We start from the raw sequence: 57,671 nt of genomic DNA, 5'->3' as shown, positions 1-57,671 counted from the left end.
GCTGACCAATCTGTGCGGCGGTGTAATCCCGCTGCTTCTGCAGCAGATCCTGCATGGTGGTGTTCACTTCCAGACTTTTGCGCTGCTGCTCCATTTGCAGCCCGACCAGCGCCTGCTCCGCCTGCAGTAAAATCTGCTGACTCGGCCGTAGCGGCTCCTGCGACGGGTCAAGCCCACTGAGCTGGGTGCGCAGTTGCTGGCTGCGTTGCGAGGCGGCATATAACGCGCTCTGCACCCGCTCCGGCTGGGTCTGCAACGAAATCAGTTGGCTATTGTAGGTGGAGAGGTTTTCCTGCGCCGACTGCAAATCATCCAGCGTTTCATTCAGGCGGGCCTCCAGCTGTTTTAGCGACAGCGACTCCAGCGATGGCTGAGACACCGGCGCAGCGCTCCCCAGCGACACCAGATCTTCATTCACCTGCTTCAGTTTGGCCGGCGCCTGCGCCGCCTGCTGCTTCAACTGGCTGGTTTCCTGCCTAACCCGGTCGATAGAGTCCAGCACATCCAGCGTTTGGGTTAAATCCTGCTGGGTCAGCTTGTCTACCGAAGTCAGACTTTTTTGTTTGTTGAGGGTATCAAGCCGATTCTGAATCTCATTCCGGGTCGGCAAATCGTTACCGGCGGCAAGCGCCGACCACTGCGGCATCAACCCGAGCAGAAACGCCCAGATATACGGCAGGCTACGGCGAACAGAATCATAAAGGAAAGAACGGAAAAGAACGGTAAACGAACCAGAAACGGCGAAACAGCGACTCATGATGCATCATCGGTTTTACAGAGATGGCGCAGTTTATCACGTCTGCCGGAAGACAAGGTATGTCAGGCTGCATTTATGCATATCAGGCTTCGGAGCTACCGGTCTGACGTAAGGCCAGACTGCCGCGCAGCATATCGATCAGCCCATCGACCAGATACGGCGCTTCGCTTTTCAGGTCGAAGCTTGTCGGCATAAACAGCCAGTTTTCCATGATACCCGACAGATACGCGCGCATGGCGACCGCTGCGCGTCGGGGATTCACGTCCATCGGCAACATCCCCTGCCGAATGCAGTTCATCAGCGAGGCTTCTATTTTGTAGTAGCAGTCGAAATACAGATCCTTACGGCCATTAAATGTCGGCAACATTTCACCGACAAACTCGCATTTATGGAATATGATCTCCATCATTGAGCGCCACTCGATATCTGACTCGGTCAATCTCAATATATAAATCAGCAACTCTCTGAGCACATGCAGTGGATCGTCAGGAAATTTTGCCTGATACTCAGTTTCGAAATCAGAAACTTTGGCTTCTGATCGCGCCCATATCTCATCAAACAGTTCAGCTTTGTTTTTAAAGTGCCAGTAAATAGCACCGCGGGTCACGCCGGCGGCAGTCGCAATATCGGACAATGATGTTGAGGAAACGCCATGCTCGGAAAACAGACGCAGCGCTGCGTCCATAATCTGAAGTTTGGTCTCATGAGCCTGTTGTTTGGTTTTTCGTGCCATAGCGCCGACTTTCAAGGGAAGCGAGATTTACATACATTCACGGATGTATGTAACATAGCACGAGCCTGAATTTATCGCAGCAATGGGTTTAAAAGCTTGTGATCCATTGGTCAATTAAAAATCGGATACTTGGGGTTTATCTATGAATAAAAACAGAAGGCTTACGCCTCTGGCGGCTATGCTGATGCTTTCTGGCGGCCTCGTACTCACAGGATGTGACAACAAGGCTTCTCAAGAAGGGGCCCATCAGGGAGGCGCACCGGAAGTCGGCATCGTTACGATAAAATCACAAACTCTGAATATCATCACCGAGCTGCCGGGACGCACAAGCGCCTATCGTATTGCCGAAGTACGCCCTCAGGTGAACGGTATTATTCTGAAGCGCAACTTTGTGGAAGGCAGCGACGTCAAGGCAGGCACATCGCTGTATCAGATCGATCCGGCCACGTATCAGGCCCAGTACAACAACGCCAAGGCCGCGCTGGTCCAGGCTCAGGCTAACGCGGAAATCGCGCGGTTGACCGTTAACCGCTACAAACCGCTGCTCGGCACCAACTACGTCAGCAAGCAGGATTACGATCAGGCTGTTGCCACCGCACGCCAGACCGAGGCGGCGGTTGCCGCGGCTAAAGCCAGCCTCGACAACGCGCAAATTAGCCTGAACTATACCCGCGTAACGGCCCCGATTACCGGTCGTGTCGGTAAATCCACCGTGACGGAAGGCGCGCTGGTGTCCAATGCGCAGACGACAGCGCTGACGACTATCCAGCAGTTGGATCCAATTTATGTGGACGTCACCCAGTCCACCAACGATTTCCTGCGCCTGAAAAAGGAACTGGAAAACGGCACCCTGCAACAGACCAATGGCAAAGCCAACGTTCAGCTGACGCTGGATAACGGCACCCATTATAACCAGCAAGGGACTCTGGAATTCTCCGACGTCACCGTGGATGAAACCACCGGTTCCATCACTTTACGCGCCGTGTTCCCGAATCCGGATCACAATCTGCTGCCGGGGATGTTTGTCCGCGCGCAGATGGATTCCGGCGTCACTCCCAACGCGATTCTGGTGCCTCAACAGGGCGTGAGCCGTACACCGCGCGGCGACGCTACCGTGATGCTGGTCGGCGAAGGCGACAAAGTGGAAGTCCATCCGATCACCACCGGTCAGGCCATCGGCGACAAATGGCTGGTGACGTCGGGCGTCAAACCGGGTGATCGTATCATCTTGACAGGCCTGCAGAAAATCAGACCGGGCATGCAGGTAAAAGCGCAGGAAGTGGCCGCAGGTAATGCGCAACAGCAGCAACCGCAGTCCCAACCCGCCAAGTCTTAACAGGAGCCGGTAATCCATGGCCAAGTTTTTCATAGATCGCCCGATTTTTGCCTGGGTCATCGCCATTATGGTGATGCTCACCGGGACACTGGCAATCCTGAAGTTGCCTATTGCGCAGTACCCAACCATTGCGCCGCCCGCGGTTCAGATTACCGCCAACTACCCGGGCGCGGATGCGAAAACCCTGCAGGATACCGTAACGCAGGTAATCGAACAGAACATGAACGGGATCGACAAGTTACTGTATATGTCTTCCAACAGTGACTCGTCAGGCACCGTGCAGATTACACTGACGTTCGATGCCGATGCCAACCCGGACATTGCTCAGGTGCAGGTACAGAATAAACTGCAACTGGCGATGCCGTTGCTGCCGCAGGAAGTGCAGCAGCAAGGCGTTAGCGTGCAGAAATCCAGCAGCAGCTTCCTGATGGTACTCGGTTTCGTCAGCGACGATAACAACATGACCCAGCAGGACATCGCGGACTTCGTCGGCGCCAGTATCAAAGACCCGATCAGCCGCGTACGCGGGGTGGGTGATACCCAGTTGTTCGGCGCCCAGTACGCCATGCGTATCTGGCTCGACCCGGACAAACTGAACAATTACCAGCTCACTACCAGCGACGTGGTCTCGGCGATTCAGGTGCAGAACAACCAAATCGCCGCCGGTCAGCTTGGCGGCACGCCGCCGGTTCCCGGTCAGAAGCTGAATGCGTCAATTATTGCGCAGACGCGGCTGAATTCGCCGGAACAGTTCGGCAATATTCTGCTCAAAGTGAATCAGGACGGTTCACAGGTTCGCCTGAATAACGTTGCCCGTATCGAACTCGGCGGCGAAAGCTACAGCGTCATCGCCCGCTATAACGGTCGTCCGGCCGCCGGTCTGGGTATTAAACTCGCTACCGGCGCCAACGCGCTTGATACGGCTTCAGCGGTAAAAGCGGAAATCACCAAATTACAGTCGAATTTCCCTGCCGGGCTGAAAGTGGTTTATCCGTATGACACCACGCCGTTCGTAAAAATCTCCATTTACGAGGTGGTGAAAACCCTGCTTGAAGCCATCGTGCTGGTATTCGTGGTGATGTACCTGTTCTTGCAGAACTTCCGCGCCACGCTGATTCCCACCATCGCCGTACCGGTGGTGCTGCTGGGAACCTTCTCCATACTGTCCGCCTTCGGCTATTCGATTAACACCCTGACCATGTTCGCCATGGTGCTAGCCATCGGCCTATTGGTGGACGATGCCATCGTCGTGGTGGAAAACGTGGAACGCGTAATGGCGGAAGAAGGGTTATCGCCCAAGGAAGCCACCCGCAAATCCATGGGGCAGATTCAGGGCGCACTGGTCGGTATCGCGCTGGTGCTGTCCGCAGTATTCGTACCGATGGCGTTTTCCGGCGGCTCGACCGGCGCCATCTACCGCCAGTTCTCCGTCACCATCGTGTCCTCCATGGTGCTGTCGGTGCTGGTGGCATTGATCCTGACGCCAGCACTGTGTGCAACCATCCTGAAACCGATTGCCAACCATGGCGAGAAAAAAGGTTTCTTCGGCTGGTTCAACCGTCTTTTCGATAAGAGCACCAATCACTACACCAACAGTGTCGCCAACATCCTGCGCAGCACTGGCCGTTATGTGGTGGTGTACCTGATTGTCGTGGCTGGATTGGGTCTGATGTTTACCCGTCTGCCAAGCTCCTTCCTGCCGCAGGAAGACCAGGGCGTATTACTGACAATGGTGCAGTTGCCGGTGGGCGCAACCCAGGAAAGCACGCAGAAAGTGCTTGATCAGGTTAACGATTACTACCTGCAACACGAAAAAGACAACGTGAACTCGGTGTTTACCGTTAACGGCTTCGGTTTCGCCGGTCGCGGACAGAACATGGGTATCGCCTTCGCCAGCCTGAAAGACTGGGATGAACGAAGTGGTGCAGCCAACAAGGTCGACGCAATTATTGGTCGCGCTTTTGGCGCCTTCTCGCAAATCAAGGAAGCGATGGTCATCCCGTTCAACATACCGGCGATCGTCGAGCTGGGTACCGCCAGTGGTTTTGACTTTGAACTGATCGATCAGAACAACCTCGGCCACGATAAGCTGATGGCCGCCCGTAACCAGTTGCTGGGAATGATCGCCCAACATCCTGACACGCTGGTGCGTGTTCGTCCCAACGGGATGGAAGACATGCCGCAATACCGGCTTGATATCGATCAGGAAAAAGCGGAATCGCTCGGGGTATCGATTGCCACCATCAACGCCACGCTGTCCACCGCGTTGGGGGGAACCTACGTCAATGACTTTATCGACCGCGGTAGGGTGAAAAAGGTGTATGTTCAGGCGGAAGCCAAATTCCGTATGCTGCCCAATGATATCCAGAAATGGTATGTCCGCGGCACCTCCGGTCAGATGGTCCCCTTCTCAGCTTTCGCTTCCGAGCGTTGGGAATACGGTTCGCCGCGTCTGGAGCGTTACAACGGCCTGCCGGCAGTAGAATTGGTGGGTGAAGCCGCTCCCGGCAAGAGTACCGGTGAAGCCATGGCGCTGATGGAAGAACTGGCGTCACAATTACCACCAGGAATCGGATTCGACTGGACCGGTATGTCCTATCAGGAACGACTGGCCGGTAACCAGGCGCCGGCGCTGATCATTATCTCCGCCATCGTGGTGTTCCTGTGTCTGGCCGCGTTGTATGAAAGCTGGTCGATTCCATTCTCCGTTATGCTGGTTGTACCGCTGGGTGTATTTGGTGCGGTGATGGCCGCCGGCCTGCGCGGACTGGAAAACGATGTTTACTTTAAGGTCGGCCTGCTGACAACCATCGGTTTGTCCGCCAAGAACGCCATTCTGATCGTCGAGTTCGCCAAGGACCTGATGGAGAAAGAAGGGAAAGGTCTGGTGGAAGCGACCCTGGATGCTGTACGTATGCGTCTGCGCCCCATTCTGATGACATCGCTGGCGTTCATTCTGGGCGTAGTACCGCTGGTAATCAGTACCGGCGCAGGCTCCGGCGCACAGAACGCGGTCGGTACCGGCGTAATGGGCGGGATGATCACCGCTACCGTACTGGCTATCTACTTCGTGCCGGTGTTCTTTGTCGTGGTGCGCCGCCGCTTCGGCAAGAAAAAAGAAGCGGACGACTCCCATCACGAGCACTCCCAGACCAGTCACTAACACATTCTATTGCTTCTCAAAGGCCGCTTATGCGGCCTTTTCCTTTTCAGGTTCAGGCCAGCATTCCCCTATCCCCCAGCCCTGCGATTTCCCTGCAAATCGTAACGTTGATCATCACGCCAAAAAAGCGCAGAATATAGATATGTTATAACATAACAAATGAGGCTGTCATGAAAGCGGGTATCCATCCCAACTACCGCACTGTGCTGTTCCACGATACCAGTGAGAATGTATTTTATAAAATCGGCTCTACGATCAAAACCGATCGAACCTATGAGTACGAAGGCGAAGTCTATCCTTACGTCACTATCGACGTTTCTTCCGCCTCTCATCCTTATTACACCGGCAAGCAGAAAGAATACGCCAAAGAAGGTAGCGCAGCGCGTTTCCAACAGCGTTTCGGCCGTTTTCTGAAATCGTAATCTGGGGAATTATCCATGCAGGTATTAAGTTCTCTTCGCAGCGCCAAAACGCGTCACAAAGACTGTATCGTGGTCAAACGTCGCGGGCGCGTCTATGTCATCTGTAAGAGCAACCCACGTTTCAACGCGGTACAGGGCAGGAAAAAGAAAAAACGCTAATTATTATTTGCTCAAAAACTATCGGAAGGTGTGCTCATCACCACACCTTCTGTCATTGCCCCTTCATCAATCCCCTTAAAAAACAAAAAGATAAAATAATTATCTTTTCATTCCATCAAAATCTTTACAAATAAAGACAAGCCAGAAAAATTAATTAACACTGTGATTCTTGCTAACAACGAAAAAAATTAAATATACTTGTTCCAGTGGCCGATAAATATATCACGGCTCACCGGAAGCAGCCCGCACCGATAGCAGTAATCGTCATAAAATTGGTTCGACCACACCGTAAACGTTGGCTTTTTTGCTATAATGAATTCAGAATGATTGTTGACAGTGACGTCGAGTCATTCTCTGGCATTCACCGTGTTACCCCTGTTCGTCTTAAGATTAAGGGAAATTGAGGCATACTGAGGGGCATTCTATCTTCTGCACTTCATCACACCACCTGTCTGGCCGAGTGGTGGCCCTAAGTGACACTGAATCGTAGCTTACGGAGGGATAGAAATGGATGAGTACACACCTCAACATTATGATATTGCCCAACTCAGATTCTTGTGTGAAAATCTGCACGACGAAAGTATCGCGACATTAGGTGACAGCAGTCGTGGCTGGGTGAATGATCCGACCTCTGCGGTCAACCTTCAACTAAACGAACTTATCGAGCATATTGCGGCATTTGTTGTTACCTACAAAATAAAATACCCGCATGAAGCGGCGTTATGTGAACGGGTTGAGAAATATCTGGACGACACTTATATTCTTTTCAGCAATTACGGTATAAATGACTCCGAGTTGCAGAAATGGAAAAAATCCAAGTCACAATTATTCAGAATGTTCTCAGAAAAGAGCATCTGTACGGTAGTAAAAACTTAAGCAATAATTTGTCTCATACTTAATTTAAATCCAGGAAAATTAACAAGGTCACTATGAAAAAAATCGACTATTTAATGCGTTTGCGTAAATGCACAACCATCGACACGCTTGAGCGTGTTATAGAAAAAAACAAGTACGAGCTTTCCAACGATGAGCTTGAAATGTTCTATTCAGCTGCAGACCACCGCCTGGCAGAGCTGACGATGAATAAGCTTTACGACAAAGTACCAACTGCTGTGTGGAAATACGTTCGTTAAGCATTAAAAACAGCAGTTTAAATACATAAAGACACTGTGCCGATATTCTGTCGGCCTTTGTTTTTTATGAACTGTAAAGAATAACACCCCCTTTGTAACAAGAAGTATCACGCATTACTTAAATTTCTCTTTATTAATTCATTCACTCTCCCCAGAATTAAATCGAACCTTTCTGATTAAAAACCTTTTCACCGAATTTATCGTATAAAAAACGTTGTACCTTTTATTGATAAAACATCAGGCGGGGATATTAGAAATAATGTTGAAGCCAGAGGGAGAGAGATAAAATGGTGGAGGCCCCGCCAGCTACATCCCGGCACACACGTCGCCTGCTGCGGCTGCTTCCTTCCGGACCTGACCGGGTCCACAGGTTAGTGTTGCGGGAGAACCAACGGGGCCTCCATTGACAGCTCCACAGTTGTGGAGCGGAGGGCATTATCGGTGATGAACTGGGCAATTGCAAGTTGCCGCCGCCTAACCGCTGTTTTCTTACCCATCGCCAGCTTTTATACTGCTGATACCGTTCATTCTCTACCGGTTTCAACATATTGGATCCCGCCATGATTACCGAAGCGGACAATTTTCGTCAGCGAGTCATCCACGTTATCGCCGCCATTCCTTACGGCTGCGTCGTTACCTATGGCGATGTCGCTCGTCTTGCCGGCTCGGCCCGAGCCGCACGGCAGGTAGGTGGTATACTGCGGGGGCTCCCCACAGGCAGCCAGCTACCCTGGTATCGGGTGATTAATCGAAAAGGAGAGATTTCGCTTACCGGCCCGGATTTTCAGCGGCAAAAATCGGCCCTTCAATCTGAAGGGGTGATACTGGATTTGGAAGGGAAGATCGATCTGGAGAGATTTCGCTGGCGGTACGTGCAGGATGTCCTGTAAGCAGGCACCGCCAGCGTGATTAACAATATTAATAGGATTGTGATGACGAATCTGAAACACCCTCATCGGACGCTGCCGGTGCATTCGGCGTCAGAAACCCGCCGGACTTCGCCGGCACCGGTACAGTCGGAACCGGTATCAGTGTCAGATCGGCATTATTCACCCCATTGCTGACCACCGGCATCACATGCTCGGTAATCAATGTCACCCGGTGGTTAATGGCAACGGCGGCACTGAGCAGGATACGGGCGTCCGGCCGGATTTCCGCCGGGTTATAAGGCAGCACAAACCGGAATGGCGCCTGCTGCCCTTCCGTGCGGATAACCCGCTGAGAGATCACTTTTGAAGGTGCATCCGGAATCGACGCATCGGATACGGTCACCGTCAGCACCGAATCCGGCGGCAACGCGATTTTTTGGCGAATATTGACTGTGCCGGTCACAGCGGGCATGCCGCTAACAGGTTGAGAAAGAGTCTGAGTCTGCCCCGTTGCCGGCGCAGTCGCTTCAGGAGCAACACCATGGTTATTCACACACCCGGAGAGCGCGATCGATACCGTAATACCACCAAAGATATGCCATAATCTCATAGGTAAGTCTCCTTAATTATTTTATCAGGATGACGGTCAGAAAAACCGCCACCTGTTAAGAAGTATGAACCAACCGGCATAACAATTATGGTGGAAAATTCCGATAGTTATCGTGTAATCACATTAACATCCCGGAACCTGCCAGTATCTTCATGTCTGAATTCGATGGAAAGCGTTCTTTTAGCGCACGACGAGCCATTCGCGTAATCACGATTAACCCAAATGCAGAACTATTAACCCAAAGGCAGAGCTATGAGCCAGGCATTACAAAATCTTCTCGAGTTGTTAAATCTGGAAAAACTGGAAGAAGGCCTGTTCCGCGGCCAGAGTCAGGATCTGGGGTTACGCCAGGTATTCGGCGGTCAGGTGGTCGGTCAGGCGCTATCTGCCGCTAAACAGACCGTGCCGGCTGACCGCTTCATTCATTCGTTTCACAGCTACTTCCTGCTTCCCGGCGACAGTCAGAAACCGATTATCTACGATGTGGAGACACTGCGGGACGGCAACAGTTTTAGCGCCAGACGCGTCAGCGCTATTCAGAACGGCCGTTCGATTTTTTACATGACCGCTTCTTTCCAGACACGGGAAAGCGGCTTTGAGCACCAGTGCGACATGCCGCAAGTGACGCCGCCCGACGACTTGCCGTCAGAGCAGGACATCGCCCGTAGTATGGAACATCTGATTCCGCCGGTTATGCGCCAGGTTTTTACCAATGACAGGCCGATAGAGATTCGCCCGATAAAATTTCATAACCCGTTGAAAGGTGAAGCCGCTCCGCCAGTCAGACAGGTGTGGTGCCGGGCCAACGGCACCATGCCGGATGACGAGCGAACCCACCAATATCTGCTTGGTTATACCTCCGATTGTCATTTTCTGCTCACGGCGCTGCAACCGCATGGCGTGGGGTTTCTGGAACGAGGAATGCAAGTCGCAACCATTGACCACGCGATGTGGTTCCACCGGCCGTTCCGGCTGGATGACTGGTTGCTTTACTCTGTCGAAAGCCCCTCGGCTTCCGGCGCCCGCGGGTTTGTTCGCGGCCAGTTCTATACCCGTGAAGGGGTGCTGGTGGCATCCAGCGTGCAGGAAGGCGTCATCCGGCGTCACGGTCAATAGCCCAGCGTCAGACGTAAAAAAACCACCTTTTTCAAGGTGGTTTTTTGTTTGGTATATGACGGTAACCGTTATTATCCGCTACCGAACGGGAATTACTGGTTGTATGCGTTTTCGCCGTGGCTGTTGACGTCCAGACCTTCACGCTCTTGTTCTTCCGGTACACGCAGACCGACAGCAATGTCTGCAACCTTGAAGGAGATGAACGCGGCGACGCCGGACCACACGATAGCGACGATCACGCTAAACAGCTGTACCCATACCTGATGAGCCATGGTCACACCCTGCGCATAACCGGTACCACCCAGCGACGCGGCGGTGAACACGCCGGTCAGCAGACATCCGACGATGCCGCATACGCCGTGCACCCCGAACACATCGCACGGATCGTCGACGCGCAGCCATTTTTTCAGTACGGTCACACCCCACAGGCCAGCAAAACCACCGGCAAAGCCGATAATCATCGCGCCGCCGATACCCACAGTGCCTGCGGCCGGCGTGATGGCAACCAGACCGGCGATACAGCCAGAACAGGCGCCCAGCAGAGACGGTTTACCGCGACTAATCCACTCGCCAACGACCCAGGCCAGAATCGCAGCGGCTGTTGCCACCACGGTGGTCAGGAACGCCAGACCCGCGATGTTGTTGGCGGCAGCGGCAGAACCGGCGTTGAAACCGAACCAGCCGATATACAGGATAGCGGTGCCCAGGAATACCATCGGCAGATTATGCGGCTTGAAAGCCTCTTTGCCGAAACCGACACGTTTGCCCAACAGCAACGCGCCAACCAGACCAGCCACAGCGGCGTTGATGTGTACAACGGTGCCGCCAGCGAAGTCCAGCGCGCCGTCTGCCGCCAGATAACCGCCGCCCCATACCATGTGGGTCATCGGCAGATAAGACAAGGTGAACCACAGTGCGGAGAAGATCAGTACGGCAGAGAAACGAATACGCTCACCCAGCGCACCAATCACCAGCCCCACGGTAATGCAGGCAAAGGACGCCTGATAAGCCACATGGATAAACTGGTAGAAAGTACCGCTGACAGAGTTGATATCAATGCCATTCAGCATGAAATTGGTCAGGCTGCCGAAGAACGGGCTGCCTGTACTGAATGCCACGCTGTAGCCATAAATCACCCACAGAATGCAGACCAGCGCAAAAGCCACCATAATCTGAGTCAGCATGGACAGCACGTTTTTGCTACGAATCAGGCCGCCGTAAAACAGCGCCAATCCAGGAATCGTCATGAACAGCACCAATGCGGTACAAATCATCATGAACGCATTGTCCGCTTTGTCCGCCACAGGCGCCGGCGTATCCGCCATGACCCATGCAGGAAGCATGGCAGCCGCTCCTAAACCTAATGACAAGGAAAGTTTCTTCATTTTCTCTTCATCCCTATTTAATAAGGCTAAATCAGGTAATTGTTATAGTGCGGCTTCGTCAGTTTCGCCGGTGCGGATACGGATGACACGCTGCAGTTCCGCGACAAAGATTTTGCCATCGCCAATCTTACCGGTGTAGGCGGCTTTACTGATGACATCGATAACTTCATCCAACTGGTCGTCGGCGATCGCGATGTCAATTTTCACTTTTGGCAAAAAGTTAACGCTGTACTCCGCGCCACGATACAGTTCCGCATGCCCTTTCTGACGCCCAAACCCTTTCACCTCAGTGACGGTGAGCCCCTGGATGCCTACAGAAGACAATGCTTCGCGTACGTCTTCCAGCTTGAACGGTTTAATTACCACAGTAACCAGTTTCATCCTCATCCCCCTAACCATGTAAGTTCAGGCCTGCGCCCGTCACTCTCAAATATGTCCACGAATCACTTAAAGCAAATCGTGTGCCATAAATGTTGAGCCGAAGCAAAAGCGATAAAACGCGACCCGTTAGGGACAGAACGGAAGATGACTGTATGAAGTATGGACAATGAACAGGAAAAACAGGAGCGCGCGACGCACAAAAATAGTGCATCGCGCTTGGTTTCAGTGCAGCGCACTGCACAACAAGGCGGGCTCTGCCAAATTATGGTGCGAAACGCTGCACTGCGTTGGCAGTCATGGTGCCTGAGATATCAGTTCGGAAGAATCGTGCGGTTGCGAAAAGGCCAACTCTCGGCTCGCCTGCTGCAACTGGTACATCTGGTAATAACGCCCTTCCTTCGTCAGCAACTGTTCGTGCGTTCCCTGCTCCACCGTTTTACCGTGGTGCAGCACCAGAATGTTGTCCGCCTCGACAATGGTTGACAGGCGATGTGCGATCACCACCAGCGTGGTATGAGAACGCACCAATCGCAATGCCCGCTGGATAGCCTGCTCGGTACCGGAATCGATATTGGCGGTCGCTTCATCCAGAATCAGAATTCTGGGAGCCGCCACCAGCACTCTGGCCAGCGCCAGCAACTGTTTTTGCCCAACCGACAGGTTGTTCCCCTGCTCGCCGATACGAGTATGAAGACCTTCCGGCATGTCTCGCACCAGCGGCGCCAGTTGCACCGCTTCCAGCACCTGCCAGACGTTTTCCTCACTGATGTCGCGCCCCAGCGTGACATTGGCGTACATGGAATCAGCCAGCACTACCGGGTCCTGTTGCACCATTGCCACATGCTGACGCAGCACCTGATGCGACAACGTCGGCAACGGACGATCATCGAGACGGATTTCCCCGCTATCCGGCACGTAATACCCCATTAGCAGACTTGCCAGCGTGCTCTTACCACTGCCGGTATGCCCAACCAACGCGACAAATCCGCGATCCGGCACGTGCAACTCGATGTCATGCAGCACCGGTTTGCCTTTATGGTAGGAAAACGTCATCTGATTGATATCGATACGCCCGCTCTCCAGCGCACGAACATCGTCACCATAACGCTGGCGGGCGCCGTCCATCAGCTCAAAAATACGCTCTCCCGCGACTACAGCCTGCTGCAACATTGACTGCTGGGTGGTGAGTTCAATCAGCGGCTCATTCAGACGCCCCAGATAGTTGATAAAGGCATACAGCACCCCCACCCCGACGGAACCGACCGAACTGAACCCAAACTGCAGCAACAGACCGCACATCACCAATGCCGAAAACAGGCTCAACAGCGGGCGCAACAGGAAACCGTCCAGCCGTAGCGTCTGCATGCGCGCATCATAATGCGACCAACTGGCGTCACTCAGCTTTTTGCCAAACCGTATCTGCTGGCGAAACTGCTGGATAACGCTCATGCCGCTGATGGACTCGTTGAAACCATCGTTGATGTCCGCCAGGTAACTGCGCATCCGCCGGACAATCGGCGTGCTGTAGCGTTGATAAATCACCATGACAATCGCGACCGCCGGAAAAATGGTCAGCGCCACCAGCGCCATGCGCCAGTCCAGACTGAACATGGCTATCAACATCGCCCCAATCAGCGCCGCGCTGCGCAACACGCTGCCCACTACCATCACATACAGATCACGAACCACTTCCGTATCGTTGGTCACGCGTGAGATCAATTGCCCGACCGGTTGGGTATCGAACACCGCTAACGGTTGACGCAACGCCGCATCCATCACATCAATGCGCAGCTGTTGCACGACGCCAACCGCCACCCGGTTGAACATCAGCGCCTGAACATAATGCAATAGCGCCGCAATCCCCTGCAGCACGATATACCCTGCCGCCAACCCGGCCGCCATCATCAGCGGAAATTCGCCTTTGCTCACCAGATGGTCAATGAAATAGCTGACCAGTACCGGCCCCGCTACTTCCGCGCCCGCCGCCACCCACAGCAGCAAAACTCCGGCCCCTACCGTTTTTTTCCACGGCAGACCGTAAGCCAGCAACCGCTTCAGCGTCGGCCATAATGCCCGGGAATTACTCATGCGGTCGCTCCTCATGGGGTGAATCATCCAGCGCGGCTTCCAGTTGTTGATAACGATACATATCGCGATACCAGCCGGCCTGCTGCGACAGTTGCCCATGATCGCCGCATTGCGCGACATGCCCTTGCTGCAACACCAGAATTTCATCGGCATCCACCAGCGCCGACAAACGATGCGCGCTGATAATTAGCGTTCGCCTCTGCCCCCACTGACGCAAATTACTCAAAATCTGGTGCTCCGTGCGACCATCCACCGCAGACAACGCATCATCCAGCACCAGCACTTCAGCCTCCAACAGCAGCGCACGGGCAATGGCGATGCGCTGTTTCTGGCCACCAGACAGCATCACCCCCCGTTCGCCGACTTCGGTCTGATACCCCTGCGGCAAGCGAAGAATATCGTCATGCACGTTTGCCAGCCGCGCCGCTTCTTCAATCTGTTGTTGGGAAGCATCAGGGCGTCCCAGCGCAATATTGTTGGCTACCGAGTCCGAAAACAGGAACGGCGTCTGGCCGACTACTGCAAATCGGCTTCGCAGCTCATCCAGTCGAATCTGGTTTAATGGCTGTTGGTGATAGGTAATCTGCCCTTGTTCGACATCAAAATAACGCAGCAGCAATGCCAGCAGCGTACTCTTGCCGGAACCGGTCGGGCCGCAAAGCCCCAGGGTTTTCCCCGGCGCCAGCGTAAAACGGACATCATTGAGCACCGACGCCGAATGCCCCGGGTAATGGAAGGCAGTAATCTCCGCAACCAGCGTTCCCGGCTGGGCAGGCAGCGCCTGAGAGCCATCCACCACCACCGGAGCCTCAGACAAGAGCTGACGGATGCGGCTATAGGCGGCGCTGCCGCGCTCGACAATATTAAACATCCAGGCCAGCGCCAGCATCGGCCAAATCATCAGGCCAAGGTACATCACAAAACTGGTCAACGACCCCAACGTCATAGAACCATTAATCACCATCCAACTGCCGCCCCCTACCGCCAGCAGGTTGCAGAAGGCCACCGCGATATAAATCGTCGGGTCGAAACGCGCATCCACCCGCGCCACTCGCATGTTTTTCTGACCGGCGTCGGCGGCGACCCGGGCGAAACTGCCTGACTGGTGATCTTCCAGACCAAACGCTTTAATCATGCGGATACTGGTGAGGCTCTCCTGGGCATGGTCATTGAGCGAGGAGAATGCCGCCTGCGCGTCTTTGAAACGCTGATGCAACTGCGTACCATAACGTTTGATGATCACCGCCATCAGCGGCATCGGCGCCAGCGCTATTAGCGTCAGTTGCCAACTGAGTTGGGTACACATCACCACCAGTACCGCGCACCCCATCACCAGCGAATCCACCAGCGTCAACACCCCTTCCCCGGCGGCGAAGACCACCCGGTCCACGTCATTGGTCGCGCGAGCGATCAGGTCTCCGGTGCGATGGCGAAGGTAAAAAGCAGGATGCTGTCGGCTCAGTTGGCGATAGAAATCTTCACGCAGCTCAACGGCCAGTTGATAGGCTGCGCCAAATAGCCAGATGCGCCAGAAATAGCGCAACAGATAGGTCAATAACGCAACCAGAAGAATCCCGCCAATCCACCACAGTACCGTGGTCGTGGCCATTTGACGCTGCGTTACGCCGTCGACAATGATGCCAACCAGTCTGGGCGGCAGCAATTGCAGGATAGCAATCACAATCAATAGGATTACCGCCCCCAGATAGCGCTTCCATTCACGGCGGAAATACCATCCTAGTTGAACAAAAAGTCTCACGCGATTTCAGTCCATTAGCTACAGAATTATGATGCAGGGAACAGATTATTATACATAAAGTGTATGGCGAATAAATTTTATACCTGCAGGGGCAAAGCCGTTGTCTGTTTCATGCACTCCATAGCGAAACTGGATGTGACATCAACCAACCCCGGTATGCCATTGACCAACCGTTTGTAAAAAGCGTCATAGCTTTTCATATCCGCCACCTGAACCTGCATCAGATAATCGTATTCTCCCGCCATACGGTAAAACGCCAGCACCTCCGGCATATCGGAGACAAAATGGGAAAACTCCTGGTACCAGGCGCTATTGTGCTGCTGGGTTTTCAACAACACAAATGCCGTCAGCCCCAGCCCCAGCTTTTCATTATCCAGCAAAGCGACGCGGGACTTGATGTACCCGTCATCTTCCAGCCGTTTTAGCCGTTTCCAGCAAGGAGTGGACGTCAGGTTCACCGCCTCGGCCAGCGCCTGCAACGACAGAGTACAATCCTGCTGTAGCAATGACAGCAGCATACGATCGGTTTTATCCAGCATATCGACATAAAAGAGAAAAATTTTCTCTCATTAGCCCTTTTTAAAAACAAAAAGGCAATCTTTTTTTCTGCAAAAAACGATACGCTAAATCCTATCCTCGCCATTGTGCGTACGCGTTGCGTCGGATGGCGAAACAGACTTTGAAAACATAATTCTTATTCAGCAGGACAACATCACATGACCAGCACCTGGGTACGCGACGCCGTCAGCGCGATTGAGGCCGATTTTCAACGTTCGGCAGACACTCACCTGATTCGCCTGACCTTGCCGGACTACCCCGGCATCTACTTTTACCTCAAGGATGAGAGCACGCATCCGAGCGGCAGTCTGAAACACCGCCTTGCCCGCTCCCTGTTTCTGTACGGTCTGTGCAACGGCTGGATTAACGAGGGCACGCCGATTATTGAGGCCTCGTCCGGCAGTACCGCCGTGTCGGAAGCCTATTTCGCCCGCTTGCTGGGACTGCCGTTTATTGCCGTGATGCCTGCCTGTACAGCCAGACGAAAAATCGAACAAATCACGTTCTATGGCGGGAATTGCCATTTCGTTGAACAATCCGGCCAGATTTACGCCGCCTCCGAAGCGCTGGCCAAAGAGCTGCACGGCCACTACATGGATCAGTTCACGTACGCCGAACGCGCTACCGACTGGCGCGGCAATAACAACATCGCGGACAGCATCTACCGGCAAATGGAACGTGAACCGTTCCCGGTACCGGACTATTTGGTGATGAGCGCGGGCACGGGCGGTACTTCCGCCACGCTGGGGCGCTACATCCGTTACAAAGGTTTGGATACGCAACTGGTGGTGGTGGATCCGGAAAACTCGGTGTTCTACGACTGCTATCGCCAGCAAGATCGCACACTCACCGGGAAATGCAGCAGCCGTATCGAAGGCATCGGCCGCCCGCGCGCCGAGCCGTCGTTTATCCCCGGCGTGATCGACGACATGATGAAAGTGCCCGACGCCGCCAGTATCGCCACCCTTTACTGGCTGGAACGGATTCTGGGGCGCAAGGTCGGCCCGTCCACCGGTACCAACGTCTGGGGTATGCTGCAACTGGCCGGGCAGATGGTGGCGGAGGGGCGCCGCGGTGCGATCGTCACGTTGCTGTGCGACAGCGGCGAGCGCTATCTCGACACTTACTACAATCAGGATTGGGTACGCGCCCAGATTGGCGATATCACCCCTTATCTTCAGCAACTGACTGAAGGATATCGAATTCCGTGACGCTATCCCGGGAGGCCGCGTTCCCCTTACGCTGAACTGCGCCGGGATTTCAGGTACCATAGCCGCCAGAATATGGTTGACGGATAGCGGCCGCCTGGCGGCTCCCACGCATGAGGGTGAACGAGAATGACAAGCGCAGTTGTAGTTTTCAGTGGTGGACAGGATTCCACCACCTGCCTGATACAGGCCCTGCAGCAGTATGATGAAGTCCATTGCGTCACATTTGATTACGGGCAACGCCACCGCGCTGAAATCGACGTCGCCGCGGAGCTGGCGCAGACGTTGGGAGCCAGAGCGCACAAGGTGCTGAATGTCGGCTTGCTCAACGAACTGGCGGTCAGTAGCCTGACCCGTGACAATATCCCTGTCCCCGAATTTGATGCCAATGCCGACGGGTTGCCCAGTACCTTTGTTCCCGGTCGAAACATTCTTTTTCTGACGCTGGCCTCGATTTACGCCTATCAGGTGGGCGCGGATACCGTTATCACCGGCGTCTGCGAAACCGACTTTTCCGGCTACCCCGACTGTCGTGACGAATTCGTCAAGGCGTTGAATCAGGCGGTAACGTTGGGTCTGGCAAGAGATATTCGCTTTGTCACACCGCTGATGTGGCTCAACAAGGCAGAAACCTGGGCGCTGGCGGACTATTATCAACAGCTTGATACCGTTAGAAACCATACGCTTACCTGCTACAACGGCATTAAAGGAACGGGGTGCGGGCAGTGCGCTGCATGCCACCTGCGGGCAAAAGGGCTGGCGGAATACCAGCATAATCCATCGGCCGTGATGGCTTCCCTGAAGCACAAAACCGGTCTGAAATGAAGGTACCGGTACCAGACAAGCCAACGCTCGTCTGGTACTGATCTTTCACATTCAGTTTTCGCTACTGTCGGGGAATTGCATTTTTGCCAGTTTTCCCCGACGATGCTCCGACTTACAGGCGCAAGCGGGACTGGTTACGCTCGATCAGCGCACTGCCGATTCCCGGCACTTCCTGCAGTTGTTCAATCTGGGTAAACGGCCCATTTTGCTCACGATAAGACACAATCGCCTGCGCCTTTTTCAGTCCTACCCCATTGAGCGCCGCGGCCAGTTGTTCCGCCGTTGCGGTGTTAATACTCACTTCCTCTTCATCTGTCGCCGACGTGGTCGCCTTTTCAAGCTTCTGCTCCGGCGAAGCGGATTTCACCGCAGCGACGCCGGTTTTATCCGGCGCCGTCACGGCTGGCGCGGCATGAAGCCACGTTGATACCCCGGCAAAACTCATCCCCACAATCAGACATAACGCTTTAATTCCTGAATTTTTCATGCTGCTTCCTCCTTGTGTTTGACAGCCCGGTCACAATGCCCGAGCCTTCAAAACACGGCAAACAGCAAACTAAAAATGTGGAAAAGGCCGCGAAAGCGGCCTTTGGATGTTGCAGTGATTTGCAAAATTCTGCGAGGTTTATTGCACTTCTTGCGCAGCGCTACCGTACTTGATCTTCGCCTGACTGCGCAGGCTCGTCAGCAGGGTGTCAAACAGCGCGCCTACAGAACTCTGTTCCACCTGGGCGCCGAACTGTTTCTTCTGATCATCCGACAAGACATGCGGTTTCACTGCGTCCAGCGCGATCAGCACGACATTGCCGGCCTGATCCTGAGCCACCGCGTAAGAAGGCTTGTCTTTCTTCGGCTGCTGCATCGCAAACACCGTTTCGGCCAGCGCATCGGTCTGCCCGGTAGAGGACATCTCTTTCGCTGCGCTAAAGCTCAGGCCAGCAGCCGTCATGCTGTCGGTTTTCCCCTGATAAAGGTCAGCCATAATCTTTTCAGCTTCAACCTTGGCCTGTTGTTCGGCTTTCTGGCGTTTCAGCGTCTGAACCACCTGATCGCGCACCTGATCCAGCGACTGGGTCGCCTCCGGTTTATGTTCGGTCACGCGCAATACAAACGCACGGTCGCCTTCAACGCTGATCACATCCGAGTTATTACCCGGCGTGCCATTCTCGCCGACTAGCGAACCACCGAAAATAGCCTGGGTGACCGGCTGGAAGTTCAGTGCAGCCGGCACATTGTCACGCGTAAACCAGTCGGTCTGAACCGCTTTGATATTGGCGACTTTCTCAGCGGAGACCAACGATTCATTATCATTGCTGGCGGCTTCGCTGATTTTCTGCTGCAGAGAATAGAACGCATCCAGCGCTTTCTCGCGTTTTACCTTCTCCGCCAAATCGGCGCGAACTTCGTCCAGCGCCTTGACGCGCTGCGCCTGAATATCATCCAGACGAATAATCAGGTAGCCGACCGAGGATTTGATGACGTCAGACAGCTGGCCTTTCTCTTTCAGACCGGCCTGTTTGATTTCATCTACCGTAGAGCCGTTATCCATCCAACCCAGGTCACCGCCGTTGCGACGGGAAACGATGTCGGTAGATTTCTCTTTAGCCAACGCGGCAAAATCAGCGCCTTTCTTCAGTTGCTCCAGCGCGGCTCTGGCGTCTGCTTCGGTTTTCAACTGAATGACGCTGTATTTTTTACGTTCCGGCTGGGTGAACTCACTCTTATGCTGCTCGTAGTAGGCCGCGATATCGGTGTTATCCACCTTGGTTTTATCCATGATGGAAGCGGCATCCAGCATGATATAGCTGACTTTGAACTGTTCAGGCGCCAGATAGCGACCCTTGTTCTGATCGTAGAAGTTTTTCACTTCCTCATCAGAAACGGTCTGGTTCTTGGCGCGAGCGCTCAGATCGATAGTTGCCGTGCGAATGGTGCGATCCTGCGCCGCCATCGCCACCAGGTTATCGAGCTCCTGCTGCAATACGAAGTCAGTATTGCCCAGCCCGCGAATCAATTGCTGGGTTAACAGCTGCTTGCGCAGAAACTGCGCGTAGGCATCCGGCGTCAGCCCCAGCTGACTCACCTGCGCCAGGTATTTATCATTATCGAAACGGTTGTTGGTCTGGAACTCAGGCACGGAGAAAATCGCCTGTTTGACCTGTTCGTCGCTGATATTCAGTCCCAGATTATGGGAATATTGAACAACCAGCGTTTCGTCGATCAGCTGTGACAGTACCTGCCTGCGCAACTGCTGCATATACCCTTCGTTGGCAGCCAGCGCGGAGAAATTCTCTCCCAGCATCTCTTGCTGACGACTGCGTTCGTTCTGTACGCCCTGCTCTAGCTGAGCCCGGGTAATTTCCTGCCCATTCACCTTGGCCGCGTAATCGCCTGAACCTCGTATCAGGTAATCCCCCACGCCGGTCAACACGAATGAACCAATAATCAAGGCAAGAATAATTTTCAGCACGACGTTGTTAGCGGCCGCGCGTAAATTGTCCATCATAATGTGACAACACTCCGCTGTAGAATGGATAACACTTCCCCTGCGCAGGCCGTAGCCATGCCTCCCTGCTATTGCTATAGCCGCATTCGGCTAGGGCGCACTCAAGTATTTGCCTGATAACAGTAATCTTAATGACCTGTAAAAAAAGGCACATCATACCATGATGCGCCTTATATCTTACCCTACCCAGTACGCCGAGTCAGGTAGTTGTTTGGACTGGAAAACCGTCCCACCTCAGATTTTGCTACTTAATCATCAATTCACTGAGTCTTTCAGTGCTTTTCCAGCACGGAAACCCGGCACTTTAGCGGCCGGAATGCTGATTTCTTTCCCGGTTTGCGGGTTACGGCCGGTGCGTGCTGCGCGCTCACGCACGGAGAACGTACCAAAACCGACTAAAGCAACGTCATCCCCTGCTTTCAGAGATTCAGTAACAGACCCAATAATTGCATCCAACACACGCCCTGCTGCCGCTTTGGAAATATCAGCATCTGCGGCAATTTTGTCGATCAATTGTGACTTGTTCACACTCTCATCCCCTCTGAAATACTGTCATTACGCCAGAGCGCCCAGCGCAACACGTAGCTTTATCAATTCAGTCAAGCCGCAGACTACCAGCCAGCAGGCTCAACAGTGCTCTAACTTAGCGGCACGAAAAAAGGCTGGCAAGCACCATTTTACTTACCAGCCTTTATTTTCTCAGTGGTTTTTGCGATAGGTCACTATTTTTTGGCTACCGACTTCACCACATCCATGCCATAAGGCGAGTTCTGCAAAGCAATAGTGAGCACTTCCTCAATGCGTTTGACCGGGTGAATCTCCAGATCGGCAATCACATTCTGCGGAATCTCTTCCAGATCGCGCTTGTTCTCTTCCGGAATCAGCACGGTCTTGATCCCGCCGCGATGCGCGGCCAGCAGTTTCTCTTTCAACCCGCCAATCGGCAGTACCAGCCCACGCAGGGTGATTTCACCGGTCATCGCCACATCGGCGCGCACCGGGTTGCCGGTCAGGCAGGACACCAGTGCGGTACACATGGCGATACCGGCGCTCGGACCGTCTTTCGGCGTAGCGCCTTCCGGCACATGCACGTGGATATCGCGCTTTTCATAAAAGTCGGAGTTGATCCCCAGCTTTTCCGCTCTGGCGCGCACTACGGTCAGCGCAGCCTGAATCGACTCCTGCATGACCTCACCCAGCGAACCGGTATAGGTCAGCTTGCCTTTGCCCGGCACACTGGCGGTTTCGATGGTCAGCAAGTCGCCGCCCACTTCCGTCCAGGCAAGGCCCGTTACCTGACCCACGCGGTTCTCTTCGTCCGCACGGCCGTAATCGTAGCGTTGAACGCCAAGATATTCCTTCAGGTTATCGCCGGTGATCTGGATATGCTTGAGTGCTTTATCCATCATCAGCGATTTCACCGCCTTACGGCACAGTTTAGAGATCTCGCGCTCCAGACTACGCACCCCGGCTTCGCGGGTGTAGTAGCGAATAATGCCGATAATGGCGCTATCTTCGACCGTCAGTTCGCCTTTTTTCAGGGCGTTGCGCTCAATCTGTTTCGGCAGCAAATGCTGGCGGGCGATATTGAGTTTTTCGTCCTCGGTATAACCGGACAGACGAATCACTTCCATACGATCCAGCAACGGCGCTGGAATATTCATGGAGTTGGACGTCGCCACAAACATCACGTCGGACAGGTCGTAATCCACTTCCAGATAGTGATCGTTAAACGCCACGTTCTGTTCCGGATCCAGCACTTCCAGCAAAGCGGAAGCCGGGTCGCCGCGCATATCGGAGGACATCTTATCGATCTCATCCAACAGGAACAGCGGGTTTTTCACCCCCACTTTGGCCATCTTCTGAATCAGCTTGCCCGGCATGGAACCGATATAGGTACGGCGGTGACCACGGATTTCCGCTTCATCACGCACGCCGCCCAACGCCATACGCACATATTTACGACCGGTGGCTTTGGCGATCGACTGACCCAGAGAGGTTTTACCCACCCCCGGCGGCCCGACCAGACACAGGATCGGCCCTCTGATCTTGCTGACACGGCTCTGCACCGCCAGATATTCGAGGATACGTTCCTTGACGCGTTCCAGACCATAGTGGTCGCTGTCCAGCATCTCCTGGGCTTTAACCAGATCTTTCTTCACCTTGCTGCGCGCCTGCCACGGTACCTGCACCATCCAGTCGATGTAGCTGCGCACCACGGTCGCCTCAGCCGACATCGGCGACATCATACGCAGCTTCTGCAACTCGGCTTCAGCTTTTTCACGCGCCTCTTTCGGCATGCTGGCGGATTCGATCTTGCGTTTCAGCGCTTCCTGTTCGTCAGGCGCGTCATCCATTTCTCCCAGCTCTTTCTGAATGGCCTTCATCTGCTCATTCAGGTAATACTCGCGCTGGCTTTTTTCCATCTGTTTTTTAACGCGGCTGCGGATCCGTTTCTCCACCTGCAACAGGTCAATCTCGGACTCCATCATCGCCATCAGGTATTCCAGACGTTCGGTCACGTCGGACATTTCCAGCACAGACTGTTTGTCCGCCAGCTTCAGCGGCATGTGCGCGGCGATGGTATCGGCAAGACGCGCCGCATCATCAATACTATTAAGAGACGTTAATACTTCAGGGGGAATTTTCTTATTCAGTTTGATATAGCCTTCAAACTGATTGATGGCCGTGCGCATGAGCACTTCCTGCTCACGCTCTTCAATTGCCGGCGACTCCAGGTATTCCGCCTGGGCCGCAAAATGTTCTCCGCTGTCAGAGAGTGTCGTGATGCGCGCTCGCTGCAAGCCTTCCACCAGCACCTTTACGGTACCATCAGGCAGTTTCAGCATTTGAAGAATAGAGGCGACCGTCCCTACCGAGAAAAGATCGTTAACACCAGGCTCATCCGTTGAGGCTTCTTTCTGTGCCACCAGCATGATCTTTTTGTCGTGATCCATAGCCGCTTCAAGGCACCGAATTGATTTCTCCCGACCAACAAACAACGGAATGACCATGTGCGGATAAACCACCACATCGCGCAACGGCAATACGGGGATTTCTATGCGTTCGGAACGCTCAGGGTTCATAGAGCTCTCTCTTAGTTTCGTTTCCGCCAGGTTAAGGGAATCCGTGAACGCGGGCATCACGGGTTTCACCTATAGGTAATCGAGTATATGGGGATAAATATCTCACATTCAACGACTGAACGTGTGTAAAAAAAAATGGGGGGCTAAAACCCCCCATTTTATCGTTTACCGTTGTTTTTTAGGCTAATTATTCGCCAGATGCCTGCTGTGCTTCAGGCTTGCCGTAAATCAGCAGCGGCTCGGTTTGCCCCGAAATGACAGAATCGTCGATCACCACTTTATCCACGTTTTCCAGCGAAGGCAGGTCGTACATGGTTTCCAGCAACGCCGCTTCTACGATGGAGCGCAAACCACGAGCGCCGGTCTTACGCGCCATAGCTTTTTTCGCAATGGCGGTCAACGCTTCGTCACGGAACTCCAGCTCCGCGCCTTCCAGTTTGAAAAGCGCCTGATACTGTTTGGTCAGCGCATTCTTCGGCTCGCGCAGGATCTGGATCAACGCTTCCTCATCCAGTTCTTTCAGCGTCGCTACCACCGGCAAACGCCCGATAAACTCGGGGATAAGACCAAACTTGATCAAATCGCCCGGCTCTACCTGGCTCAGCAGTTCACCTTCTGTCGCCTTCTGGGACAGGCCCTTCACCGTGGCGTTGAAACCAATGCCGCGACCAGTATCGGTACGCTGTTCAATAACCTTGTCCAATCCGGCAAATGCACCGCCACAGATAAACAGGATTTTGGAGGTATCCACCTGCAAAAACTCCTGCTGCGGGTGCTTACGCCCACCCTGCGGCGGAACGGCGGCGATAGTGCCTTCAATCAGCTTCAGCAACGCCTGCTGCACCCCTTCTCCGGACACGTCGCGAGTGATGGACGGGTTGTCGGATTTACGGGAAATCTTGTCGATCTCATCGATGTAGACAATACCGCGCTGCGCTTTCTGCACATCGTAGTCACACTTCTGCAGCAGCTTCTGGATAATGTTTTCAACGTCCTCGCCCACATAACCGGCTTCGGTCAATGTGGTGGCGTCAGCCATAGTGAAAGGCACATCCAGGAAACGAGCCAGCGTTTCCGCCAGCAATGTTTTCCCGCTACCGGTCGGACCGATCAGCAGGATGTTGCTTTTGCCCAGTTCGACGCCATTATTGCTGTCGCCATTACGCAGACGTTTGTAGTGGTTGTAGACAGCAACCGCCAGCACCTTTTTCGCCTGTTCCTGACCGATAACATAATCGTCCAGATGACGGCGGATTTCGTGTGGCGTCGGTAACGCACTGCGCTCACGGTGTGGCGCTACTTCTTTAATTTCTTCGCGAATAATGTCGTTACACAAGTCAACACATTCATCGCAGATATACACTGACGGCCCGGCGATCAGCTTACGAACCTCGTGTTGGCTTTTGCCGCAGAAAGAACAGTACAGCAGTTTTCCTGAACCGTCTTTGCGCTTATCTGTCATGAGTCAAACCTCTTCTCTAGTCTCTTGCCCGCAGGCCAACCACATAGCAATCGCGCCACAGCAAACGCCAGCCTACTACCATAATGGCCGGCACCCCGCGTCATCTGGCTATTTCGCATCCCTGGCGTTATTCACGATGGGTAAGTACAGAATCTACCAACCCATAGTCTACTGCCTCGGCGGCAGAGAGGAAACGGTCACGCTCCGTGTCCCTTTCTATTGCTTCAAGAGGCTGACCGGTATGTTTGGCCATCAACTCGTTCATCCGAGCCTTCACCTTAAGGATCTCTTTAGCGTGAATCTCGATATCCGTCGCCTGTCCCTGGAATCCGCCCAGCGGCTGGTGGATCATCACCCGGGAATTCGGCAGGCAGAAGCGCTTGCCCTTGGTACCCGCCGTCAGCAGGAAAGCGCCCATCGACGCCGCTTGCCCCATACAGATGGTGCTGACATCCGGCTTAATAAATTGCATGGTGTCGTAAATCGACATGCCGGCGGTAATCACGCCCCCTGGAGAGTTAATGTACAGATAGATATCTTTTTCAGGGTTTTCGGCTTCCAGAAACAGCATCTGCGCCACAATCAGGTTAGCCATGTGATCCTCGACCTGACCGGTCAAAAAGATCACGCGTTCCTTCAGGAGTCGGGAATAGATATCGTAAGAACGCTCCCCACGCGAAGTCTGCTCAACCACCATCGGCACCAAGGCCATGTGAGGGGCCAGTTTTTCTTGTTCGCCACTGTATGACATTAACGTCTCCTAGATAAAATGCATTTGGCGCATACCGCCTGATTCTACTTGAGATGGAAAGTGATGACCATGCTCAGACACGCAGTTAGCCATCTCTCCGTCGCCGGAATCGGGCGAGTTTCCCTGACGATGCAATCTACGCGGTATTAACCAGTTGGGGACCGATGCATCCTTTTTCAAGCTTACACCAGCGATTCATTTTGGTTAAAGCGATATCCTGCGCTGAAAGCGGGTTTGATTGCGCCTTGATTAATCAGCCATCAATAGATTAATCGCTATTAATCATAGTGCAGATTTGGCAGGAGCTGTCGGCAGGCCGTTCAGTTTGTCGCATCAGGGAAGAAAAAGCCCGCAGCATAAACCGCGGGCTTTTGAAGAAACGATTTCAGGTGAAAAAGCGTGATTAGGCAGCGGTTGTCTGATTCATCAGCTCGTTGAAGCTGACCGCTTTTTCTACCACTTTCGCCTTGGACAACAGCGTTTCGATAGCCTGTTCTTCCAGGGCAACGTTACGCATATTGTTCATCATTTCTTTGTTTTTCTTGTAGTACTCAACCACTTCACGCGGATCTTCGTACGCAGAGGCGATTTCGTCGATCAGCACGTTGACGCGGTCTTCGTCGGCTTTCAGCTCGTTGGAAGCGATCACTTCGCCCAGCAGCAGGCCAACAACAACGCGGCGTTTAGCCTGCTCTTCGAACAGTTCGCGCGGCAGTTCCAGAGCCTGTTTCTCATTGCCGCCGAAACGCTGAGCAGCCTGACGACGCAGCACATCGACTTCGCCGTCGATCAGTGCGGCCGGCACATCAATGTCGTTCGCCTTGACCAGACCGTCGATAACCTGAGTTTTCACGCGGTTGCGGATCGCGCCTTTCAGCTCGCGTTCCATGTTCTTGCGGACTTCGGCGCGCAGGCCATCCAGAGAACCGTCTTCAACGCCAAAACGTTTGATGAAATCGGCAGTCAGTTCCGGCAGTTCACGCTCTTCCACTTTCTTCAGCACGATGGCGAATTTAGCGTCCTGACCTTTCAGGTTTTCAGCGTGGTAGTCTTCCGGGAATTTCACCTCGATGGTGAACTCATCGCCCGCTTTGTGACCAACGATACCGTCTTCGAAGCCCGGGATCATACGGCCCTGGCCCATAGCCAGAACGAAATCGGAGGCTTTGCCGCCTTCGAATTCTTCACCGCCGACAGAACCGGTGAAATCGATGGTTACGCGGTCTTCAGCAGTCGCGGCGCGATCGGTTTCTTTCCAGGTTGCCTGCTGTTTGCGCAGGGTATCCAGCATGCCGTCGACGTCGGATTCGGAAACGTCCACCAGCGGTTTTTCAACCTCAATGGTGTCCAGATCTTTCAGCTCGACTTCCGGATAAACTTCGAACTCTACGGAGTAGGTAAAATCACCACCGATCTGGTACTCGCCCGGAACATAGTTCGGCGCGCCAGCCGGATTGATTTTTTCTTTGATGATGGCATCAACGAAGTGACGCTGCATCAGATCGCCCAGCACGTCCTGACGGACGGATGCGCCGTAGCGCTGCTCAACAATTTTCGCCGGCACTTTGCCTTTGCGGAAACCATCGATACGAACTTTTTTAGCCACATTGACCAGTTCGCTCTTAACGGCATTCTCAATGCTGTCAGCAGCAACGGTAATCGTTACGCGGCGCCCAAGGCCTTGAGTGGTTTCAACTGAAACTTGCATCTTGTTACCTCAAAAAATCACAGTGCTCGGTCAACCTCAGAGGCCGTTTTCATAAAGCGCCCTGGGGCGACCTTGCTGATCACAGTCTCACAGAACCAGGACGGCCACTTTACCGGACCAGTTCCCTATAGTCAGAAGCGTCCCGAATACATTCCGGAAAATAAGACGCGGCATTATAGCGGCATCGATAGACCGAGTCGAGGAGAGTAACCAGACTATTGGCGGAGGGCTTTCACACTTTTTATCTGCAAACCGCCTGTAAATGGATCAACCGGCGTTGCCGGCGGTTCGTCGCCGGGCAGTTCAGGTCACTCAACGCTGCAATCCCGCGCCGCCACAGGGCGGAGACGAAGGCACCGCCATCTGCAGGTCCAGCCACTCTTTCGGCGTGTAGGTATGCAGCGCCAGCGCATGCACCGCCCCCGCCAGTTCATCAGCCAATACGCGGTAGATCGCGCGATGGCGGCCAATCACCCGCTCGCCGGTAAAGCATTCGCTGACCAGCACCACCTTGAAATGACTTTCAGAGCCGGCAGGCACGTTATGACGATAACTTTCGTCAATAACTTCAAGGTGTTGCGGTTCGAATTCCGAACGCAACTTGGCTTCTATCGTTTCACGAATCATAGGGTTACCTTTTTCAGGCGTCAGTGAAAATTGCGTCGATAACACGGCCTTTTATCACTGACTGCTCGCTTATCCACTTCAAATTTAGTCATTTTTTGATTATTAATGGGAATATATTGACCATCTGGATACGCGGCGACAGTCGGATTCATCAACCCGACATGCCATTCTCCGCTTCCAGACGTCATTCACGCATAGCACGCTGGAAAAAAGGAATGCAGCTCAGCAGGATACTGACCACTTTCTGCTCTTTCTCTTGTCCAAGACGATGATATGATACCGGACTATGTTTATCAGCCAACCACCGTTTCATGACGAGAAGACACGCATGTTAAAAAAATTCATTTTCCCGTTGTTCGCCGCACTCGTGCTGGCAGGATGCGCCAGCAAGAGCAACACGCTGGATGTCACCCCGAAAATCGCCCTGCCGTCGCAGGATCCTACCCTGATGGGTGTAACCATCAGCATTAACGGCGCCGACCAGCGTGCCGATCAGTCGCTGGCGCGGGTCAACCGTGACGGCCAGTTGGTGACCCTGACGCCGTCGCGCGATTTGCGTTTCCTGCTGCAGGAAGTGCTGGAAAAACAGATGTCGACCCGCGGTTATATGATCGGCACCGGCGGCCCGGTGGCGCTGCAGGTGGTGGTTAATACCCTGTATGCTGATGTCGCCGAAGGCAATCTGCGTTACAACATCACCACCCGCGCGGATATCTCCATTATTGCGCAGGCCGCCAACGGCAATAAGCAGATTAAGAACTACCGCGCCAGCTATAATGTACAGGGCGCGCTTACCGCCACTAACAGCAAGATTACCGAGTCGGTCAATCAGGTGTTGAGTGATGTCATTAGCGATATGGCTCAGGACACCAGCATCAGTACCTTCATCAAAACCAACTCCCGGTAACAGTTTATTCCGCCTCACCTCCCTTGCCCTGTCAGGGCAAGGGAAAAGGACCTCGCATGCTCAGCCGTCTTTTTTCGCTTTTCCGTGAACGCAACAGTGTCATTCTTCTGATTTTGGGTTTTGCCTCGGGTTTACCGCTGGCACTGACTTCCGGCACGTTGCAGGCGTGGATGACGGTAGAAAATGTGGATCTGAAAACCATCGGCTTCTTCTCGCTGGTGGGGCAAGCCTATGTCTTCAAGTTCCTGTGGTCGCCGCTGATGGACCGCTATACGCCGCCGTTTATGGGGCGCCGCCGCGGCTGGCTGCTGGTGACGCAACTGTCGCTGGTAGCGGCGATCGTCTTTATCGGTACGCTGAATCCCTCGCATCATTTATGGTGGCTGGCGATGCTGGCCGTCATCATCGCGTTCTGTTCCGCATCGCAGGACATCGTGTTTGATGCGTACAAAACCGATTTGTTGCCGCCGGAGGAACGCGGCAGCGGCGCGGCCATTTCCGTTCTGGGCTATCGGCTGGCTATGCTGGTTTCCGGCGGCCTGGCGTTGTGGATTGCCGATCGCTTTCTCGGCTGGCACGCCACCTACTGGCTGATGGCGGGTCTTTTGTTGCTGTGCACGCTGGCGACCTGGCTGTCGCCGGAGCCCGCCGTCAGCGAACCCGCTCCGCGCTCTCTTGAACAAGCGGTCTTCGCACCGCTGAAAGATTTTTTCAGCCGCAATAACGCCTGGCTGATTCTGATGCTGATTGTGCTGTATAAGCTGGGGGATGCGTTTGCCGTCAGTCTCAGCACTACCTTTCTGATCCGGGGGGTCGGTTTCAATCCAGGCGAAGTGGGGTTGGTCAACAAGACGCTGGGCCTGTTCGCCACGATTATCGGCGCGCTGTACGGCGGAGTGCTGATGCAACGCTGGACGCTGTTCCGGTCATTGATGCTGTTCGGCCTGCTGCAGGCCGTGTCAAATGCCGGTTACTGGCTGTTGGCTGTCACGGACAAGCAGTTATTCACCATGGCATCGGCGGTGTTTCTGGAAAACCTGTGCGGCGGCATGGGAACCGCGGCCTTTGTGGCGTTATTGATGATGCTTTGTAACAAATCGTTTTCCGCAACCCAGTTCGCTCTGCTGTCCGCTCTGTCGGCAGTCGGGCGGGTTTACGTCGGCCCGATTGCCGGCTGGTTTGTCGAACTGTACGGCTGGGCATGGTTTTACCTGTTTTCGATCATCATCGCCATTCCGGGGCTGTTCCTGTTGAAAATTTGCCGCCCATCGCTGGAACAGGCGCAATCGGGAGGCGCTTTCGCTCGTCGTAGCGCCTATCCACACCTTTATACGCTGGCTTCCCGCCTGTTTTTTATCGGCTGCGTACTGTTTGCCGGCGGTCTGCTTGTCTGGGGAATGATGGGTCTGGGCTGGCTAGGAAACACCGGCGCGGAAAACATGCTGATGACCGCCGGCGCTATACTGGCGGTACTGGCGATGCTACTTGGCGGCATGCTGGATTATCTGTCGTCACGCCGCCTGTAAATCGGGCGGTTGTAAATCAATAAATGCAGGCTATCGCTAAAAAGCGCGCCGTCATTATCTATTATCACTTTATTAAATTATTTTTCTTCTCAGGCATCAGCGAGTAGAAACATTTATTTCATTATTCTTAATAATTCCGCCTGAGTACGTTATTTAACGCAACCTTATAGAAACGAAATATTAACACTAGAGCGAAATAGTATTCAGAAATAGTTGTAATTCCTGAAAAGCGATACATACTTTTTCTGTAGTCGGTTTACCCACTGTTTTTAAAAGTAATTTTGAGAAATGTATCTCAGATGTGACAGGTCAGGCAAAAACTGTAAACAGCAGGCTGACATCTCTTTAATCATGTTTACAGTGCGGTAACCTTCCCGTAAAATGCCCGCTCGCGTGAAATGACAATAGAGCCCTTGTAATTGAGGTCGCTAGATGAGACTCAGGAAATACAATAAAATTTTTGGGATGTTGTCTTTAATCGCAACCACACTGCTTCTCAGTGGTTGTGATATGGCATTGATGAACCCCAAAGGACAAGTCGGGTTAGAGCAACGTTCGTTGATACTGACAGCACTCGGTTTGATGCTGATCGTTGTTATCCCGGTGATCATTATGACGATTGCCTTCGCCTGGAAGTTCAGAGCTTCCAACGAAAAAGCGAAGTACACGCCAAACTGGTCGCACTCCAACAAAATCGAAGCCGTTGTCTGGACGGTTCCCATCATCATTATCATCATCCTTGGGACGATCACCTGGAAAACCACCCATTCGCTTGATCCCTACAAGCCTCTGGATTCCAATGTCAAACCCATCAATGTTGAAGTGGTGTCGCTGGACTGGAAATGGCTGTTCATCTACCCGGACCTTGGCATCGCCACGGTCAATGAACTGGCATTCCCGACCAATGTTCCGGTCAATTTCAAGATTACGTCCGATACGGTGATGAACTCCTTCTTTATTCCGCGTCTTGGTGGTCAGATCTATGCCATGGCCGGGATGCAGACCAAGCTGCACCTGATCGCCAACGAGCCGGGCAAGTACGACGGCATTTCCGGCGGTTACAGCGGCAAAGGGTTCTCCGGCATGAAATTCACCGCCATCGCGACCCCGGATCAGCAAGCGTTTGACCAATGGGTTGAGAATGTACGCAAGTCATCCAAGACGCTGAGCACGATGAATGACTTTAACAAACTGGCGCAACCGACCGAGTACCACCCGGTGGAGTACTACTCTCAGGTCCAACCTGAGCTGTTCAGCCAGATCATTACCAAATTCATTGGCAACAACATGAACATGCAGCACGGTGCCGAAGGCGAGCCTAAGAAAGAAGAAGGCATGCAGAATCACCAGGGCATGAACATGAGCGAGCACTCCTCTCATTAAAAGGAGTCGAGGGATAAACGATGTTCGGAAAATTAACTCTTGATGCGATCCCCTACCATGAACCGATTATCATGGTCACGGTGGCGGCAATCATTTTAGGCGGATTGGCGCTGCTGGCTGCCGTTACCTATTTTGGTAAATGGAAATGGCTGTGGTCCGAGTGGTTCACCTCCGTAGACCACAAGAAAATCGGTATCATGTACATCATCGTCGGTCTGGTGATGATGCTGCGTGGTTTTGCCGATGCCGTCATGATGCGTGGTCAGCAGGTGCTGGCCTCCGCCGGTGAAGCGGGTTTCCTCAACCCTCACCACTATGACCAGATCTTCACCGCCCATGGCGTGATCATGATCTTCTTCGTGGCGACGCCGTTCGTGGTCGGTCTGATGAACCTGGCGGTTCCGCTGCAGATCGGCGCACGTGACGTAGCCTTCCCCTTCCTGAACTCACTCAGCTTCTGGCTGTTTGTAGTCGGCGTGATTCTTATCAACCTGTCTCTGGGGATCGGCGAGTTCGCCCAGACCGGTTGGGTAGCCTATCCGCCGTTGTCAGGTAAGGAATACAGTCCCGGCGTCGGGGTAGACTACTGGATCTGGAGTCTCCAGATTTCCGGTGTGGGTACCACGCTGACTGGCGTTAACTTCTTCGCCACCATCATGAAAATGCGTGCGCCTGGCATGACGCTGATGAAAATGCCGGTGTTCACCTGGACGGCGTTGTGCACCAACGTACTGATTATTGCCGCTTTCCCGATTTTGACGGTAACCATCGCTCTGCTGACGCTGGACCGTTACCTCGGCACCCATTTCTTCACCAATGATATGGGCGGCAACATGATGATGTACATCAACCTGATTTGGGCCTGGGGCCATCCGGAAGTGTACATCCTGGTGCTACCGGTCTTCGGTATTTACTCCGAAGTGGTGGCAACCTTCTGTAAAAAGCGTCTGTTCGGTTATACCTCGCTGGTATGGGCGACTATCGCGATTACCGTTCTGTCGTTTATCGTCTGGCTGCACCACTTCTTCACTATGGGGTCGGGCGCCAACGTCAACGCCTTCTTCGGTATCGCGACGATGATTATTTCTATCCCGACCGGGGTTAAAATATTCAACTGGCTGTTCACCATGTACCAGGGGCGTATTCAGCCGCACTCCGCCATGCTGTGGACCACCGGCTTCATCATCACCTTCTCCATCGGTGGTATGACCGGGGTACTGCTGGCCGTGCCGGGCGCCAACTTTGTACTGCACAACAGTCTGTTCCTGATCGCTCACTTCCATAACGTGATCATCGGCGGCGTGGTGTTTGGCTGCTTTGCCGGTATCACCTACTGGTTCCCAAAAGCATTTGGCTTCAAGCTGAATGAAACCTGGGGCAAACGCGCCTTCTGGTTCTGGATCATCGGTTTCTTCGTAGCCTTTATGCCGCTGTACGTGCTGGGCTTCATGGGGATGACCCGTCGTCTGAGCCAGCAGATCAATCCGGAATTCCACCCGCTGCTGGTGGTGGCCTCTATCGGCGCCGGCCTGATTGCGCTGGGCGTCCTGTGCCAGATTATCCAGTTTGCCGTCAGTATCCGCGATCGCAACCAGAACCGCGACCTGACTGGCGACCCGTGGGATGCGCGTACGCTGGAATGGGCAACGTCTTCTCCGCCTCCGTTCTATAACTTTGCCATTGTGCCGCAGGTTCAGGAACGCGATGCATTCTGGGAAATCAAAGAAAAAGGCGATGCTTATCGCAAACCGGCCCAGTATGAAGAAATTCATATGCCGAAGAATACCGGCGCAGGCGTGATCATCTCCGCATTCAGCCTGGTATTTGGTTTCGCAATGATCTGGCATATCTGGTGGCTGGCGATTATCGGTTTTGTGGGCATGATCGCGACCTGGATCGTGCACAGCTTTAATCAGGACGTGGATTACTACGTACCGGTTAAAGAGGTCGAACAAATCGAAAACCAAAACTTCGATAAACTCAGCAAAGCAGGCGTGAAATAATGGCCACTGATACGTTAACTCATCACAATGCAGCCCATGCCGAGCATGGGCACCACGACACCGGCGGCAATAAAGTCTTCGGTTTCTGGATCTACCTGATGAGCGACTGCATCCTGTTCGGGATGTTGTTCGCGACCTACGCCGTTCTGGTGAACGGCACCGCTGGCGGCCCGACCGGCAAGGAACTGTTCGATCTGAAGTTCGTGCTGGTGGAAACCTTCGCCCTGCTGTTCAGTAGTATCACCTACGGCATGGCGATGATCGCCATGAACAAAGGCAACAAGAGCCAGGTTAACGCCTGGCTGGGTTTGACCTTCCTGTTCGGGCTGGTGTTCATCGGTATGGAAATCTACGAATTCCATCACCTGATCGCAGAAGGCGCCGGTCCTGACCGCAGCGCGTTCCTGTCCGCGTTCTTTGCGCTGGTCGGCACCCACGGTATCCACGTGACCTCCGGCCTGATCTGGATCGCCATCATGATGATCCAGGTAACGAAATACGGCCTGACCAGCACCAACAAGACCCGTCTGATGTGTCTGAGCCTGTTCTGGCACTTCCTTGACGTGGTATGGATTTGTGTCTTCACTGTTGTTTATCTGATGGGGGCGATGTAATGAGTCATTCCACACACGATCATGCCGGCGCCAGCCACGGTAGCGTGAAGTCCTATCTGATTGGTTTCGTCCTGTCCATCATCCTGACCGTTATTCCGTTCGGTCTGGTGATGAACGGTTCGGCTTCCCACAGCGTCATTCTGCTGACCGTGCTGGGCTGCGCCGTTATCCAGATTCTGGTTCATCTGGTGTACTTCCTGCATCTCAATACCTCATCAGAAGAGCGTTGGAATGTGGTAGCCATTGTGTTTACCGCCCTGATTATCGCAATCGTGGTGGTGGGATCCCTGTGGATCATGATGAATGCGCACCACAACATGATGATTCAGTAACCGAGCCTTTTACATGATGATTAAGCAATACCTGCAGGTCACCAAACCCGGCATTATTTTTGGCAACCTGATTTCCGTTATCGGCGGATTTTTGCTGGCAGCCAAGGGCACCATCAACTATCCGCTGTTTGTCGCGACCCTGATCGGGGTGTCGCTGGTCGTTGCATCGGGTTGCGTCTTTAACAACGTTATCGATCGCGATATCGACAAAAAAATGGAGAGGACCAAGAATCGGGTTCTGGTGAAGGGGCTGATTCCGCTGAAGAACACGCTGATTTACGCTTCGCTGTTAGGTATTGCTGGCTTCGCGTTACTGTACCTCGCGGCAAATCCGCTGGCCATGTGGCTGGCGGTGATGGGGTTTGTGGTATATGTCGGCGTTTACAGCCTGTACATGAAACGCCATTCGGTTTACGGCACGTTGATTGGCAGCCTGTCGGGTGCGGCGCCGCCGGTAATCGGCTATTGCGCTGTCAGCAATCAGTTTGACGCCGGCGCGCTGATTCTGCTGCTGATTTTCAGCCTGTGGCAGATGCCGCACTCCTATGCCATCGCGATTTTCCGCTTTAAGGATTATCAGGCCGCCAATATTCCGGTGCTGCCGGTCGTCAAAGGCATTTCCGTGGCGAAGCATCATATTACGCTGTACATCCTGGCGTTTATGATTGCGACCCTGATGCTGTCGCTGGGCGGTTACGCCGGCTACAAATACCTGGTGGTGGCGGCGGCGGTCAGCGTCTGGTGGCTTGGCATGGCGTTGTCCGGCTACAAAAGCCCGAACGACGATCGCGTATGGGCAAGAAAGCTGTTCGTGTTTTCCATCGTGGCCATCACCTCCCTGAGCGTCATGATGTCGGTGGATTCGATGGCGCCGATGCAGGAAAGCCTGCTGACTTACCTGCACTGATATCATCAGTACACGCTTACCGACAGACGGGCTTGCCCGTCTGTTTTTTTTCATGCAGCGATCGGCACCGAATTGGCCGGTCTACACTGAGGCCCGCCACAGAGGGTTTCCCCAGTCATCAGCCTGACTGAAATCAAACTTACCACACCCGCCCTCTCCTCCCCCAGAAAGCCTCGCTGAGTGTGGCGCGGATCAGGGAACGCTGAAAAACCTGGCGCTAAAGTGCCGGACGCTTTAGGATAAAAATTCACTTTTATTTGCTAATCGTCCGCGAGCGCTGATGGATCCTCTTTCCGATGTTCTAGCCTTATTGAAGCCAGTTAACTACATGTCTGCCGGATTTGACGGCGGCGGCGACTGGGCGATTCAATTCCCTGACCAAATGGGAACGATCAAGAGCGGCGCGATAGTCACGGGGCGCTGCTGGCTAGCGGTGGAGGGGGTTGACGAGCCGGTTCAACTCGAAAGCGGCGACTGTTTTGTTCTTCCGCGAGGGGAACCGTTTCACCTTGCCAGCCAAATGGACGTTAAGCCGGTGCAGGCGGCGGAGGTGTTCACGGGAGCGGAAAGCGGCGGCATAGTTAGCTGGAACGGCGGCGGCGACATATTTATCGTCAGTAGCCGCTTCTCCGTTTCCGAACTGCATGCCGACATGCTGTTGAAACTTTTGCCCCGCATCGTTCACATCCGTAGCACCGCGGATCAAACAACACTACGGTGGCTGGTAGAACGAATGATGCAGGAACTGCGAGTACCGCAGCCCGGCAGCGTCCTCATCTTGCAGCATTTGGCGCACATGATCCTGGTGCAAACGCTCAGGCTGCATCTGGATTGCCGTGACGTCGGGCTGCTGTCGGCTCTGGCCGACAAAAACGTTGGTGCGGCAATCGCCGCCATCCATGAAAAACCCGCCCTGAACTGGACGGTTCAGGAACTGGGCGAACTGACGGGTATGTCGCGCTCCTCATTCGCACAGCGTTTTAAAGAAGCCGTCGGTACGTCTCCAATCAATTACCTGACGCGATGGCGTATGCTGCTTGCCAGCGATCGACTAATGAACTCAGACGATCCGGTTTCCACCATCGCCTTTTCGCTTGGGTATGAATCGGAAAGCGCATTCAGCACCGCGTTCAAGCGAATTATAGGGCACTCCCCAAGGCGATATAGCCGCTCGGTAAGACCGGGCGCATAACTTGCCTCAGCCCTTACCCCCGGATGAAACCTCAAGGGCGTCATATCCCTCGCTCTTAATTCAGAGTAGTATTTCCCCAAAAACGTCACATCCCGACCCTGGACGATAGCGAAAGATATTTGGATTTTCCGGTATAGATCGTACAAAACGAGTTCAATAGAATGCCCCAACGGCTTGAGATTGAGGCGCCTAATCACCCCGTCATCAGCCGTTTTTTCACCATGCTTTTTTCACCAGGAAATGAAAAAGGGGGCTCGACCATGCGAATTTTTGTTACTGGAGCCAGCGGATTCGTCGGTTCCGCGATTGTCCGCGAATTGATCGCTAATGGATACCAGGTTCTTGGGCTTGTCCGCTCAGACAAGTCCGCCGATGATTTACGGGCTATCGGCGGTTCGGCTCATCGCGGCGACATAGAGGATCTCGACAGCGTTCTCGCCGGAGCTGCGGTCTGTGATGGCATTATCCATACCGCCTTTGACAATGATTTTTCCAAATTTCAGGCCAACTGCGAAACTGACCGCCGCCTGATCGAGGCACTGGGATCAGTTATCGAAGGCTCCGCCCGCCGGCTTGTGATTACATCAGCCATTGGCATTCTTCCCAAGAGCCAAAGAACCACCGAAGACTCAATGCCCGCAATGGGGCCTGCAGCGAATCCGCGCGCAGCAACGGAAGAAGCCGTCGACGCGGTCATCGCAAAGGGCGTCCATGCCTCGATCGTCCGGCTCGCCTCATCCGTTCACGGCGCAGGCGACCATGCGTTCGTGCCTTTACTGATCGACATTGCGCGCAAAACAGGAGTTTCGGCCTACATAGGAGACGGTCAAAATTGCTGGCCAGCCGTGCATCGTCTCGACGCTGCAATGCTGTATCGTCTCGCACTGGAACGAGGTACCTCGGGCGCTCGCTATCATGCCGTCACCGAGGAACGCATTCCGTTCAGAGACATCGCCATTGCTATCGGTCGTGGGTTAGGCGTACCCATCATTTCGAAGTCCGCAGCCGAAGCAGAGGCGCACTTCGGATGGTTCTCGCATTTTGTTTCATTCGACCTGGACGCATCAAACCGCCTGACGCGGGAAAGACTCGGCTGGAACCCGATTATGCCTTCGCTGCTTTCCGATCTCGAAGGAGAGATGTATTTCCAGACACCTGAATCTGCACACACCTAGCGTCGACTGAGCGGGCAATCCGGCCTGGAATGCAATCTGCTAAACAGACAGAAGAAATGCTAAACCGGCTTTGCTCCTTGCTATCAGGGTGAACCTGAGTTGCGCAGCTCACTTATGAATAATCGTTCACCAACGAGCACATGTTGCAGCGACTGGCGATGGAGCGAAATGCGTAGAACAGCGAAGGCGGCCGACCTCCATCGCACGTCGGCCTGGCAACAAAGGAGGCATGCATGAAACAGATTTATCCCGATCTCTGGCAGACCCGTGTGGAGCACCCATTCTCGGGCGTAAACTCCCACGCCTATCTGCTGGTACAAGACACCGGCAACATCCTCTTTTACAACTCTGGCTCGCGGCAGGAGTATCGACACATTCAAGCACTGGGCGGGGTAGCCTATCAGTTTTTGAGCCACCGGGATGAAGTAGGCGGCGCACTCGCCGAGATAAAAACGCTTTTTGGCTCGAAACTCTGTTGCCACCGACTAGAGGAAGCGGACGCCAGAAAGGTAACGCCGGTCGATTACCTGTTCGATAGCCGGGAGACCCTTCAGGGCAACATTGAGGTGATACCAACCCCCGGTCATACCAAAGGCAGCGTGTGTTTTCTGGTTCATTCAGTTTATGGGCAAACATATCTCTTTACCGGAGACACTATCTATATGAACCACGGGATGTGGGAAACCCGCACCAATTGGTATGAAGGCGGCTCGAAATCGGACCTCAAGAGCAGCCTTATGCTTCTGCGCGACCTCGAACCCACGGTAGTTATTTCAAGCGCCTCGGTTGGCACCGTTCCGTTCAAAGCGGTCTTCGCAGAGGAATGGCGGTCTGATATCGACAATGTCCTTCGCGCGCTGTCCTAACGGTTCTCAGCAGAGCGTCCGGATCTCACACTTTCGCTTTTGGCGGCAGGAGAAGGCGCACGTCACATGATGGAGGGCAAGAAGTGAGCTAGCGTGAACTAACCCGTGCCCTTCTGACTGCCGCCGCGATGCGCCACTGTGGCTCCCGGCCCATAAAACGCTGGCGCCGTACAAAGGTTAAAACCCTCGCTGATTCATTGCCTTATTTTATATTTATCGCCACTACCGACCGCGTAATGAACCTGGCGGCGGACATTTTTTATCCTCCCTCCCCTGTTTTGCCAAATACAGAAACAAACCTGTCGTTTACGCTTTTGGGCCCGGACACTAAAATAGCGCTAACGAAATGTCAGAGGTAGCAATGAACGATAATCGCATGACCCCTGTTGAGCAGAGGGCGACATGGGGACTGGGTCTGGTCTTTTCACTTCGCATGCTGGGCATGTTCATGGTGCTTCCGGTGCTGACCACTTACGGAATGGCCCTGCAGGGCGCCAGCGAATCACTGATTGGCGTAGCGATCGGCATTTATGGCCTGATGCAGGCGATCTTCCAAATCCCATTCGGGCTGATGTCCGACCGCATCGGACGTAAACCGCTGATTGTCGGCGGCCTGCTGATATTTGTGCTGGGTAGCGTCATCGCCGCGCTTAGCGATTCTATCTGGGGCATTATTCTGGGTCGTGCGCTACAAGGCTCCGGCGCGATTTCCGCTGCGGTCATGGCGCTGCTGTCGGATTTAACCCGCGAACAAAACCGCACCAAAGCGATGGCGTTCATCGGCGTCAGCTTCGGCGTTACCTTTGCCATCGCCATGGTGGTCGGCCCGATCGTCACCCACGCGTTGGGTCTGAATGCGCTATTCTGGGGGATCGCGTTGCTGGCGCTGCTGGCTATCGTTATTACCCTGGCAATCATCCCCTCGTCGTCATCCCATGTGTTGAATCGCGAGTCCGCAATCGTACGCGATGGCGTCAGCAAAGTGCTGGCCAACAGCCGGCTGCTGAAACTCAACTTCGGCATCATGTGCCTGCACATCCTGCTGATGTCGAGCTTTGTGGCATTACCGCGGGTAATGGAGCAGGCAGGTCTGGCGCCGCAGCATCACTGGAAGGTCTATCTGGTGACGATGCTGGTGTCGTTCGCCGCCGTCGTGCCGTTCGTCATCTATGCCGAGGTCAAACGGCGGATGAAGCAGGTCTTTATTGCCTGCGTCATGATTCTGATTGCGGCAGAGCTGGTATTGCTGCAGGCGGGCAGCCATGCATTGTGGCAGATACTTATCGGCATTCAGCTGTTCTTCCTGGGGTTCAACGTTATGGAAGCGCTGTTGCCGTCACTGATCAGCAAGGAGTCGCCTGCCGGCTACAAAGGCACCGCGATGGGGGTTTATTCCACCACCCAGTTTATCGGGGTGGCGATTGGCGGCAGCCTCGGCGGCGCGCTGTATGACCTGCATGGCGCATCGCTGGTGTTCAGCGCCGGCGCGCTGCTGGGGCTGGCCTGGTTGCTGGTCAGCTTCACCATGCAGGAGCCGCCTTATCTGAGCAGCCTGCGCATTGCCCTGCCGGATGAAGCGCTGCGGGACAATGCGCTGTCCGATAAACTGCAGCAGCATCCGGGTGTGGCGGATGTGGTGATTGTGCCGGATGAACTCAGCGCCTACGTGAAAATCGATCGCAAAAAGACCAGCCGGCAGCAGTTGGAGCAGTTGGTCAGTCAATAAGGCTCGATGGCTTGCCCACGCCGGGCAAGCCGTATCAAAACATCCCGTTGGTGTTGGCGCTCGTTTCAGGTATCGGCTGTACCACATCCCAGTGCTCCACGATCTTACCGTTATCAACGCGCAGAATATCGACCACCGCCCGTCCCCGATCGTTGGGATCATTCCGTGCAAATACATGCAGATAGACCAGATTGCCGTCGGTAGCGGTGCGGATAATACGGTGCTCGGATTGCGGATAACGACGGAATAAATCGGTGAAAAAGGCCACAAATGCCTCGCGCCCGGTCGCTGCATACGGATTATGCTGAATATAGTCTGCGCTCAGGTATTTATCCGCCAGATCGACCCGGCGATGGCTTAACACTTCCGTATAAAACTCAACCACCAACGCACGGTTCTTTTCTTCCTGCACCAGATCCCGCTTACCAGCCAGCCCGGCGATATCCGCCTCACCTAGCGGGGATGCCGTCTGAGCCAGGGCAGGCAACATCGTTGACAGACTCAACGCCAATACAGCACACAATATTTTCATCCATCATGACCTTCATAACGTCTGGCGGAAAATGGGGCGCCGTACATCGATCGGGGTATCTACGGCGCGCTCAGGCTTGTCGGGCAATGTTTAGGCTGGCACAGGTGCATCTGACGCGATCAGCCCTTCGCGGCGTAGCGTGCTCCAGAATTCCGGCGGAATCGCCACTTTCATTGACTCGGCATTGGCGCGTACCTGTCCTGGAACCCGCGCTCCTGGGATAACGGCGGATACAATCGAAGGCGCTGCCGCAAACTGTAATGCCGCCGTGCGAATGTCGATACCAAACCGATCGGCGATTGTCGCCAGCCGCGCACGTTTTTCCATCGCTCCCGGCGGAATGTTGTCGCTGAAGTGATAGCGGCTACGCCCGCCCAGAAAGCCGTCATTCAGCGGGGTGCCGACAACCACTGAGATTCCTTTTCTCTGTAACGTCGGGAAGGTGTTATGTAACGTTTCGGCATGATCGAGCAGTGAATACTGACAGGCCAATAGCACGATATCCGGCGTCGGCACGTCTGATTCAGCAGCCAGCACCGCGGCATTCGGCGTGTTGATGCCAAATCCCCAGCCACGGATCAGCCCTTCATCACGCATCCGCGATAATTCCACCATCGCGCCCTTGGCAGCCTGGGCGAAATGCTCCTGCCACGGGCGCGGCAGCTCGGTATTATCCGGTGATAAATCATGGATATAGACAATATCGAGTTTCGGCACCCCCAACCGTTGCAGACTATCTTCAACCGAACGACGCGCACCGGCGGCGGAGAAATCGTATTCATAACTGAATGGCGCAGGCGATGCCCACAATGCGGCATTGGCTGTAGGTTTTGTCGTCGGTCTCAGTACCCTGCCGACCTTAGTGGAAATAATGTATTCATCCGGGCGCTTACTGCGCAAAAATCGCCCAAGACGGTATTCACTTAAGCCATAGCCATAAAACGGCGACGTGTCGAAATAGCGCACCCCTGAATCCCAGGCGGCCTCCAGTATGCTATGCGCCTGCTCATCGCTGATCGCCGCAAAAATATTGCCGATTTGCGTCCCTCCCATACCAAAGCGATACGGCGTACGATAGCGCATGCCGGGTATCGACTGATTTAACGGCAGGCTGGTACGAATAATGTTTCCCCGGGTTGGCAAAATAGAACCACGTTCTTTCAGCGATGGTGGAAGCACCGCCGGAGTACCGTTATTACTTTGTGCTTGAGCGATGCCGTTAAAAGCCAGTGTCGTAATGGCACTGCCAGCGGCAACCTTGAGAAAGTGTCGACGATTCATTGCGCTCTCCTTGTAACAGACTTTTTGATGACTTCGGCACACTCAGCACGTAAGGCAGTAGGACATCCCTGTCCTCTGCTTTATGTTGTCCCAGACGTGGTATGAGTTCGCATTCTTTTACCGTCGACACCTACTGGCTGTGAAGTACTTACAGTCGTGTTAGCTGCATGAATACGTTTGTTTTTTTATGTATCAGTCTGATTTGAAAAGTTATTTATTTTTTGTCAACACAGACAGGGAGAGCTTTACAATGCGAAGGGAACAGAACCGGAAAATTGCAGCAAAACCATCACTACCTCCCCAGTAAATACTTTAAGGCTGGCAATGAAAAAGGCGCCTCAGGCGCCTTATCAACAAACCATGCATTTCTGTCGCTGATTAACCGCAACAGGGATAGCGTGGATCAATCGCGGAAGTTATTGAACTGGAAAGGTTGCCCCAGATCGGCGCCGCGCACCAGCGCAATCACGCCCTGCAGGTCGTCGCGGGATTTCCCGGTAACACGTACCTGTTCGCCCTGAATCTGCGCCTGAACCTTGAGCTTGCTGTCTTTGATCAGTTTGACGATCTTCTTCGCCAGCGTAGCTTCAATACCCTGTTTCAGCTTGGCTTCCACGCTGTAGGTTTTGCCGCTGTGCTCCATTTCTTCAGGGATTTCCAGCGAACCGCCTTCAATTCCGCGTTTTGCCAGCTTTTCCCGCAGAATTTCAATCAATTGCTTAACCTGAAAATCCGATTCGCTGGCCGCTTTGATGGTTTGTGCTTTTTCATTCAGATCGAAGCTGGCCGGCACATTACGAAAGTCCCAGCGGGTGCCCAGCTCGCGGGTGGCGTTTTCCACCGCATTGCGGACTTCCTGCATGTCGATTTCCGAAACAATATCGAAAGATGGCATAATTTTTTCTCCTGACAATAGCTGCCGAGCATGATAACCGCTCACGCCAAATAAGCAAAATTCGCCCTGCTTACTGCTACTCGCGCAACAAGCGGCGGCGGACGGCGGCGGAATACTTTATGATAAGCCGGATAAACACAGGCTGGCCCCCGACAAAGGAAACTGCGGATGAAAATTACTGTTCTTGGCTGTGGCGCCATCGGTCAACTCTGGCTCAATGCGTTACACCGGCAAGGGCATGATGTACAAGGCTGGCTACGTATCCCGCAAACGTCCTGTCAGGTTAACGTTACGATGCTCTCCGGCGAGCGTTGTAACCTTAATCTGACAGCCAATAACGCCGAACATCTGGCGCAAAGCGAACTGCTGCTGGTCACGCTGAAGGCCTGGCAGGTATCCGATGCGGTTTCCGCCCTGCTGCCCCGGCTACGCCCCGACTGCACCATTCTGCTGCTGCACAACGGAATGGGAACCTGGGAAGAGCTGCCGGCAATCAGTTGGCCATTGCTATTAGGGGTGACCACGCACGCGGCACGGCGGGATCCGACGACGGTGATGCATGTCGCGGCAGGCATCACCCATATCGGTACACTCGACCGTTCGACAAATCGGGAAGAAGAACAAAGCCAACTGGCGGAAACGCTGCATCAGGCTCTGCCTGACGTCGCCTGGCATAACCACATTACCGCAACCTGCTGGCTGAAACTGGCCGCCAATTGCGTCATCAATCCGCTAACCGTGCTGTATCAATGTACCAACGGCGAATTGCAAGCTTACCCGGAGCAGGTTGAGACGCTCTGTCAGGAAGTGGCGCAGGTCATGGACCGCGAAGGCTTCCATACTTCGTCGGAAAGCCTGCAACTCTACGTCAATCAAATCATTCAGAACACGGCGGCCAATACCTCCTCGATGCGTCAGGACGTACTGGCGCAGCGCCATACGGAGATCGACTACATCACCGGTTACCTGCTGCGCCGCGCCCGCGCCCACGGGCTTTCCCTGCCGGAAAACAGCCGTCTGTTCGACTATATCAAACGAAAGGAGAGTGAATATGACCGCCTCGGTTCTGGTCTGTCTGGCGCCTGGTAGCGAAGAAATCGAAGCTGTGACCACCATCGATCTGCTGGTCAGAGCAGGAGTCCGCGTGACCACGGCCAGCGTGGCGAGCGATGGCAGTACGGAAATCACCTGCTCCCGCGGCGTAAAGCTGATTGCCGACGCGCCACTGGTGGCCGTTGCCGATCATGACTTTGACGCGGTCGTGCTGCCCGGCGGTCTGCAAGGCGCGGAGTGTTTCCGCGACAGCCCGCTGCTGGTCGAACGCCTGCGGCAAACCCATCAGGAAGGCAAAATCGTGGCGGCGATCTGCGCGTCTCCCGCGGTGGTGCTGGAGCACCACCAGTTGTTTCCGATCGGCAATATGACCGGCTATCCAACGCTAAAAGAGCGGATTTCACCGGAAAAATGGCTGGAAAAGCGCGTGGTGTTCGACCCGCGCGTCAATCTGCTGACCAGCCAGGGCCCCGGCACCAGTATCGACTTTGCCCTGAAGCTGATCGATCTGTTGCTGGGTAAAGATAAGGCGGCAGAAATCGCCGCGCAGCTGGTGCTGCCGCCGGGAATCTACAACTATCAAGACCCGGCCTGAAGCACAGAGACAAAAAAAGCGCCGGGTTAGGCGCTTTTTTCTGGTTTACGTCATGAACGGTCTGTCAGGGGCGATAGACTTTGACGTTGTTGAACCCTTGTTCGCGCAGGTACAGCGCCTGCAAACGGCTCATCACTCCGCGCTCGCAATACAGCAGGTAGGTTTTGCTCTGATCAAGGTCGCCGAACTGCGTCCCCAGTTTGTAGAACGGCAGCGATTTTACCTCCACCTGTTCCAGCGCCAGCGGGTGCTCATCCTGCTCGTCCGGCGAACGAATATCCAGCAGAATATCGCTCGCGGCAAAGGCGCCGACCGTTTCCACTTCGGTCACATCCTGCCGGGTCTGTTCGGCAATATCGCGGATATCGATGTTACGCGCTTCCTCCACCACCCGTTCAAGAATCGAGAAATCAAACAGACTTTCTTCATGCTCGATTTTGGCCTTCACCGCCTTCACCGTCGGGCTTTTGGAAATCACGCCGCAGTATTCGGGCATGGTTTTGGCGAAATCTTCGGTGCCAAGCTCGCGCGCCATACGGATGATGTGTTCTTTATCGTGAGAAATCAGTGGACGCAGGATCAGCGTATCCGAGGCGTTATCAATCAGCCGCAGGTTGGTCAGTGTCTGGCTGGATACCTGGCCCAGCGCTTCGCCGGTCACCAGCGCCTGCACGCCATAGCGTTCGGCAACGCGCGACGCCGCCCGCACCATCATGCGCTTGAGCACTACGCCCATCTGGCCGTCGTCCACCTTCTCCAGGATTTCACCGACCACCGGTTCGAAATCGATGGCGACAAAACGCACCCGGTGTGAACTGCCGAAACGGTTCCACAGGTAATGCGCGACCTGACGCACGCCGATTTCATGCGCGGCGCCGCCCAGATTGAAGAAGCAGTAATGCACCCGGCAACCACGGCGCATCAGCATGTAGCTGGAAACACCGGAGTCAAATCCGCCGGAGATCAACGACAGCACGTCTTCCTGCGTGCCGATGGGGAAACCGCCGATCCCTTCGTAGCGCCCTTTAATCAGCAGCAGGCGATCCTGCTCGATTTCCAGATGCACCGTGACCTGCGGAGCGGTCAGATTAACGCGCGCGCTCTCGATATGCTGATTCAGTCCGCCGCCGACGTAGCGCTCCACATCCTGAGAGCTGAAATCGTGCTTGCCGCGGCGCTTCACCCGCACGCAGAAGGTTTTACCCTCCAGTTGCTCGCGGTAGGTGGTCAGCGTTTGTTCAAAAATATGGTGGACATCGGTGTAAGCGCACTCTTCCACTTCAAGAATGTGGTGAATGCCCGGGATACGCGTCAACGCATCACGTATCGCTATACGTTGATTTTCGTCTTTGGCGCGAACGTCGATATGATCCCAGTGACGGACAACCGCCAGCGTTTCATCATACTGTTTTAAAACGTTACGGATGTTACCGGTAAGAATTTTTATAAAGCGCAATCGCACAGATTGGCTCTTGATGGTGATTTCCGGGAACAATTTAATGATAAACTTCATGGCGGCTATCGTTAGTTGGTTCTGAAGGCGTAAAACAGGTACGCGGATAAAACGCAGGTACCCTGAGCGCTAAAATTACGTTATCGGTAAAACCATCCTTGTCCGGGTGGCGTTACCAATAGCATCCAGGGCGCGGAGTATACCACCATATTGCGGTAAGCTGCGCGGATTAAGCGCATAATTGCGTATCATTGAGGCGCTTGCCGTGACAATCCGGTGGCGTCGGCGCCGACAGGCGCGTATAAACAAGATCCGGAAACGAATATGCCGAAAAAAACTGAACAACCCGTCAGCTTTGAAAGCTCGCTCGCCGAACTGGAGCAGATCGTGTCGCGTCTGGAATCGGGCGAACTGCCGCTGGAAGAGGCGCTGAACGCCTTTGAGCAGGGTGTCCAGCTTGCCCGTCAGGGGCAATTGAAATTGCAGCAGGCCGAACAGCGCGTTCAGATTCTGCTGAATGACGATCCCGATGCCGCCCTGACACCTTTTACGCCGGATAATGAGTCGTTATGACAGATTTTCTCAAGCAGCTCACTGCTCACCATCAACGCATCAACGCCGCACTCAACCAGTTTATTTCCACCCTGCCTTTTCAGAGTAGTCCACTGGTGGAAGCTATGGCGCACGGCGCATTGTTAGGTGGCAAGCGTCTGCGTCCTTTTCTGGTCTATACCACCGGCCAGTTGTTCGGTATCTCGCAGGATAACCTCGACGCGCCGGCCGCCGCCGTTGAATGTATTCATGCCTACTCCCTGATTCACGATGATTTACCGGCCATGGATGATGACGATCTGCGGCGCGGTCAGCCTACCTGTCACGTCAGATTCGGCGAGGACAAGGCGATTCTGGCGGGCGATGCCTTACAGACGCTGGCGTTCTCCATTCTGGCGGACGCGCCGATGCCGCAAGTCAGCGACCGCGATCGGCTGGCGATGATTTCCGAACTGGCCAACGCCAGCGGCGTGGCCGGCATGTGCGGCGGTCAGGCGCTGGATCTGGAAGCGGAAGGCCATCAGGTTGACCTGCTGGCGCTGGAGCGCATCCACCGCCATAAAACCGGCGCGCTGATTCGGGCCTCGGTACGATTGGGCGCGCTGGCCGCCGGCGAGCGCGGACGCCTCGCCCTGCCTTGCCTCGACCGCTACGCCAACGCTGTCGGACTGGCCTTTCAGGTGCAGGACGATATTCTTGATGTGATTGGCGACAGCGCCACCACCGGCAAACGCCAGGGCGCCGACCAGCAGCTCGGTAAAAGCACCTACCCGGCGTTGTTGGGACTTGAGCAGGCCAAAATCAAAGCGCGGGAACTGTGTCAGGAATCCCTCTCGGCGCTGAATGAACTGGAAGAAACGCTGGACAGGCCCGCCGCTATTGCACCGTTGCGGGCGCTGGCGAACTATGTCGTTGAACGTGATAAATAATTTTAATATCAATACCGCTTGATGAGTATCCGATGACCTTTGATATAGCGAAATACCCCACGCTGGCGCTGGTGGAAAACCCCGAGGAACTGCGCCTGCTGCCAAGGGAAAGCCTGCCCAAATTGTGCGACGAGCTGCGACAGTATCTGCTGGACAGCGTCAGCCGCTCAAGCGGGCATTTTGCCTCGGGTCTGGGTACGGTCGAGCTGACCGTGGCATTGCATTACGTCTATAACACCCCGTTCGACCATCTGGTGTGGGACGTGGGCCACCAGGCTTACCCGCACAAAATCCTGACCGAACGACGCGACCGCATCGCCACCATCCGTCAGAAAGGCGGCCTGCACCCGTTTCCTTGGCGCGGCGAGAGCGAGTACGACGTGCTGAGCGTCGGTCACTCCTCGACGTCCATCAGCGCCGGCATCGGTATGGCCGTAGCTGCCGAACGTGAAGGACAGGGTCGCCGCACCGTCTGCGTGATCGGCGACGGCGCCATTACCGCCGGCATGGCGTTTGAAGCCATGAACCACGCCGGTGATATCAAACCGGACATGCTGGTCGTACTGAACGACAATGAAATGTCGATTTCCGAAAACGTCGGCGCGCTGAACAATCATCTGGCGCAATTGCTGTCCGGCAAGCTCTATTCCACCCTGCGCGAAGGCGGCAAGAAAGTGCTGTCCGGTCTGCCGCCCATCAAGGAACTGGTCAAACGCACCGAAGAGCACCTGAAAGGCATGGTAGTGCCCGGTACGTTGTTCGAAGAGCTGGGATTCAATTATATCGGCCCGGTGGATGGGCATGACGTGCAGTCGCTGGTCCAGACCCTGAAAAATATGCGCAGCCTGAAAGGCCCGCAGCTGCTGCATATCATGACCAAGAAAGGCAAAGGCTATGCGCCGGCCGAACAGGACCCGATCAGCTGGCATGCGGTGCCGAAATTCGATCCGGCCAGCGGCACGTTACCGAAGAACAAAGAAGCGCTGCCTACCTACTCCGCCGTTTTCGGCCAGTGGCTGAAGGAAACCGCCGCCGTGGATAACCGCCTGATGGCGATAACCCCGGCCATGCGCGAAGGCTCGGGCATGGTGTCGTTTTCGCGTGAATATCCGCAGCAGTACTTCGACGTCGCCATCGCCGAGCAACATGCGGTGACCTTTGCCGCCGGGCTGGCGATCGGCGGTTATCGCCCGGTGGTGGCGATTTATTCCACCTTCCTGCAACGCGCCTATGACCAGGTTATTCATGACGTCGCTATCCAGAACCTGCCGGTGTTGTTCGCCATCGATCGCGGCGGCATCGTCGGCGCCGACGGTCAGACCCATCAGGGCGCGTTTGATCTTTCGTTCCTGCGCTGCATCCCCCAGATGGTGATCATGACGCCCAGCGACGAAAACGAGTGCCGGCTGATGCTGCATACCGGCTACCACTACCAGCAGGGGCCGTGTGCGGTACGCTACCCGCGCGGCAATGTGCTGGGCGTAGCGCTAACGCCGCTGGAAACCCTGCCGCTCGGCAAAGGCGTGATGAAGCGTCAGGGGGAGAAGGTCGCCATTCTGAATTTCGGCACCCTGCTGCCGGAAGCGCAACAGGCGGCTGAGGCGCTTAACGCCACGCTGGTGGATATGCGCTTCGTCAAACCGCTGGACGAGACGCTGATAGCCTCGCTGGCCGCCAGCCATGACGCGCTGGTCACGCTGGAAGAAAACGCCATTATGGGCGGCGCCGGCAGCGGCGTGAACGAGTACCTGATGGCGAAACGCCTGGCCGTGCCGGTGCTCAACCTCGGCCTGCCCGATATCTTCATTCCGCAAGGTACTCAGGCGGAAATCCGCGCCGACCTGGCGCTGGACGCGGCTGGCATCGAGCGCCGCATCCGCGACTGGCTGGCTTGACTGGCGCCAATTAGGCGGACATAAAAAAACCGGGGTAACCCGGTTTTTTTACAGCAGCAGATTTCTTACCGTCACGAGAAAAGCGGCGCTCGTGCGCACAGCTGCTATATCACATAGTGCCCGGCCACATACAAAACCGCGGCTGAAATCACCCCTGCGACAATATCGTCGACCATGATGCCCATACCGCCATGTACGTTGCGATCAAACCAGCGAATCGGCCAGGGCTTGAAAATGTCCAGAACCCGGAAAATCACAAACCCGGCAACCACCCATCCCCAGTGGGTCGACGGCACCGCCATCAGGGTGATCCACATCCCGACAAATTCGTCCCAAACGATGCTGCCGTGGTCATGCACGCCCATGTCTTTCGCGGTGCGATGACACAGATAAACGCCGATGCAAATACTGAGCATCACCAACAGCGAATAGAGCTGCAACGGCAACAGCATCAGCAGATACCACACCGGGATGGCCGCCAGCGAGCCTGCGGTGCCGGGCATCCACGGCGACAGGCCGCTGCCGAATCCGGTCGCCAGCAAATGCCACGGATTACTCATCCGCAGGCGGCTTTTGGCGACCAGCGATCCTTTGTTTTCATGCGCCAAAATGGTCATACCCTTTCAGATTAACAGTCACCGGTTGCCCTGAACGGAAGAAGCTCAGCCCTTCAGAAGCCGGCCCGATCTGGCCGATGCAGGTATAGCGAGCGCCCAGATGGCCGATCGCCACTTCCAGCGCACCCCGGTTCAGCTCCGGTACGGTAAAGCACAGTTCATAATCTTCACCGCCGCCGAGCGCCCATCGCATCACTTGTTCCGGGTCGTCATGGCGTAGCAACGCGCTGGAATACGGCAACGCATCCAGATTGATGCGCGCGCCGCAATCGCTGGCCTTAAGAATATGCCCCAAATCAGACGCCAGCCCGTCAGACAGATCGATAGCCGCACTGGCCAGATCGCGCAGCGCCTGCCCGTGCAGAATACGCGGCTGGGGGCGCAAATGGCGCTGCAGCAGCCATTGACGATCGTCGGCGTCGGACACCGGCAGTCGATCCTGCAAAATAGCCAAACCGGCGGCGCTGTCGCCCAGCGTTCCGGTGACGTAAATCCAGTCGCCGATGCGCGCTCCGCTGCGTTTCAGCGCCCGGCCCGACGGCACCAGCCCCTGAATGGTTAGCGTCATGCTGAGCGGCCCACGGGTAGTGTCGCCGCCAATCAGTTGCATATCGTAGTAAGAAAGCTGTTCAAACAGGCTATCGCTGTAGGCGGCCAGCCAGTCGGCATCGATACCAGGCAAAGTCAGCGCCAGCGAGACAAAGGCCGGGTCGGCTCCCATTGCCGCCAGATCGCTCAGATTGACCGCCAGAGATTTGTACGCCAGATCGGCCGGATCGATGTCGGGCAGGAAATGAATACCGGATACCAGCGTATCCGTGCTGACCGCCAGCAACTGTTTGTCCGGAATGTTCAGCAGGGCGCAGTCATCGCCGATCCCCAGTTCAACATCCCGTCGTGAATAGCCCACCCGGTTGAAATAGCGGGCAATCACATCAAACTCACCTTGAGCCATAATCTTTCCAGATCGTGGTAACCTAAAAAACCAAGGCCGGAAAACCGGCCCTGACTGACTTATCTTTTACCCGGCCGCAGGTGAGGCCCGGCTTTGTCCAGCACACCGTTCACGAACTTGTGGCTGTCTTCGGCGCCAAACACTTTAGCCAGCTCAATCGCTTCGTTGATGGCAACCTTGTAAGGCACATCCTCGCGTTTGCTGAGCTCATACACCGCCAGACGCAGAATGGCTCTCTCCACCTGCCCGAGTTCGTCCAACTGACGGGAAAGGTACGGCGCCATCTGGGCATCCAGCTTTTCCGCCTGGGTGGCAACGCCCGCCAGCAACTCGCGGAAATAGGCGATGTCCACGCCTTTGACATCCTGCTCGCTCAGGAACTGGAGTTCAACATCGGCAATATCGTTTTTGGACAACTGCCAGGAATAAAGCGCTTGAACCGCACATTCACGAGCGCGGCGACGAGCAGCAGGTTTCACGGAATACCCCTTACAAAATAAATCAGGCTGACTTGATTGAGTGTAATACATTGATCATTTCAAGCGCGGTCAGAGCGGCTTCCGCCCCTTTGTTCCCCGCTTTGGTGCCGGCGCGCTCAATGGCCTGCTCGATACTTTCCGTAGTCAGCACACCGAAGGCGACCGGAATGTCGCTGTTCATCGCGACGTGAGACAGACCGGAGCTGCATTCGCCGGCAACAAATTCAAAATGCGCGGTACCGCCGCGGATCACCGTACCCAGCGCCACTACGGCGTCATATTTCTGGCTGTTGGCCAGCGCACGCACGGTCAGCGGCAATTCATAGGCGCCCGGCACCCACACGACGGTGACGTTTTCTTCTTTCACCTGGCCGATACGCTTGAGAGCGTCCAGCGCGCCTTCCAGCAGGCTGTCATTGATGAAGTGATTGAAACGGGCAATAGCAATCGCCACGCGGGCATTCGGAGCGGCAACAACACCTTCAATAATGTTCATAGCTTTCCTTTGACTGTTTTACGACCCCGCAGGGGGGCGGATTCTATCATATTCTTCCGGGCGCGTATCCGCTTTTGACCCAGTGGCGGCTATCCATCGCATGACACGCGCAGGGATGTGTTATTGAGGCTTCAGCGTCAGGCGGATATCCGGCCCCACCTGACAGAGATCCGTCATAGCAAACGCGGGCGCCTGCGACAGCTGCTCCAGCCCCGGCAGCACGCACAGCGGCCGGGCCACTTCCCCCAGCAATCTGGGCGCGAGATAGACGATCAGCTCATCCACCACGCCGGCCTGCAACAATGCGCCGGCCAGACGAGGGCCCGCTTCCACCCACACCGTATTGATCTGACGTTTGCCCAGCGACATCATCAGGGCGACCAAATCAATGCCGCCGCCGTGCAGCGGCATATCCAGTTGCTCCACGCCGTCCGGCCATGACTGACCATCCTGACGCGGACGCGCCAGCCAGGTTTGTCCCGGCTGGCTGACCAGACGATGCTGCGGGGTCACGCGCGACTGGCTGTCGACAATGACGCGCACCGGCTGGCGCACGGCGTTTTCAGGGTAAAGCCGCTGGGTATCCGCATCCAGTTCCGACCAGCGCACGGTCAGCGACGGGTCATCCGCCAGCACGGTGGCGCTGCTGCTGAGGATCGCCGAACTCTGCGCCCGAAAACGCTGCACATCCTGGCGGGACTGCGGCGACGTGATCCACTGGCTTTCGCCGGACGCCATCGCCGTACGGCCATCCAGCGAGGCGCCGAGTTTAAGCTGCACGTAAGGGAAACCGGTGCGCATCCGTTTCAGAAAGCCCCGGTTAATTTTTTCCGCCTGTTCCATCATCACACTGTGCCGCACCTCGATGCCGGCCTGTTGCAGACGGTGCAGACCGCGACCAGCCACCTGCGGATTCGGGTCCTGCATCGCCGCCACTACCCGCGCCACACCGGCTGCGATCAACGCATCGGCGCACGGAGGCGTGCGGCCGTGATGACTGCACGGCTCAAGCGTCACATAGGCGGTGGCGCCGCGCGCTTTGTCGCCCGCCATGCGCAGCGCATGCACTTCCGCATGCGGCTCACCCGCTTTCTGGTGATACCCTTCCCCCACGATCTCGTCATCTCTGACGATCACGCACCCGACGTTCGGGTTCGGCGCCGTCGTGAAGCGCCCGCGGCGAGCAAGCTCCAGCGCGCGGGCCATGTAAAATTCATCAGCGTGTGTAGCCATCCTGTGCGTATCCTGGATTCAGAGCCATATAGGGAGCGCGCGATGCGTAAAAAAAAACCAACGCGCTGTTAATCCTGCAGACGGGCGATCTCTTCGCCAAACTCGCGGATATCCTCGAAACTGCGGTACACCGACGCAAAACGGATGTAGGCCACCTTGTCGAGCTTTCTCAGCGCATCCATCACCAGATTGCCCACCATTTTGGCGGTCACTTCCCGCTCGCCGGTCGCGCGCAACTGAGATTTGATGTGAGTGATGGCCATTTCCACGTCGTCAGAGCTGACCGGACGTTTCTCCAACGCCTTCAGCATACCGCTGCGCAGTTTGTCCTCATTGAACGGCTCGCGCACATCATTACTCTTGATGACGCGCGGCATCACCAGTTCCGCCACTTCAAAGGTGGTAAAGCGCTCGTTGCACACCAGACACTGCCGACGACGACGAACCTGAGAACCTTCCCCCACCAGACGGGAATCAATCACTTTGGTATCCACTGCGGCACAAAAAGGACAATGCATAACGTTTCCAGACCATAGCCTTATAACCTTGGCCTAGTTTACCCCGAATTTCGCCTATAACCCAAATCCCGACATGACGCGTTTTTTTCCCGCCGACCTTATCGCGGTTTAGGTTCGATTGAAGTGACTTACGCTAAAGTAGCGCCGCATTCTGGTCATACTGTTTGCAAACGACACGTGGATTGCCACCGCCGTTTAGCATGCCCAGACAATCAAACGGAAACCGCCCCGGTTTCGCATTGTTTCACTACCGGAGACCCCCTCAATGGGACCTGACCCTAATCCTCACCCAGGACAAAGCGTCATTCACCGGTAAGTCAGCTTTTACGCTGCCTTGCCGGTTACTACAGGCAAGGCAGCGACGCCCCGATCGTCCCTGCTGATTGCGTTATAAGCCACACGCGGATGGGTTGCCTCTGCGTGTTATCAGGCCGCAGCCCTTCTCTGGCTGCGGCAGGGAGATATTTGTATGCGTTTAATTCGACTCACACAGCAATGGCTCTCACAGCTCGGTCATCATTTGCCGCGTCGTCTGTTCCAGCGCGATCCCATGCCGGACGGAAAAGCGACCGTCGGTCAGGCCATGAGCGACGCTATGGCGTCGCGTTGTCTGCGTCTGGCGCGTCTTGACGAAACCAGCCTGTATCAGGAATTCAATAGCCATCCTGAAGGGTTGCTGCCGGCTGAAGCCGAGCAGGCGCGGGTGCGCCACGGCGATAACCGGATTCCCGGCGAGCAAGCAGCGCCCTGGTGGCGACACTTATGGCGTTGCTATCGCAACCCGTTCAACCTGCTGCTGACATTGCTGGGCCTGATTTCTTACGCCACGGAAGACCTGACCGCCGCGCTGGTCATCGCGCTGATGGTGCTGATTTCCACCCTGCTTAATTTCATTCAGGAAGCGCGTTCCGGCAAAGCCGCCGATGCGCTGAAAGCGATGGTCAGCAACAAGGTGACCGTGCTGCGCAGCGATACCCAGACCGGTTACAGCGACTATCAGGACATTCCATTGGATCAACTGGTGCCGGGCGATATCGTCAAACTGGCGGCGGGCGACATGATCCCGGCCGACCTGCGTATCCTGCAGGCCCGTGATCTGTTCATCAGCCAGGCATCGCTGACCGGCGAATCGCTGCCGGTGGAAAAAGTGGCGCACAGCCGCCAGAGCGAGCAAGCGGCGGCGCTGGAATGCGACACGCTCTGCTTTATGGGCACCAACGTGGTCAGCGGCACCGCGCTGGCGATGGTGATTGCCACCGGCGGCAATACCTGGTTCGGCCAGTTGGCCGGCCGCGTGGTGCAGCAGCCCGGCGAAGCAAACGCCTTCCAGCAAGGCATCAGTCGCGTCAGCTGGCTGCTGATCCGTTTCATGCTGGTGATGACGCCGATTGTGTTGCTTATCAATGGCTACACCAAAGGCGACTGGTGGGAAGCCGCGCTGTTCGCCCTGTCGGTCGCCGTCGGTCTGACGCCGGAAATGCTGCCGATGATCGTCACCTCGACGCTGGCTAAAGGCGCAGTCAAACTGTCGCGTCAAAAAGTCATCGTCAAACGCCTGGATGCCATCCAGAACTTCGGCGCTATGGATATCCTGTGTACCGACAAGACCGGCACGCTGACGCAGGATAAGATCGTGCTGGAATGCCATACCGATGCGTTTGGCAACGCCAGCCAGCGGGTGCTGCGCCACGCCTGGCTGAACAGCGCCTACCAGACCGGGTTGCGCAATTTGCTGGATCAGGCGGTGCTGGAGGGAATCCCGCCGCAGGAACAACAGGTCGCCTTGTCCCGCTGGCGCAAAGTGGACGAAATCCCGTTTGATTTTGAGCGCCGCCGCATGTCGGTGGTGGTGGCGGAAAACGATGACGAGCACTGGCTGATCTGTAAAGGCGCGCTGGAAGAAACCCTTGGCGCCTGCGCTCGGGTGCGTCACGGCGAGCAACTGTTGCCGCTGGATGCGCCCCTGTTGTCGCGCATCCGCCATTTAACGGATGACCTTAACCGTCAGGGACTGCGCGTAGTGGCAGTCGCCAGCAAAGTAATGCCCGCCGATCGTCAGGATTACGGCCGGGTGGATGAATCCGACCTGATTCTGGAAGGCTATATCGCTTTTCTCGATCCGCCGAAAGAGAGCACCGCGCCTGCGCTGAAGGCGCTGAAAGACCACGGCGTGACGGTGAAAATCCTCACCGGCGACAGCGAACTGGTAGCCGCCAAGGTGTGCCGTGAAGTGGATATTGAACTGACCGGCGTCCTGACCGGCCGCGACGTCGACGCCTTAAGCGATGACCAACTGGCGCACGCAGCCCGCGACACCACGCTGTTTGCCCGCCTGACGCCGCTGCACAAAGAGCGGATTGTGCGCCTGCTGCGTTCGGAAGGCCACGTGGTCGGTTTCATGGGCGACGGCATCAATGACGCGCCGGCGCTGCGGGCGGCAGATATCGGTATTTCGGTGGATTCGGCGGTGGATATCGCCCGCGAGGCGGCAGATATTATCCTGCTGGAAAAAAGCCTGATGGTGCTGGAAGAAGGCGTCATCGAAGGCCGACGCACCTTCGTCAACATGCTGAAATACATCAAGATGACCGCCAGTTCCAACTTCGGCAACGTCTTCAGCGTGCTGATCGCCAGCGCTTTCCTGCCGTTTCTGCCGATGCTGCCGCTGCACCTGTTGATCCAGAACCTGATGTACGATATTTCGCAGATCGCCATCCCGTTCGACAATGTGGACGACGATCAGGTCAAAAAACCGCAGCGCTGGAATGCCGGCGATCTCGGGCGGTTTATGGTGTTCTTCGGCCCGATCAGCTCTATTTTCGACGTTCTGACGTTCTCGCTGATGTGGTGGTTCTTCCACGCCAACACGCTGGATTCTCAGACGCTGTTCCAGTCCGGCTGGTTTATTGAAGGAC

The 57,671-nt window shown here is 55.0% G+C and carries 53 protein-coding genes and 1 other RNA gene (2 of these 54 only partly in view); 27 read left to right on the top strand and 27 right to left on the bottom strand.

Annotation, left to right across the window (positions count from 1 at the left end; translation table 11 throughout):
* Together mscK and acrR are read right to left on the bottom strand one after the other, a co-directional pair.
* Positions 1 to 757 carry the start of a mechanosensitive channel MscK gene (gene mscK, locus CVE23_RS06125; protein ID WP_100849117.1) on the bottom strand. 2,627 nt of this gene lie to the left of the window's left edge, so only the first 757 of its 3,384 coding nucleotides appear in the window; its start codon is at positions 755 to 757; its stop codon lies off the left edge, out of view.
* An 82-nt stretch (positions 758 to 839) separates the two neighbouring features.
* Entirely contained in the window at positions 840 to 1,490 is a 651-nt protein-coding gene (gene acrR, locus CVE23_RS06120; protein WP_100849116.1) for a multidrug efflux transporter transcriptional repressor AcrR, read from the bottom strand.
* Positions 1,491 to 1,632: 142 nt separating this feature from the next.
* Here acrR and CVE23_RS06115 point away from each other — a divergent pair, with 142 nt between their 5' ends.
* From CVE23_RS06115 to CVE23_RS06090, 6 genes are all read left to right on the top strand, one after another.
* Positions 1,633 to 2,826, top strand: coding sequence for an efflux RND transporter periplasmic adaptor subunit (locus CVE23_RS06115; RefSeq protein ID WP_038918202.1), 1,194 nt, complete (start codon positions 1,633 to 1,635; stop codon positions 2,824 to 2,826).
* A gap of 16 nt (positions 2,827 to 2,842) precedes the next feature.
* Positions 2,843 to 5,989 (top strand): efflux RND transporter permease subunit, encoded by a 3,147-nt coding sequence (locus tag CVE23_RS06110; RefSeq protein ID WP_038918200.1) that lies wholly within the window; start codon positions 2,843 to 2,845, stop codon positions 5,987 to 5,989.
* Between the two features lie 170 nt (positions 5,990 to 6,159).
* Positions 6,160 to 6,411, top strand: coding sequence for a type B 50S ribosomal protein L31 (locus tag CVE23_RS06105; protein WP_038661187.1), 252 nt, complete (start codon positions 6,160 to 6,162; stop codon positions 6,409 to 6,411).
* Positions 6,412 to 6,426: 15 nt separating this feature from the next.
* Positions 6,427 to 6,570 (top strand): type B 50S ribosomal protein L36, encoded by a 144-nt coding sequence (gene ykgO, locus CVE23_RS06100; protein WP_013316871.1) that lies wholly within the window; start codon positions 6,427 to 6,429, stop codon positions 6,568 to 6,570.
* 507 nt (positions 6,571 to 7,077) lie between these two features.
* The gene (gene tomB / locus CVE23_RS06095; protein WP_042859087.1) at positions 7,078 to 7,446 is read left to right on the top strand and encodes an Hha toxicity modulator TomB; all 369 of its coding nucleotides are present in this window, start codon (positions 7,078 to 7,080) and stop codon (positions 7,444 to 7,446) included.
* A gap of 53 nt (positions 7,447 to 7,499) precedes the next feature.
* Positions 7,500 to 7,703: an HHA domain-containing protein gene (locus CVE23_RS06090; RefSeq protein WP_009114000.1), complete on the top strand. Its 204-nt coding sequence runs from the start codon at positions 7,500 to 7,502 to the stop codon at positions 7,701 to 7,703.
* 297 nt (positions 7,704 to 8,000) lie between these two features.
* Here the strand turns inward: CVE23_RS06090 and ffs are convergent.
* Positions 8,001 to 8,097, bottom strand: an RNA gene (gene ffs / locus CVE23_RS06085) — signal recognition particle sRNA small type.
* A gap of 166 nt (positions 8,098 to 8,263) precedes the next feature.
* Between ffs and CVE23_RS06080 the strand changes: the two genes are divergently transcribed.
* A complete protein-coding gene (locus tag CVE23_RS06080; RefSeq protein ID WP_100849115.1) occupies positions 8,264 to 8,593 on the top strand; it encodes an MGMT family protein in 330 nt (109 codons plus the stop codon).
* A 28-nt stretch (positions 8,594 to 8,621) separates the two neighbouring features.
* Here CVE23_RS06080 and CVE23_RS06075 read toward each other — a convergent pair whose 3' ends face one another.
* Positions 8,622 to 9,182, bottom strand: coding sequence for a YbaY family lipoprotein (locus CVE23_RS06075; protein ID WP_049854165.1), 561 nt, complete (start codon positions 9,180 to 9,182; stop codon positions 8,622 to 8,624).
* A gap of 252 nt (positions 9,183 to 9,434) precedes the next feature.
* Here CVE23_RS06075 and tesB point away from each other — a divergent pair, with 252 nt between their 5' ends.
* On the top strand, positions 9,435 to 10,298 hold the full coding sequence (tesB, locus tag CVE23_RS06070; RefSeq protein WP_100849114.1) for an acyl-CoA thioesterase II: 864 nt from the start codon (positions 9,435 to 9,437) through the stop codon (positions 10,296 to 10,298).
* 92 nt (positions 10,299 to 10,390) lie between these two features.
* Here the strand turns inward: tesB and amtB are convergent, their stop codons facing one another.
* From amtB to CVE23_RS06045, 5 genes are all read right to left on the bottom strand, one after another.
* The gene (gene amtB, locus CVE23_RS06065) at positions 10,391 to 11,683 is read right to left on the bottom strand and encodes an ammonium transporter AmtB (protein WP_038661206.1); all 1,293 of its coding nucleotides are present in this window, start codon (positions 11,681 to 11,683) and stop codon (positions 10,391 to 10,393) included.
* A gap of 42 nt (positions 11,684 to 11,725) precedes the next feature.
* Positions 11,726 to 12,064 carry a P-II family nitrogen regulator gene (gene glnK, locus CVE23_RS06060; RefSeq protein WP_002208627.1) on the bottom strand — a complete coding sequence of 113 codons (339 nt, stop codon included), beginning with the start codon at positions 12,062 to 12,064 and terminating at the stop codon, positions 11,726 to 11,728.
* Between the two features lie 294 nt (positions 12,065 to 12,358).
* The gene (locus CVE23_RS06055; protein WP_100849113.1) at positions 12,359 to 14,152 is read right to left on the bottom strand and encodes a SmdB family multidrug efflux ABC transporter permease/ATP-binding protein; all 1,794 of its coding nucleotides are present in this window, start codon (positions 14,150 to 14,152) and stop codon (positions 12,359 to 12,361) included.
* Complete coding sequence (locus CVE23_RS06050) at positions 14,145 to 15,911, bottom strand: SmdA family multidrug ABC transporter permease/ATP-binding protein (protein WP_049842512.1); 1,767 nt, start codon at positions 15,909 to 15,911, stop codon at positions 14,145 to 14,147. The genes CVE23_RS06055 and CVE23_RS06050 overlap by 8 nt, the downstream gene beginning before the upstream one ends.
* A gap of 77 nt (positions 15,912 to 15,988) precedes the next feature.
* The gene (locus tag CVE23_RS06045) at positions 15,989 to 16,450 is read right to left on the bottom strand and encodes an Lrp/AsnC family transcriptional regulator (RefSeq protein WP_013316862.1); all 462 of its coding nucleotides are present in this window, start codon (positions 16,448 to 16,450) and stop codon (positions 15,989 to 15,991) included.
* A gap of 177 nt (positions 16,451 to 16,627) precedes the next feature.
* On the opposite strand from CVE23_RS06045, the gene CVE23_RS06040 reads away from it, so the two are divergent.
* Entirely contained in the window at positions 16,628 to 17,680 is a 1,053-nt protein-coding gene (locus tag CVE23_RS06040; RefSeq protein ID WP_038661218.1) for a PLP-dependent cysteine synthase family protein, read from the top strand.
* A gap of 126 nt (positions 17,681 to 17,806) precedes the next feature.
* Positions 17,807 to 18,502 (top strand): 7-cyano-7-deazaguanine synthase QueC, encoded by a 696-nt coding sequence (gene queC, locus CVE23_RS06035; RefSeq protein WP_100849112.1) that lies wholly within the window; start codon positions 17,807 to 17,809, stop codon positions 18,500 to 18,502.
* A 112-nt stretch (positions 18,503 to 18,614) separates the two neighbouring features.
* Here the strand turns inward: queC and CVE23_RS06030 are convergent, their stop codons facing one another.
* The 8 genes from CVE23_RS06030 to bolA form a co-directional block, all read right to left on the bottom strand.
* Positions 18,615 to 18,989, bottom strand: coding sequence for a ComEA family DNA-binding protein (locus CVE23_RS06030; RefSeq protein ID WP_038918192.1), 375 nt, complete (start codon positions 18,987 to 18,989; stop codon positions 18,615 to 18,617).
* A 138-nt stretch (positions 18,990 to 19,127) separates the two neighbouring features.
* Complete coding sequence (ppiD, locus tag CVE23_RS06025) at positions 19,128 to 21,008, bottom strand: peptidylprolyl isomerase (protein ID WP_038918191.1); 1,881 nt, start codon at positions 21,006 to 21,008, stop codon at positions 19,128 to 19,130.
* Between the two features lie 255 nt (positions 21,009 to 21,263).
* Entirely contained in the window at positions 21,264 to 21,536 is a 273-nt protein-coding gene (hupB, locus tag CVE23_RS06020; protein ID WP_012770737.1) for a nucleoid-associated protein HU-beta, read from the bottom strand.
* A 194-nt stretch (positions 21,537 to 21,730) separates the two neighbouring features.
* Complete coding sequence (gene lon, locus CVE23_RS06015; protein WP_013316856.1) at positions 21,731 to 24,094, bottom strand: endopeptidase La; 2,364 nt, start codon at positions 24,092 to 24,094, stop codon at positions 21,731 to 21,733.
* A 187-nt stretch (positions 24,095 to 24,281) separates the two neighbouring features.
* Positions 24,282 to 25,556 carry an ATP-dependent protease ATP-binding subunit ClpX gene (gene clpX / locus CVE23_RS06010; protein WP_038661234.1) on the bottom strand — a complete coding sequence of 425 codons (1,275 nt, stop codon included), beginning with the start codon at positions 25,554 to 25,556 and terminating at the stop codon, positions 24,282 to 24,284.
* A 127-nt stretch (positions 25,557 to 25,683) separates the two neighbouring features.
* Entirely contained in the window at positions 25,684 to 26,307 is a 624-nt protein-coding gene (clpP, locus tag CVE23_RS06005) for an ATP-dependent Clp endopeptidase proteolytic subunit ClpP (RefSeq protein ID WP_038918189.1), read from the bottom strand.
* A 403-nt stretch (positions 26,308 to 26,710) separates the two neighbouring features.
* On the bottom strand, positions 26,711 to 28,015 hold the full coding sequence (gene tig / locus CVE23_RS06000; protein ID WP_100849111.1) for a trigger factor: 1,305 nt from the start codon (positions 28,013 to 28,015) through the stop codon (positions 26,711 to 26,713).
* A gap of 312 nt (positions 28,016 to 28,327) precedes the next feature.
* Positions 28,328 to 28,642: a transcriptional regulator BolA gene (bolA, locus tag CVE23_RS05995; RefSeq protein WP_013316852.1), complete on the bottom strand. Its 315-nt coding sequence runs from the start codon at positions 28,640 to 28,642 to the stop codon at positions 28,328 to 28,330.
* A gap of 328 nt (positions 28,643 to 28,970) precedes the next feature.
* Between bolA and CVE23_RS05990 the strand changes: the two genes are divergently transcribed.
* The 11 genes from CVE23_RS05990 (at position 28,971) to CVE23_RS05940 (ending at position 41,273) form a co-directional block, all read left to right on the top strand.
* Positions 28,971 to 29,549 carry a lipoprotein gene (locus CVE23_RS05990; RefSeq protein WP_038661242.1) on the top strand — a complete coding sequence of 193 codons (579 nt, stop codon included), beginning with the start codon at positions 28,971 to 28,973 and terminating at the stop codon, positions 29,547 to 29,549.
* A 56-nt stretch (positions 29,550 to 29,605) separates the two neighbouring features.
* Positions 29,606 to 31,075, top strand: coding sequence for a muropeptide MFS transporter AmpG (gene ampG / locus CVE23_RS05985; RefSeq protein WP_100849110.1), 1,470 nt, complete (start codon positions 29,606 to 29,608; stop codon positions 31,073 to 31,075).
* 432 nt (positions 31,076 to 31,507) lie between these two features.
* Entirely contained in the window at positions 31,508 to 32,458 is a 951-nt protein-coding gene (cyoA, locus tag CVE23_RS05980; RefSeq protein ID WP_038661247.1) for a cytochrome o ubiquinol oxidase subunit II, read from the top strand.
* A gap of 20 nt (positions 32,459 to 32,478) precedes the next feature.
* Positions 32,479 to 34,461, top strand: coding sequence for a cytochrome o ubiquinol oxidase subunit I (cyoB, locus tag CVE23_RS05975; RefSeq protein WP_100849109.1), 1,983 nt, complete (start codon positions 32,479 to 32,481; stop codon positions 34,459 to 34,461).
* Positions 34,461 to 35,075, top strand: coding sequence for a cytochrome o ubiquinol oxidase subunit III (locus CVE23_RS05970; protein WP_100849108.1), 615 nt, complete (start codon positions 34,461 to 34,463; stop codon positions 35,073 to 35,075). Before cyoB ends, CVE23_RS05970 begins: the two co-directional genes overlap by 1 nt.
* Positions 35,075 to 35,407 carry a cytochrome o ubiquinol oxidase subunit IV gene (locus CVE23_RS05965; RefSeq protein WP_022632553.1) on the top strand — a complete coding sequence of 111 codons (333 nt, stop codon included), beginning with the start codon at positions 35,075 to 35,077 and terminating at the stop codon, positions 35,405 to 35,407. Before CVE23_RS05970 ends, CVE23_RS05965 begins: the two co-directional genes overlap by 1 nt.
* A gap of 16 nt (positions 35,408 to 35,423) precedes the next feature.
* A complete protein-coding gene (gene cyoE, locus CVE23_RS05960) occupies positions 35,424 to 36,314 on the top strand; it encodes a heme o synthase (RefSeq protein WP_038668788.1) in 891 nt (296 codons plus the stop codon).
* A gap of 280 nt (positions 36,315 to 36,594) precedes the next feature.
* On the top strand, positions 36,595 to 37,506 hold the full coding sequence (locus CVE23_RS05955) for an AraC family transcriptional regulator (RefSeq protein WP_100849107.1): 912 nt from the start codon (positions 36,595 to 36,597) through the stop codon (positions 37,504 to 37,506).
* A gap of 161 nt (positions 37,507 to 37,667) precedes the next feature.
* Complete coding sequence (locus tag CVE23_RS05950) at positions 37,668 to 38,681, top strand: SDR family oxidoreductase (RefSeq protein ID WP_308420901.1); 1,014 nt, start codon at positions 37,668 to 37,670, stop codon at positions 38,679 to 38,681.
* A 233-nt stretch (positions 38,682 to 38,914) separates the two neighbouring features.
* Entirely contained in the window at positions 38,915 to 39,547 is a 633-nt protein-coding gene (locus CVE23_RS05945) for an MBL fold metallo-hydrolase (protein WP_038918179.1), read from the top strand.
* A gap of 361 nt (positions 39,548 to 39,908) precedes the next feature.
* A complete protein-coding gene (locus tag CVE23_RS05940) occupies positions 39,909 to 41,273 on the top strand; it encodes an MFS transporter (RefSeq protein WP_049854125.1) in 1,365 nt (454 codons plus the stop codon).
* Between the two features lie 34 nt (positions 41,274 to 41,307).
* On the opposite strand, the gene CVE23_RS05935 is transcribed toward CVE23_RS05940, so the two are convergent.
* The 3 genes from CVE23_RS05935 to CVE23_RS05925 all read right to left on the bottom strand — a co-directional run bounded on the left by CVE23_RS05935 (position 41,308) and on the right by CVE23_RS05925 (position 43,981).
* A complete protein-coding gene (locus tag CVE23_RS05935) occupies positions 41,308 to 41,805 on the bottom strand; it encodes a nuclear transport factor 2 family protein (protein WP_100849105.1) in 498 nt (165 codons plus the stop codon).
* A 90-nt stretch (positions 41,806 to 41,895) separates the two neighbouring features.
* The gene (locus tag CVE23_RS05930) at positions 41,896 to 43,086 is read right to left on the bottom strand and encodes an aldo/keto reductase (RefSeq protein WP_100849104.1); all 1,191 of its coding nucleotides are present in this window, start codon (positions 43,084 to 43,086) and stop codon (positions 41,896 to 41,898) included.
* A 403-nt stretch (positions 43,087 to 43,489) separates the two neighbouring features.
* Positions 43,490 to 43,981, bottom strand: a complete 492-nt coding sequence (locus CVE23_RS05925) for a YajQ family cyclic di-GMP-binding protein (protein ID WP_038918174.1) — start codon at positions 43,979 to 43,981, stop codon at positions 43,490 to 43,492.
* 168 nt (positions 43,982 to 44,149) lie between these two features.
* Between CVE23_RS05925 and panE the strand changes: the two genes are divergently transcribed.
* Positions 44,150 to 45,070 (top strand): 2-dehydropantoate 2-reductase, encoded by a 921-nt coding sequence (gene panE / locus CVE23_RS05920; protein ID WP_100849103.1) that lies wholly within the window; start codon positions 44,150 to 44,152, stop codon positions 45,068 to 45,070.
* Entirely contained in the window at positions 45,033 to 45,629 is a 597-nt protein-coding gene (gene yajL, locus CVE23_RS05915) for a protein deglycase YajL (RefSeq protein ID WP_038918172.1), read from the top strand. The genes panE and yajL overlap by 38 nt, the downstream gene beginning before the upstream one ends.
* 64 nt (positions 45,630 to 45,693) lie before the next feature.
* Here yajL and thiI read toward each other — a convergent pair whose 3' ends face one another.
* Complete coding sequence (thiI, locus tag CVE23_RS05910; RefSeq protein WP_100849102.1) at positions 45,694 to 47,142, bottom strand: tRNA uracil 4-sulfurtransferase ThiI; 1,449 nt, start codon at positions 47,140 to 47,142, stop codon at positions 45,694 to 45,696.
* Between the two features lie 264 nt (positions 47,143 to 47,406).
* Here thiI and xseB point away from each other — a divergent pair, with 264 nt between their 5' ends.
* From xseB to dxs, 3 genes are read left to right on the top strand one after another with little or no spacing between them, the layout of a single operon-like run.
* Positions 47,407 to 47,655 carry an exodeoxyribonuclease VII small subunit gene (xseB, locus tag CVE23_RS05905; RefSeq protein WP_013316834.1) on the top strand — a complete coding sequence of 83 codons (249 nt, stop codon included), beginning with the start codon at positions 47,407 to 47,409 and terminating at the stop codon, positions 47,653 to 47,655.
* On the top strand, positions 47,652 to 48,563 hold the full coding sequence (gene ispA / locus CVE23_RS05900) for a (2E,6E)-farnesyl diphosphate synthase (RefSeq protein WP_038918169.1): 912 nt from the start codon (positions 47,652 to 47,654) through the stop codon (positions 48,561 to 48,563). Before xseB ends, ispA begins: the two co-directional genes overlap by 4 nt.
* Before the next feature lie 32 nt (positions 48,564 to 48,595).
* Entirely contained in the window at positions 48,596 to 50,458 is a 1,863-nt protein-coding gene (gene dxs, locus CVE23_RS05895; RefSeq protein WP_100849101.1) for a 1-deoxy-D-xylulose-5-phosphate synthase, read from the top strand.
* A 104-nt stretch (positions 50,459 to 50,562) separates the two neighbouring features.
* Here the strand turns inward: dxs and pgpA are convergent, their stop codons facing one another.
* The 6 genes from pgpA to nrdR all read right to left on the bottom strand — a co-directional run bounded on the left by pgpA (position 50,563) and on the right by nrdR (position 54,756).
* Complete coding sequence (gene pgpA, locus CVE23_RS05890) at positions 50,563 to 51,075, bottom strand: phosphatidylglycerophosphatase A (protein WP_038661278.1); 513 nt, start codon at positions 51,073 to 51,075, stop codon at positions 50,563 to 50,565.
* Positions 51,056 to 52,030, bottom strand: a complete 975-nt coding sequence (gene thiL / locus CVE23_RS05885) for a thiamine-phosphate kinase (protein ID WP_100849100.1) — start codon at positions 52,028 to 52,030, stop codon at positions 51,056 to 51,058. Before thiL ends, pgpA begins: the two co-directional genes overlap by 20 nt.
* A 59-nt stretch (positions 52,031 to 52,089) precedes the next feature.
* Positions 52,090 to 52,509, bottom strand: coding sequence for a transcription antitermination factor NusB (gene nusB / locus CVE23_RS05880; protein WP_038918165.1), 420 nt, complete (start codon positions 52,507 to 52,509; stop codon positions 52,090 to 52,092).
* 22 nt (positions 52,510 to 52,531) lie between these two features.
* The gene (ribH, locus tag CVE23_RS05875) at positions 52,532 to 53,005 is read right to left on the bottom strand and encodes a 6,7-dimethyl-8-ribityllumazine synthase (RefSeq protein ID WP_016941767.1); all 474 of its coding nucleotides are present in this window, start codon (positions 53,003 to 53,005) and stop codon (positions 52,532 to 52,534) included.
* A gap of 120 nt (positions 53,006 to 53,125) precedes the next feature.
* Entirely contained in the window at positions 53,126 to 54,238 is a 1,113-nt protein-coding gene (gene ribD / locus CVE23_RS05870) for a bifunctional diaminohydroxyphosphoribosylaminopyrimidine deaminase/5-amino-6-(5-phosphoribosylamino)uracil reductase RibD (RefSeq protein WP_100849099.1), read from the bottom strand.
* A gap of 68 nt (positions 54,239 to 54,306) precedes the next feature.
* The gene (gene nrdR, locus CVE23_RS05865) at positions 54,307 to 54,756 is read right to left on the bottom strand and encodes a transcriptional regulator NrdR (RefSeq protein WP_012883737.1); all 450 of its coding nucleotides are present in this window, start codon (positions 54,754 to 54,756) and stop codon (positions 54,307 to 54,309) included.
* Positions 54,757 to 55,225: 469 nt separating this feature from the next.
* Between nrdR and mgtA the strand changes: the two genes are divergently transcribed.
* A protein-coding gene (mgtA, locus tag CVE23_RS05860) for a magnesium-translocating P-type ATPase (protein WP_049854119.1) crosses the window boundary here: on the top strand, positions 55,226 to 57,671 show its 5' portion. Its footprint extends 266 nt past the window's final position; 2,446 of the gene's 2,712 nt are visible here — the first part of the coding sequence; the start codon lies at positions 55,226 to 55,228; its stop codon lies off the right edge, out of view.

The organism is Dickeya fangzhongdai (genome assembly GCF_002812485.1).
Classification (GTDB): Bacteria; Pseudomonadota; Gammaproteobacteria; order Enterobacterales; family Enterobacteriaceae; genus Dickeya; species Dickeya fangzhongdai.
Note: the sequence above shows the minus strand (reverse complement) of the source record. Positions and strands in the feature narration are given on the sequence as shown.

Coding starts and splice junctions, on each gene's coding strand:
- ispA (WP_038918169.1), top strand. CDS start 47,652: ATGACAGATTTTCTCAAGCAGCTCACTGCTCACCATCAACGCATCAAC.
- CVE23_RS05935 (WP_100849105.1), bottom strand. CDS start 41,805: ATGAAAATATTGTGTGCTGTATTGGCGTTGAGTCTGTCAACGATGTTG.
- panE (WP_100849103.1), top strand. CDS start 44,150: ATGAAAATTACTGTTCTTGGCTGTGGCGCCATCGGTCAACTCTGGCTC.
- CVE23_RS06105 (WP_038661187.1), top strand. CDS start 6,160: ATGAAAGCGGGTATCCATCCCAACTACCGCACTGTGCTGTTCCACGAT.
- clpX (WP_038661234.1), bottom strand. CDS start 25,556: ATGACAGATAAGCGCAAAGACGGTTCAGGAAAACTGCTGTACTGTTCT.
- CVE23_RS05930 (WP_100849104.1), bottom strand. CDS start 43,086: ATGAATCGTCGACACTTTCTCAAGGTTGCCGCTGGCAGTGCCATTACG.
- tomB (WP_042859087.1), top strand. CDS start 7,078: ATGGATGAGTACACACCTCAACATTATGATATTGCCCAACTCAGATTC.
- CVE23_RS05965 (WP_022632553.1), top strand. CDS start 35,075: ATGAGTCATTCCACACACGATCATGCCGGCGCCAGCCACGGTAGCGTG.
- queC (WP_100849112.1), top strand. CDS start 17,807: ATGACAAGCGCAGTTGTAGTTTTCAGTGGTGGACAGGATTCCACCACC.
- ribD (WP_100849099.1), bottom strand. CDS start 54,238: ATGGCTACACACGCTGATGAATTTTACATGGCCCGCGCGCTGGAGCTT.
- CVE23_RS05945 (WP_038918179.1), top strand. CDS start 38,915: ATGAAACAGATTTATCCCGATCTCTGGCAGACCCGTGTGGAGCACCCA.
- clpP (WP_038918189.1), bottom strand. CDS start 26,307: ATGTCATACAGTGGCGAACAAGAAAAACTGGCCCCTCACATGGCCTTG.
- CVE23_RS06040 (WP_038661218.1), top strand. CDS start 16,628: ATGACCAGCACCTGGGTACGCGACGCCGTCAGCGCGATTGAGGCCGAT.
- ppiD (WP_038918191.1), bottom strand. CDS start 21,008: ATGATGGACAATTTACGCGCGGCCGCTAACAACGTCGTGCTGAAAATT.
- tig (WP_100849111.1), bottom strand. CDS start 28,015: ATGCAAGTTTCAGTTGAAACCACTCAAGGCCTTGGGCGCCGCGTAACG.
- glnK (WP_002208627.1), bottom strand. CDS start 12,064: ATGAAACTGGTTACTGTGGTAATTAAACCGTTCAAGCTGGAAGACGTA.
- CVE23_RS06115 (WP_038918202.1), top strand. CDS start 1,633: ATGAATAAAAACAGAAGGCTTACGCCTCTGGCGGCTATGCTGATGCTT.
- xseB (WP_013316834.1), top strand. CDS start 47,407: ATGCCGAAAAAAACTGAACAACCCGTCAGCTTTGAAAGCTCGCTCGCC.
- tesB (WP_100849114.1), top strand. CDS start 9,435: ATGAGCCAGGCATTACAAAATCTTCTCGAGTTGTTAAATCTGGAAAAA.
- CVE23_RS06030 (WP_038918192.1), bottom strand. CDS start 18,989: ATGAAAAATTCAGGAATTAAAGCGTTATGTCTGATTGTGGGGATGAGT.
- ribH (WP_016941767.1), bottom strand. CDS start 53,005: ATGAACATTATTGAAGGTGTTGTTGCCGCTCCGAATGCCCGCGTGGCG.
- CVE23_RS05970 (WP_100849108.1), top strand. CDS start 34,461: ATGGCCACTGATACGTTAACTCATCACAATGCAGCCCATGCCGAGCAT.
- CVE23_RS05955 (WP_100849107.1), top strand. CDS start 36,595: ATGGATCCTCTTTCCGATGTTCTAGCCTTATTGAAGCCAGTTAACTAC.
- yajL (WP_038918172.1), top strand. CDS start 45,033: ATGACCGCCTCGGTTCTGGTCTGTCTGGCGCCTGGTAGCGAAGAAATC.
- bolA (WP_013316852.1), bottom strand. CDS start 28,642: ATGATTCGTGAAACGATAGAAGCCAAGTTGCGTTCGGAATTCGAACCG.
- cyoE (WP_038668788.1), top strand. CDS start 35,424: ATGATTAAGCAATACCTGCAGGTCACCAAACCCGGCATTATTTTTGGC.
- lon (WP_013316856.1), bottom strand. CDS start 24,094: ATGAACCCTGAGCGTTCCGAACGCATAGAAATCCCCGTATTGCCGTTG.
- thiI (WP_100849102.1), bottom strand. CDS start 47,142: ATGAAGTTTATCATTAAATTGTTCCCGGAAATCACCATCAAGAGCCAA.
- CVE23_RS05990 (WP_038661242.1), top strand. CDS start 28,971: ATGTTAAAAAAATTCATTTTCCCGTTGTTCGCCGCACTCGTGCTGGCA.
- thiL (WP_100849100.1), bottom strand. CDS start 52,030: ATGGCTCAAGGTGAGTTTGATGTGATTGCCCGCTATTTCAACCGGGTG.
- cyoB (WP_100849109.1), top strand. CDS start 32,479: ATGTTCGGAAAATTAACTCTTGATGCGATCCCCTACCATGAACCGATT.
- CVE23_RS06055 (WP_100849113.1), bottom strand. CDS start 14,152: ATGAGTAATTCCCGGGCATTATGGCCGACGCTGAAGCGGTTGCTGGCT.
- pgpA (WP_038661278.1), bottom strand. CDS start 51,075: ATGACCATTTTGGCGCATGAAAACAAAGGATCGCTGGTCGCCAAAAGC.
- CVE23_RS05950 (WP_308420901.1), top strand. CDS start 37,668: ATGCCCCAACGGCTTGAGATTGAGGCGCCTAATCACCCCGTCATCAGC.
- CVE23_RS05925 (WP_038918174.1), bottom strand. CDS start 43,981: ATGCCATCTTTCGATATTGTTTCGGAAATCGACATGCAGGAAGTCCGC.
- CVE23_RS06110 (WP_038918200.1), top strand. CDS start 2,843: ATGGCCAAGTTTTTCATAGATCGCCCGATTTTTGCCTGGGTCATCGCC.
- CVE23_RS06090 (WP_009114000.1), top strand. CDS start 7,500: ATGAAAAAAATCGACTATTTAATGCGTTTGCGTAAATGCACAACCATC.
- dxs (WP_100849101.1), top strand. CDS start 48,596: ATGACCTTTGATATAGCGAAATACCCCACGCTGGCGCTGGTGGAAAAC.
- ykgO (WP_013316871.1), top strand. CDS start 6,427: ATGCAGGTATTAAGTTCTCTTCGCAGCGCCAAAACGCGTCACAAAGAC.
- CVE23_RS06075 (WP_049854165.1), bottom strand. CDS start 9,182: ATGAGATTATGGCATATCTTTGGTGGTATTACGGTATCGATCGCGCTC.
- cyoA (WP_038661247.1), top strand. CDS start 31,508: ATGAGACTCAGGAAATACAATAAAATTTTTGGGATGTTGTCTTTAATC.
- CVE23_RS05940 (WP_049854125.1), top strand. CDS start 39,909: ATGAACGATAATCGCATGACCCCTGTTGAGCAGAGGGCGACATGGGGA.
- ampG (WP_100849110.1), top strand. CDS start 29,606: ATGCTCAGCCGTCTTTTTTCGCTTTTCCGTGAACGCAACAGTGTCATT.
- nrdR (WP_012883737.1), bottom strand. CDS start 54,756: ATGCATTGTCCTTTTTGTGCCGCAGTGGATACCAAAGTGATTGATTCC.
- acrR (WP_100849116.1), bottom strand. CDS start 1,490: ATGGCACGAAAAACCAAACAACAGGCTCATGAGACCAAACTTCAGATT.
- CVE23_RS06045 (WP_013316862.1), bottom strand. CDS start 16,450: ATGCTGGATAAAACCGATCGTATGCTGCTGTCATTGCTACAGCAGGAT.
- CVE23_RS06080 (WP_100849115.1), top strand. CDS start 8,264: ATGATTACCGAAGCGGACAATTTTCGTCAGCGAGTCATCCACGTTATC.
- amtB (WP_038661206.1), bottom strand. CDS start 11,683: ATGAAGAAACTTTCCTTGTCATTAGGTTTAGGAGCGGCTGCCATGCTT.